This window comes from Bradyrhizobium sp. USDA 4451, assembly GCF_054822585.1.
On record NZ_JBTRCH010000001.1, the window covers coordinates 966930 to 1023612 of the forward strand.

General features: G+C 65.2%; 53 protein-coding genes, 1 tRNA gene, 1 pseudogene and 1 riboswitch (2 of these 56 only partly in view). Of the genes and pseudogenes, 25 read left to right on the forward strand and 30 right to left on the reverse strand.

Annotated features, from left to right (window positions below; genetic code table 11):
- Nucleotides 1-953, reverse strand: partial view of an ABC transporter substrate-binding protein gene (locus ACVMB0_RS04435; RefSeq protein WP_456751988.1) — the 5' portion only. The gene continues 274 nt to the left of window position 1, outside the view; 953 of the gene's 1227 nt are visible here — the first part of the coding sequence; the start codon lies at nucleotides 951-953; the stop codon falls past the left edge of the window.
- Nucleotides 954-1372: 419 nt separating this feature from the next.
- Here ACVMB0_RS04435 and ACVMB0_RS04440 point away from each other — a divergent pair, with 419 nt between their 5' ends.
- Complete coding sequence (locus ACVMB0_RS04440) at nucleotides 1373-2998, forward strand: calcium-binding protein (protein WP_461345431.1); 1626 nt, start codon at nucleotides 1373-1375, stop codon at nucleotides 2996-2998.
- A gap of 24 nt (nucleotides 2999-3022) precedes the next feature.
- Here ACVMB0_RS04440 and ACVMB0_RS04445 read toward each other — a convergent pair whose 3' ends face one another.
- Nucleotides 3023-3949 (reverse strand): methyltransferase domain-containing protein, encoded by a 927-nt coding sequence (locus ACVMB0_RS04445; protein ID WP_461345432.1) that lies wholly within the window; start codon nucleotides 3947-3949, stop codon nucleotides 3023-3025.
- A gap of 117 nt (nucleotides 3950-4066) precedes the next feature.
- Between ACVMB0_RS04445 and ACVMB0_RS04450 the strand changes: the two genes are divergently transcribed.
- The 5 genes from ACVMB0_RS04450 (at nucleotide 4067) to ACVMB0_RS04470 (ending at nucleotide 9486) form a co-directional block, all read left to right on the forward strand.
- The gene (locus ACVMB0_RS04450; RefSeq protein WP_461349590.1) at nucleotides 4067-5125 is read left to right on the forward strand and encodes a ligase-associated DNA damage response exonuclease; all 1059 of its coding nucleotides are present in this window, start codon (nucleotides 4067-4069) and stop codon (nucleotides 5123-5125) included.
- The gene (locus ACVMB0_RS04455) at nucleotides 5122-6879 is read left to right on the forward strand and encodes a cisplatin damage response ATP-dependent DNA ligase (protein WP_461345433.1); all 1758 of its coding nucleotides are present in this window, start codon (nucleotides 5122-5124) and stop codon (nucleotides 6877-6879) included. Before ACVMB0_RS04450 ends, ACVMB0_RS04455 begins: the two co-directional genes overlap by 4 nt.
- A 97-nt stretch (nucleotides 6880-6976) precedes the next feature.
- Entirely contained in the window at nucleotides 6977-7285 is a 309-nt protein-coding gene (locus ACVMB0_RS04460; protein WP_456751984.1) for a DUF6460 domain-containing protein, read from the forward strand.
- A gap of 20 nt (nucleotides 7286-7305) precedes the next feature.
- A complete protein-coding gene (locus ACVMB0_RS04465; protein WP_461345434.1) occupies nucleotides 7306-8040 on the forward strand; it encodes an MBL fold metallo-hydrolase in 735 nt (244 codons plus the stop codon).
- 120 nt (nucleotides 8041-8160) lie between these two features.
- Nucleotides 8161-9486 carry an MATE family efflux transporter gene (locus ACVMB0_RS04470; RefSeq protein WP_461345435.1) on the forward strand — a complete coding sequence of 442 codons (1326 nt, stop codon included), beginning with the start codon at nucleotides 8161-8163 and terminating at the stop codon, nucleotides 9484-9486.
- A 130-nt stretch (nucleotides 9487-9616) separates the two neighbouring features.
- Here ACVMB0_RS04470 and ACVMB0_RS04475 read toward each other — a convergent pair whose 3' ends face one another.
- Both ACVMB0_RS04475 and ACVMB0_RS04480 read right to left on the reverse strand, forming a co-directional pair.
- Nucleotides 9617-10714, reverse strand: coding sequence for a quinone-dependent dihydroorotate dehydrogenase (locus ACVMB0_RS04475; protein WP_461345436.1), 1098 nt, complete (start codon nucleotides 10712-10714; stop codon nucleotides 9617-9619).
- The gene (locus tag ACVMB0_RS04480; protein ID WP_167386909.1) at nucleotides 10711-11055 is read right to left on the reverse strand and encodes a DUF952 domain-containing protein; all 345 of its coding nucleotides are present in this window, start codon (nucleotides 11053-11055) and stop codon (nucleotides 10711-10713) included. Before ACVMB0_RS04480 ends, ACVMB0_RS04475 begins: the two co-directional genes overlap by 4 nt.
- A 199-nt stretch (nucleotides 11056-11254) precedes the next feature.
- Here ACVMB0_RS04480 and ACVMB0_RS04485 point away from each other — a divergent pair.
- Nucleotides 11255-11909, forward strand: a pseudogene (locus ACVMB0_RS04485) (S24 family peptidase).
- A gap of 323 nt (nucleotides 11910-12232) precedes the next feature.
- Here ACVMB0_RS04485 and ACVMB0_RS04490 read toward each other — a convergent pair.
- From ACVMB0_RS04490 to ACVMB0_RS04520, 7 genes are all read right to left on the reverse strand, one after another.
- A complete protein-coding gene (locus ACVMB0_RS04490; protein ID WP_461345437.1) occupies nucleotides 12233-13315 on the reverse strand; it encodes an IS4 family transposase in 1083 nt (360 codons plus the stop codon).
- Between the two features lie 118 nt (nucleotides 13316-13433).
- The gene (locus ACVMB0_RS04495) at nucleotides 13434-14219 is read right to left on the reverse strand and encodes a class II aldolase/adducin family protein (RefSeq protein WP_461345438.1); all 786 of its coding nucleotides are present in this window, start codon (nucleotides 14217-14219) and stop codon (nucleotides 13434-13436) included.
- 296 nt (nucleotides 14220-14515) lie between these two features.
- Nucleotides 14516-16156 (reverse strand): lysine--tRNA ligase, encoded by a 1641-nt coding sequence (locus tag ACVMB0_RS04500; RefSeq protein WP_461345439.1) that lies wholly within the window; start codon nucleotides 16154-16156, stop codon nucleotides 14516-14518.
- 160 nt (nucleotides 16157-16316) lie between these two features.
- A complete protein-coding gene (locus ACVMB0_RS04505; protein WP_456756398.1) occupies nucleotides 16317-17249 on the reverse strand; it encodes a transporter substrate-binding domain-containing protein in 933 nt (310 codons plus the stop codon).
- A gap of 178 nt (nucleotides 17250-17427) precedes the next feature.
- A complete protein-coding gene (locus ACVMB0_RS04510) occupies nucleotides 17428-18018 on the reverse strand; it encodes an SCO family protein (RefSeq protein WP_461345440.1) in 591 nt (196 codons plus the stop codon).
- Nucleotides 18019-18036: 18 nt separating this feature from the next.
- Nucleotides 18037-18171 (reverse strand): hypothetical protein, encoded by a 135-nt coding sequence (locus ACVMB0_RS04515; protein ID WP_263009965.1) that lies wholly within the window; start codon nucleotides 18169-18171, stop codon nucleotides 18037-18039.
- Nucleotides 18172-18341: 170 nt separating this feature from the next.
- On the reverse strand, nucleotides 18342-18806 hold the full coding sequence (locus ACVMB0_RS04520) for a hypothetical protein (RefSeq protein ID WP_456751973.1): 465 nt from the start codon (nucleotides 18804-18806) through the stop codon (nucleotides 18342-18344).
- A 278-nt stretch (nucleotides 18807-19084) separates the two neighbouring features.
- Here ACVMB0_RS04520 and ACVMB0_RS04525 point away from each other — a divergent pair, with 278 nt between their 5' ends.
- Nucleotides 19085-20743, forward strand: a complete 1659-nt coding sequence (locus ACVMB0_RS04525; RefSeq protein WP_461345441.1) for an FAD-binding dehydrogenase — start codon at nucleotides 19085-19087, stop codon at nucleotides 20741-20743.
- 75 nt (nucleotides 20744-20818) lie between these two features.
- On the opposite strand, the gene ACVMB0_RS04530 is transcribed toward ACVMB0_RS04525, so the two are convergent.
- Both ACVMB0_RS04530 and ACVMB0_RS04535 read right to left on the reverse strand, forming a co-directional pair.
- On the reverse strand, nucleotides 20819-21178 hold the full coding sequence (locus ACVMB0_RS04530; protein ID WP_456751971.1) for a hypothetical protein: 360 nt from the start codon (nucleotides 21176-21178) through the stop codon (nucleotides 20819-20821).
- Between the two features lie 247 nt (nucleotides 21179-21425).
- Nucleotides 21426-21773, reverse strand: coding sequence for a winged helix-turn-helix transcriptional regulator (locus ACVMB0_RS04535; protein ID WP_456751970.1), 348 nt, complete (start codon nucleotides 21771-21773; stop codon nucleotides 21426-21428).
- Nucleotides 21774-21878: 105 nt separating this feature from the next.
- On the opposite strand from ACVMB0_RS04535, the gene ACVMB0_RS04540 reads away from it, so the two are divergent.
- Both ACVMB0_RS04540 and ACVMB0_RS04545 read left to right on the forward strand, forming a co-directional pair.
- Complete coding sequence (locus ACVMB0_RS04540; RefSeq protein WP_461345442.1) at nucleotides 21879-23327, forward strand: CDGSH iron-sulfur domain-containing protein; 1449 nt, start codon at nucleotides 21879-21881, stop codon at nucleotides 23325-23327.
- A 306-nt stretch (nucleotides 23328-23633) separates the two neighbouring features.
- Entirely contained in the window at nucleotides 23634-23984 is a 351-nt protein-coding gene (locus ACVMB0_RS04545) for a RidA family protein (RefSeq protein ID WP_375786669.1), read from the forward strand.
- Nucleotides 23985-24043: 59 nt separating this feature from the next.
- Here ACVMB0_RS04545 and ACVMB0_RS04550 read toward each other — a convergent pair whose 3' ends face one another.
- Nucleotides 24044-25108 (reverse strand): aromatic ring-hydroxylating dioxygenase subunit alpha, encoded by a 1065-nt coding sequence (locus ACVMB0_RS04550; protein ID WP_461345443.1) that lies wholly within the window; start codon nucleotides 25106-25108, stop codon nucleotides 24044-24046.
- A gap of 68 nt (nucleotides 25109-25176) precedes the next feature.
- On the opposite strand from ACVMB0_RS04550, the gene ACVMB0_RS04555 reads away from it, so the two are divergent.
- The 9 genes from ACVMB0_RS04555 (at nucleotide 25177) to ACVMB0_RS04595 (ending at nucleotide 34523) form a co-directional block, all read left to right on the forward strand.
- Complete coding sequence (locus tag ACVMB0_RS04555) at nucleotides 25177-26124, forward strand: LysR family transcriptional regulator (protein ID WP_461345444.1); 948 nt, start codon at nucleotides 25177-25179, stop codon at nucleotides 26122-26124.
- A 108-nt stretch (nucleotides 26125-26232) separates the two neighbouring features.
- Entirely contained in the window at nucleotides 26233-26595 is a 363-nt protein-coding gene (locus ACVMB0_RS04560; RefSeq protein ID WP_456751966.1) for a nuclear transport factor 2 family protein, read from the forward strand.
- 264 nt (nucleotides 26596-26859) lie between these two features.
- The gene (locus ACVMB0_RS04565; RefSeq protein ID WP_461345445.1) at nucleotides 26860-27657 is read left to right on the forward strand and encodes a helix-turn-helix transcriptional regulator; all 798 of its coding nucleotides are present in this window, start codon (nucleotides 26860-26862) and stop codon (nucleotides 27655-27657) included.
- Nucleotides 27658-27762: 105 nt separating this feature from the next.
- Complete coding sequence (locus ACVMB0_RS04570; RefSeq protein ID WP_461345446.1) at nucleotides 27763-28932, forward strand: cytochrome P450; 1170 nt, start codon at nucleotides 27763-27765, stop codon at nucleotides 28930-28932.
- A 247-nt stretch (nucleotides 28933-29179) separates the two neighbouring features.
- Nucleotides 29180-29572: a DUF5132 domain-containing protein gene (locus ACVMB0_RS04575; protein ID WP_461345447.1), complete on the forward strand. Its 393-nt coding sequence runs from the start codon at nucleotides 29180-29182 to the stop codon at nucleotides 29570-29572.
- 148 nt (nucleotides 29573-29720) lie between these two features.
- Nucleotides 29721-30278, forward strand: coding sequence for an HMA2 domain-containing protein (locus ACVMB0_RS04580; protein ID WP_461345448.1), 558 nt, complete (start codon nucleotides 29721-29723; stop codon nucleotides 30276-30278).
- A gap of 28 nt (nucleotides 30279-30306) precedes the next feature.
- Nucleotides 30307-32424, forward strand: coding sequence for a heavy metal translocating P-type ATPase (locus ACVMB0_RS04585; RefSeq protein ID WP_461345449.1), 2118 nt, complete (start codon nucleotides 30307-30309; stop codon nucleotides 32422-32424).
- Nucleotides 32421-33260, forward strand: coding sequence for an EcsC family protein (locus ACVMB0_RS04590; RefSeq protein WP_456751960.1), 840 nt, complete (start codon nucleotides 32421-32423; stop codon nucleotides 33258-33260). Before ACVMB0_RS04585 ends, ACVMB0_RS04590 begins: the two co-directional genes overlap by 4 nt.
- Before the next feature lie 30 nt (nucleotides 33261-33290).
- Complete coding sequence (locus tag ACVMB0_RS04595) at nucleotides 33291-34523, forward strand: DUF445 domain-containing protein (RefSeq protein ID WP_456751959.1); 1233 nt, start codon at nucleotides 33291-33293, stop codon at nucleotides 34521-34523.
- 15 nt (nucleotides 34524-34538) lie between these two features.
- Here ACVMB0_RS04595 and ACVMB0_RS04600 read toward each other — a convergent pair whose 3' ends face one another.
- The 4 genes from ACVMB0_RS04600 to ACVMB0_RS04615 form a co-directional block, all read right to left on the reverse strand.
- Nucleotides 34539-34733, reverse strand: a complete 195-nt coding sequence (locus tag ACVMB0_RS04600) for a hypothetical protein (RefSeq protein WP_456751958.1) — start codon at nucleotides 34731-34733, stop codon at nucleotides 34539-34541.
- A gap of 5 nt (nucleotides 34734-34738) precedes the next feature.
- Complete coding sequence (locus ACVMB0_RS04605; RefSeq protein WP_456751957.1) at nucleotides 34739-35842, reverse strand: hypothetical protein; 1104 nt, start codon at nucleotides 35840-35842, stop codon at nucleotides 34739-34741.
- 127 nt (nucleotides 35843-35969) lie between these two features.
- Complete coding sequence (locus ACVMB0_RS04610; RefSeq protein WP_456751956.1) at nucleotides 35970-36899, reverse strand: dihydrodipicolinate synthase family protein; 930 nt, start codon at nucleotides 36897-36899, stop codon at nucleotides 35970-35972.
- Between the two features lie 36 nt (nucleotides 36900-36935).
- Nucleotides 36936-38102 (reverse strand): NADH:flavin oxidoreductase/NADH oxidase, encoded by a 1167-nt coding sequence (locus ACVMB0_RS04615; RefSeq protein ID WP_461345450.1) that lies wholly within the window; start codon nucleotides 38100-38102, stop codon nucleotides 36936-36938.
- Between the two features lie 264 nt (nucleotides 38103-38366).
- Here ACVMB0_RS04615 and ACVMB0_RS04620 point away from each other — a divergent pair, with 264 nt between their 5' ends.
- Nucleotides 38367-39386: an LLM class flavin-dependent oxidoreductase gene (locus ACVMB0_RS04620; protein ID WP_461345451.1), complete on the forward strand. Its 1020-nt coding sequence runs from the start codon at nucleotides 38367-38369 to the stop codon at nucleotides 39384-39386.
- Nucleotides 39387-39582: 196 nt separating this feature from the next.
- Here ACVMB0_RS04620 and ACVMB0_RS04625 read toward each other — a convergent pair whose 3' ends face one another.
- The 4 genes from ACVMB0_RS04625 to ACVMB0_RS04640 all read right to left on the reverse strand — a co-directional run bounded on the left by ACVMB0_RS04625 (nucleotide 39583) and on the right by ACVMB0_RS04640 (nucleotide 41910).
- Nucleotides 39583-39762, reverse strand: a complete 180-nt coding sequence (locus ACVMB0_RS04625) for a hypothetical protein (RefSeq protein WP_461345452.1) — start codon at nucleotides 39760-39762, stop codon at nucleotides 39583-39585.
- 43 nt (nucleotides 39763-39805) lie between these two features.
- Nucleotides 39806-40069 (reverse strand): DUF3551 domain-containing protein, encoded by a 264-nt coding sequence (locus ACVMB0_RS04630; protein ID WP_456751952.1) that lies wholly within the window; start codon nucleotides 40067-40069, stop codon nucleotides 39806-39808.
- Between the two features lie 59 nt (nucleotides 40070-40128).
- Nucleotides 40129-40202, reverse strand: a tRNA-Gly gene (locus ACVMB0_RS04635).
- A 160-nt stretch (nucleotides 40203-40362) separates the two neighbouring features.
- Nucleotides 40363-41910, reverse strand: coding sequence for a glycosyltransferase family protein (locus tag ACVMB0_RS04640; RefSeq protein WP_461345453.1), 1548 nt, complete (start codon nucleotides 41908-41910; stop codon nucleotides 40363-40365).
- 171 nt (nucleotides 41911-42081) lie between these two features.
- On the opposite strand from ACVMB0_RS04640, the gene ACVMB0_RS04645 reads away from it, so the two are divergent.
- From ACVMB0_RS04645 to ACVMB0_RS04660, 4 genes are read left to right on the forward strand one after another with little or no spacing between them, the layout of a single operon-like run.
- On the forward strand, nucleotides 42082-42660 hold the full coding sequence (locus tag ACVMB0_RS04645; protein WP_461345454.1) for a methylated-DNA--[protein]-cysteine S-methyltransferase: 579 nt from the start codon (nucleotides 42082-42084) through the stop codon (nucleotides 42658-42660).
- A gap of 10 nt (nucleotides 42661-42670) precedes the next feature.
- The gene (locus tag ACVMB0_RS04650) at nucleotides 42671-43510 is read left to right on the forward strand and encodes a helix-turn-helix domain-containing protein (RefSeq protein ID WP_461345455.1); all 840 of its coding nucleotides are present in this window, start codon (nucleotides 42671-42673) and stop codon (nucleotides 43508-43510) included.
- A 56-nt stretch (nucleotides 43511-43566) separates the two neighbouring features.
- Nucleotides 43567-43926, forward strand: a complete 360-nt coding sequence (locus tag ACVMB0_RS04655) for a VOC family protein (protein WP_461345456.1) — start codon at nucleotides 43567-43569, stop codon at nucleotides 43924-43926.
- Between the two features lie 27 nt (nucleotides 43927-43953).
- Entirely contained in the window at nucleotides 43954-44370 is a 417-nt protein-coding gene (locus ACVMB0_RS04660) for an SRPBCC family protein (protein ID WP_461349591.1), read from the forward strand.
- A gap of 174 nt (nucleotides 44371-44544) precedes the next feature.
- Here ACVMB0_RS04660 and ACVMB0_RS04665 read toward each other — a convergent pair whose 3' ends face one another.
- The 3 genes from ACVMB0_RS04665 to ACVMB0_RS04675 form a co-directional block, all read right to left on the reverse strand.
- A complete protein-coding gene (locus tag ACVMB0_RS04665; protein WP_461345457.1) occupies nucleotides 44545-45987 on the reverse strand; it encodes an MATE family efflux transporter in 1443 nt (480 codons plus the stop codon).
- A gap of 241 nt (nucleotides 45988-46228) precedes the next feature.
- Nucleotides 46229-47284: a hypothetical protein gene (locus ACVMB0_RS04670; protein ID WP_461345458.1), complete on the reverse strand. Its 1056-nt coding sequence runs from the start codon at nucleotides 47282-47284 to the stop codon at nucleotides 46229-46231.
- Nucleotides 47285-47510: 226 nt separating this feature from the next.
- Entirely contained in the window at nucleotides 47511-48617 is a 1107-nt protein-coding gene (locus tag ACVMB0_RS04675; RefSeq protein ID WP_456797128.1) for a 2'-deoxycytidine 5'-triphosphate deaminase, read from the reverse strand.
- A gap of 121 nt (nucleotides 48618-48738) precedes the next feature.
- Nucleotides 48739-48818: riboswitch (SAM riboswitch) on the forward strand.
- A 75-nt stretch (nucleotides 48819-48893) separates the two neighbouring features.
- Here ACVMB0_RS04675 and ACVMB0_RS04680 point away from each other — a divergent pair.
- A complete protein-coding gene (locus ACVMB0_RS04680; protein WP_461345459.1) occupies nucleotides 48894-50087 on the forward strand; it encodes an O-succinylhomoserine sulfhydrylase in 1194 nt (397 codons plus the stop codon).
- 192 nt (nucleotides 50088-50279) lie between these two features.
- On the opposite strand, the gene ACVMB0_RS04685 is transcribed toward ACVMB0_RS04680, so the two are convergent.
- The 5 genes from ACVMB0_RS04685 to ACVMB0_RS04705 form a co-directional block, all read right to left on the reverse strand.
- Nucleotides 50280-51053: an SDR family NAD(P)-dependent oxidoreductase gene (locus ACVMB0_RS04685; protein WP_461345460.1), complete on the reverse strand. Its 774-nt coding sequence runs from the start codon at nucleotides 51051-51053 to the stop codon at nucleotides 50280-50282.
- Between the two features lie 135 nt (nucleotides 51054-51188).
- Nucleotides 51189-52334 carry a pimeloyl-CoA dehydrogenase small subunit gene (gene pimD, locus ACVMB0_RS04690; protein ID WP_456751940.1) on the reverse strand — a complete coding sequence of 382 codons (1146 nt, stop codon included), beginning with the start codon at nucleotides 52332-52334 and terminating at the stop codon, nucleotides 51189-51191.
- A gap of 167 nt (nucleotides 52335-52501) precedes the next feature.
- A complete protein-coding gene (gene pimC / locus ACVMB0_RS04695) occupies nucleotides 52502-53692 on the reverse strand; it encodes a pimeloyl-CoA dehydrogenase large subunit (RefSeq protein WP_461345461.1) in 1191 nt (396 codons plus the stop codon).
- Between the two features lie 9 nt (nucleotides 53693-53701).
- Complete coding sequence (pimA, locus tag ACVMB0_RS04700) at nucleotides 53702-55372, reverse strand: dicarboxylate--CoA ligase PimA (protein WP_461345462.1); 1671 nt, start codon at nucleotides 55370-55372, stop codon at nucleotides 53702-53704.
- 148 nt (nucleotides 55373-55520) lie between these two features.
- Nucleotides 55521-56683 carry the 3' portion of a 3-hydroxyacyl-CoA dehydrogenase NAD-binding domain-containing protein gene (locus tag ACVMB0_RS04705; protein ID WP_456751938.1) on the reverse strand. The gene runs 934 nt beyond the window's last position, so only the last 1163 of its 2097 coding nucleotides appear in the window; its start codon lies off the right edge, out of view; its stop codon occupies nucleotides 55521-55523.

Consider the following 56683-nt stretch of genomic DNA (forward strand, 5'->3'; position numbering starts at 1 on the left):
TACTTCTTGCGCAGCTCCTCGAACGCGACCACGTCCGGGTCCTTCTCGTAGCGCGGCACGCCGACTTCCTTGTTGTAGCGGATCGCGACGATGTCCTTGGCGTTCTCGAGCCCCGCAGCGCTCAGGATCGAACGGCCGGTCGAGCCCGCCGACAACAGCTGCAGCGGCTTCCAGCCGAGCTCCGCCACCTTGCGGATCGACTGCGACGTCGCCTTGCCGGTCGTGATGTTGTAGAACACGTCGGCGCCCGACTTCGAGAGATTGATGAGCTGGGAATCGACCGTCGGATCGGTGAGATCGTAGGTCTGCTCCATGATCACCTGTGCCTTGCCGCCGGCATCGGCCAGCACCTTCTTGAACGGCCCCAGGAAGTCGCGGCCGAAATCATCGTTCTGGTAGAGGATGCCGATCCTGGCGTCCGGCTTCACGCTGACGACGTGCTTGGCGAGGATGCGCGCTTCAGTCGGATAGAGCGGCAGCCCCGCCATGGTCCATTTGAAGTTCTTCGGATCGTTCCATTTCGAGGCGCCGGTGTTCAGCAGCAGTTGCGGCACGCCCTTCGAGTTGAGGTACTTGTGGACGGCGGTCTGCGGCGCGGTGCCGAGCGAGCCGTAGAGCGCCAGCACCTCCTCCTGCTCGACCAGCCGACGCGTCGCCTCGACGCATTTCGGCGCGCTGTAGGCGTCGTCCATGGTGAGGAATTTCACCTTGCGGCCGTTGATGCCGCCCTTGTCGTTCAGCATCTGAAAATAAGCTTCGCCGACGCGGCCGAGCACGCCATAAAGCGAGCCCGGGCCGGAATGCGGCACGGTCTGGCCGAGCTTGATCTCGGTGTCGCTCGCGCCGGGATCATACTTCTTGTCGGCGGCCCGGACGAACGGCGCCGGCAGCACGGACGCTGCGATGACAGACAATGCGGTGGCGCCGAATTCGCGCCGCGTATGCTTTTTCATTGTTTCTCTCCCTGAGGCGAAAAGCTCTCGCATTCCGCTTTGCGCCGGGCAAGCGCGAAGTCACCGCCGTGTGGCGCAATGCCGCGTCACGGCAAATGCGTAGCGTGTAGACTCAAGTTGGAGGGCGAACACAGTTCTCTTGCCTTCTCCCGTTGCGGACAGGGTGGCTCGCATCGAAAGATGCGAACCGGACCAGGGGTCACTGCCCGCAGGACAAACTCCTCATCCGCTTCTCCGGTGTGAGAGGTGTGTGATGTCCCTCGAAGGACAACCCAAGCTGAAATCGCCTACTTGTCCGTCGCGCTCGACACGCGATAGGATACTACGAGAGGTTGAGAGACTGCGGCCCGTCATTTGCCGCGGGACGGCAACGATCCTTCTGTATGACGAGAGCTTCGCTACCACATTGATTTTACTGATTGGCGACACTGGCAACGATACGATCGCAAGCAGAGACGAGGCTGCAACTTCAATATTTTGTAACGCAGTCATATTGGCATTCATGCCGAAGCTCGGAGCGAACAATGGCAACCATCCAGGGCACCAGCGGAAACGACACCCTCCTCGGCACCAGCGCACAGGATACGATCAATGGGCTCGATGGCAACGACTTCATCGACGGCGGCGGGGGTTCGGACTTTATCAACACTGGAGCAGGCAACGACACCGTCGCGTTCAACTTTGGCTATGGATCGAATTTTGTCGCGGGTGTTTCCGGCACCGATGAGATGCTCTTCTATGTCGCGCTCGCGGATGTCGCGTTCATCCAGGAGGAGTTCATCAATTATGGCATGGGCGACTTCGACTACTTCCGCGACACATATCTCGTCGACGGCACCCATGTGGGTGAAAGCTACAGGGCCGGCGGCCCGTTCCTTTCATTGTTCGCGGCGTCGGGCACCAGCGTCCATCAATTCGTCGCCAACGGAGGGACGTCCGCATCGGTTTCCGGCACAGCATCGAATGACATCATACCAGGCAATTCCGCGTCGCAGGTCATGGACGGCGGAGCCGGCGACGACATCATCTACGGCAATGGCGGAGCAGACACGCTGAACGGCGGCGACGGCAACGATTATCTGTCCGCCGGTCTCGACGATGGCAGCAACGATACGTTCGACGGCGGCACCGGCATCAACACCATCAGCTATTCAGGCGTCGGCGGCGGGGTCACCCTCGACCTCGGCGCGCATTACGCCATTGGGCCGCAGGTTGGCCACGATGGCGTCTACAACATCCAGGTCGCGATCGGCAGCCTGGGGAACGATACTCTGATCGGCGAGGCCGGCCCGAACACGCTCTACGGCTACTGGGGCAACGACTATCTCTACGGGCTTGGCGGCAACGACGCGATGTTCGGTGGCTACGGCAACGACATCCTGATCGGCGCTGATGGAAACGATGCTTTGCACGGCGACGCCGGGTCGAACTATCTGTTTGGCGGAACAGGCGACGACACGCTGGATGGCGCGGGCGGACTGGCCTCTTCCGACATCAACGTCATGTACGGTGAAGCCGGCGCCGACGTGCTCTACGGCGGAGCCGGAACGAACTATTTCTACGGCGGCACCGGCGTCGACACGATGTACGGCGGCTCCGGTCTCAATATATTTATCTCGTCGAGTGAGGCCGACGGCAACGTCATCTACGGCGGCTCGGGCCAGAACTACGTCTACGGCTCCGACGGCGGCGACACAGTCACGGGCGGCAGCGCCGTCGATGTCTTCCTGATGGGCTCCGGCGCCGACATCATCAGCGGTGGGGGCGGAGTCGACTACGCCTGGGGCGGCGGTGGTTCGGATGTCTTCACCATCAACGACACCAATTCCGAAGTGATGGTGATCCAGGACTTCAACACTGGCGGTGTCAACGACCTGATCAATTTCGCCGGCACATCGCTGCATTCATTCGCGGACGTTCAGGCCGCCGAAACCTACGTCGCCGGGATCAACACGACCATCATCACAGACTCGGCAGGAAGCGCCGTCTGGCTGATTGGCATCGCACCGGGACAGCTGGACGCGAGCATGTTCCAGTTCACATAGGCCCTCCCACAGAGGGTGAAAGCATCACGGCTTGACGGCGACGGCGACGAGGCCTGGTGCCGGGATGTTGTCCTCGTTGCGCGCCGAGAGATCGTCGAGCAGGGCCAGCGTCAGCCCGGCGGCCGCAACGATCGCGCGTACATAGGCCGCGCTGTGCGCGTAGCGCAGCCCTTGGCCTAAGATGACGCCCTCGCCGTCATGGGTTTCCGTGGTGAAGGCGAGCACGCCGCCTGGCACCAGTACGCGCGCGGCCTCCGCAAGCACAGGCGCAAGATCGGCGACGTAGACCATCGCATCCGCGGCGAGGACCAATTCGGCGCTGGCGTCGGGTTTGGTCGAGATGCCCTGCAGCATGTCGTCGACCTCGAGCTCGGCATAGAGGCCGGTGGCGCGTGCCTTGTCGATCATACGCGGCGACAGGTCGATGCCGATGAAGCGGTCGACATGTCGCGCGAACGCACCTGCCGCCAGTCCGGTGCCGCAACCGAGATCGATCGCGCGCTTGAAGAAGGCCGGCTTCTTGGCGCCCGCGCGCACCGACAGCACCGCCTTGAACAGCAGCGCCGGGCCGCGATAGCCGAGATCGCCGACCAGCGCGGCCTCGAAGCGCGGCGCATATTGATCGAACAGCGTCTGCACATAGCCCGGCGGCATCGCGCTGACCGCCTCGACGCCGAGCTGCATCAGATGCAGGCCGGAGCCATGACGGTCTTCGGGATCGGCGTCGCGTGCGGAACGGAAGGCTGCGATCGCGGCCTCGCGCTGGCCGAGCTCGAGGCGGATCTTGGCGAGCGTGTACCAGGCGGACGGGAATTTCGGCACCAGCTCGATCGCCTGCTCGAGCAGCTCGGCGGCCGCCGGCAGATCGCCCTTCAATTGCAGGTCGCGCGCAAACTCGTAGCGGCGGTCGGCAACGAGGTCGCCGGAGGATAGAAACAGGCGGGGAGCCATTCGCTCTAAGGAACCATCTTCTTTTACGAAAGCACGGACTTTTCCCGGAGATGGATGCACCGGTCAAGCCCGCGCATGACGATTAGATATCGCGGAATCAATGCCTATATGTCCGGCATGCGCCCGCAAGACATCCTGATGCCCGTCCCGGCCGGGCTTTGCTGCAAGCCCGGCGGCTTCCACATCGATCCTGTCAGGCCGGTCGAGCGGGCCCTGATCACGCATGGCCATTCCGACCATGCGCGCCCCGGCCACGGCGCCGTGCTCGCGACCCAGGAAACCCTCGACATGATGCGGCTGCGCTACGGCGAGAATTTCGCCGGCTCAGTGCAGGAGGTCGCCTATGGCGAAGAGATCAGGCTCGGCGACGTCAGGGTGTCGTTTCATCCCGCCGGGCACGTCCTCGGCTCGGCCCAGATCTCAGTCACCTGCAAGGATACCCGGATCGTTGCCTCCGGCGACTACAAGGACGCGCGCGACCCGACCTGCGCGCCGTTCGAGCTGGTGCCGTGCGACGTCTTCATCACGGAGGCGACGTTTGGATTGCCGGTGTTCCGCCATGGCGATGCCGCCGGCGAAGTGAACAAGCTGCTGGCGTCCGCAAAACTGTTTCCGGAGCGCGCGCATCTGGTCGGCGCCTATTCGCTCGGCAAGGCGCAGCGCGTGATCGCGCTGCTGCGCGAGGCCGGCTACGACGCTCCGATCTATCTGCATGGCGCGATGGAGAAGATCACCTATTACTATCAGGGGCGCGGCATTCCACTCGGCGAGCTCCGGCCGGTGCGCGGCATGAAGAAGGCCGATCTCGCCGGCACCATCACGCTGGCGCCGCCGAGCGCGACATCGGATGTCTGGACGCGGCGCTTTCCCGATCCGGTCACCGCCTTCGCCTCAGGCTGGATGCGCGTGCGCGCCCGCGCCCGACAGGGCGGAATCGAGCTGCCGCTGGTGATCTCGGATCATGCCGATTGGGATGGCCTGACGGCGACGATCGCCGCGACCGGCGCCCGCGAGATCTGGGTCACCCACGGCCAGGAAGACGCGCTCGTGCATTGGTGCAAGAGCAAGGGCCTTGCCGCGCAGCCGCTCGATCTGGTCGGCTATGGCGACGAGGACGAGGGCGAGGCGGCAGCAATCACCGGCGAGGTTCAGTCCGACGGCGAGGCGAACACATGAACCGCTTTGCCGAGCTGCTCGACCGCCTCGCCTACGAGCCGGGCCGCAACAACAAGATCAAGCTGCTGGTCGGCTATTTCCGCGCAACCGAGGACCCCGACCGCGGCTACGCGCTGGCGGCCCTGACCGGCGCGCTGTCGTTCAAGCACGCCAAGCCGGGCCTGATCCGCGATCTGATCACCGAGCGCGCCGACCCGGTGCTGTTCGGCTATTCCTATGACTATGTCGGCGATCTCTCCGAGACCGTCGCGCTGATGTGGCCGAAGGCTGGAGCAAGTTACGCCGAGCCTTTCCTGGGCCACCCCTCTCCCCAGCCCTCCCCCGCAAGGGGGGAGGGCTGGGGAGAGGGGTACCGCGGGCGAGATGGCAGTGAGACTCCTCGCACGCACAACAATCCGCCTCCGCCGACACTGACCGAGGTCGTCACCACGCTGCGCACGCTCGGCAAGGCGGAGCTGCCGGCGCAGCTGGCGCGCTGGCTGGATGAGCTCGACGAGACCGGACGCTGGGCACTGCTGAAGCTCGTCACCGGCGCGATGCGGATCGGGATCTCGGCGCGGCTGGCGAAGACCGCGGCGGCCGCACTCGGCGACAAGGACCCGCACGAGATCGAGCTGATGTGGCCGGGCCTGTCGCCGCCCTACCTCGACCTGTTCGCCTGGCTCGAAGGCCGCGGCGACAAGCCGGTTAACAGCGACCCGACCCCGTTCCGACCGGTGATGCTGGCGCATGCGATCGAGGACAGTGATTTCGCCAATCTCGACCCCGCCGAGTTCAGCGCGGAGTGGAAGTGGGACGGCATCCGTGTGCAGGCTGTCGCCGGCCGCGATGCGCGCGGCCACATCCAGGCGCGGCTCTATTCGCGCACCGGCGAGGATATCACCGGCAGCTTCCCCGACCTGGTGCCGTCGCTGCATCTGCCCGGCGCGATCGACGGCGAATTGCTGGTGCTGCGCGACGGTCGCGTGCAGACCTTCAACGTCTTGCAGCAGCGATTGAATCGCAAGGTAGTCTCGCCGAAGCTGATCAAAGAATTCCCGATCCATTTGCGCGCCTACGATTTGCTCGGCGACGGCGAAAACGATCTGCGCGAGCTGCCGTTCACCGAACGCCGCGCGCATCTCGAAGCCTTCGTCGCCAAGCTCGGCGATCCGCGCATAGATCTGTCGCCGACCGTCACGTTCGCGAGCTGGGAAGAGCTGGCCGCGGCGCGTGCCGATCCGAAGAGTGCGGGCGCCGGCAACGACGCCGACGCGGTCGAGGGCGTGATGCTGAAGCGGCGCGATGCGCCCTATCTGCCCGGACGGCCGAAGGGCCCGTGGTGGAAGTGGAAGCGCGATCCGCACATCATCGACGCGGTGCTGATGTATGCCCAGCGCGGCCATGGCAAACGTTCATCCTACTATTCCGACTACACGTTCGGAGTCTGGACCCGCGGTGAGGCCGGCGACGAGCTGGTGCCGGTCGGCAAGGCCTATTTCGGCTTCACCGACGAGGAGCTGTTGCAGATCGATCGCTTCGTCCGTCGCAACACCACCGAGAAGTTCGGTCCGGTGCGACATGTCGTGCACGAGCCGGATCAGGGGCTGGTGCTGGAGGTCGCCTTCGAGGGCCTGCAGCGCTCGCTGCGGCACAAATCCGGCGTCGCGATGCGTTTTCCCCGCATCAGCCGGCTGCGCTGGGACAAGCCCCCGCGCGACGCCGACCGACTGGAGACACTTGAACGGATGTTAATCTCCATGACAGGAAGTTAAACCCGCAAGCCGGATGGCAGCCATTGATCGCGCCCCGCGGGTTTCCCATGTGCACCGCCGTGACCTATAATGCGGGCGCTTCCGCCAGGAGAGAGCGATGCCAGACAACATCAGGGACTTGCCGGCCGGCGGCCAGAGCGACGGCCTGTACCGCTTTCTCGGCGGCTCGCCGCTGTCGGTGGCATTCCGGCTGATCCTGCTCTCGATCCTGGTCGGCGTCGTGCTCGCCGCGATCGGGCTCGACCCCTGGAACATCCTCTACAGCATCCGCAGGCTGTTCCAGAGCCTCTGGGATCTCGGCTTCGACGCGATCAACTGGGCCTGGCGCTACTTCCTGCTCGGCGCCGTGATCGTGATCCCGATCTGGCTGCTGTCGCGGCTGTTCGGCGCGCCGCGCGGCCGCTGATAAGCGAGGGTTCGCAGCCGATGCAATTGCGATTTGTCGGCTGCGGCGATGCGTTCGGCTCCGGCGGCCGCTTCAACACCTGCTTCCATGTCAGCGGCGAGCGCGCCAATTTCCTGATCGATTGCGGCGCCTCGTCGCTTCCCGCGCTGAAGCGGCTCGAGATCGACCGCGACGCCATCGACCTGATCCTGATCACGCATTTCCACGGCGATCATTTTGCCGGCCTGCCGTTCTTCCTGCTCGACGCGCAGTTCTCCCGCCGCACGAGGCCGCTGGTGATCGCAGGTCCCGAAGGCATCGAAACCAAGCTACCCCAGGTGATGGAGGTGATGTTCGAGCATTCCTCCAGGACCAGACAGCGCTTCGATCTGTCGGTCGTCACGCTCGCGCCGCAGGAGCCGCGCAGCTTCGGCGAGACGACCGTGACGCCGTTTCCCGTGCTGCACGGCGAATCCGGTGGGCCATTCCTGGCCTATCGCATCGAAGCGGAAGGCCGCGTGATCAGTTACAGCGCCGATACCGAATGGACCGACACGCTGATCCCGGCGGCGCAAAACGCCGACCTCTTCATCGCTGAAGCCTATACCCACGACAAGATGGTCAAGAACCATCTCAGCCTGACAACGCTGGAAGCGCATCTGCCGGCCATCAACGCGAAACGCGTGGTGCTGACCCATATGAGTGACGACATGCTCGGCCGCATCGACGGCCTGCCCTACACAGCGGCGAGCGACGGCATGGTCGTGATATTCTGACCGCGCAATTGCAGGATAGGCCGCCCAGCCCCTTCGCCACCGCATTGCTCTGAGAACATTTCCAGCATGGCCGCGCGGCGGATGACGCGATAGAAGCGTACATTCATCACACTTGTAGCCATGCACGCCCCGGTTCACCAAGAGATCACGACCCGCCAGGTGTTTGCCATCGCCGGTCCCGCGATGGTCGCGAACCTGACCACGCCGCTGATCGGCATCGTCTCGACCACCGCGATCGGTCGCCTCGACGACGCCGCGCTGCTCGGCGGCGTGGCAATGGCCTCGGTGATCTTCGATTGCCTGTTCTGGCTGTTCGCCTTCCTGCGCATGAGCACGCTGGCCTTCACCGCACAGGCGCAAGGCGCCGGCGAGCCGCAGGAATATGCCGCGATCCTGGTCCGCGGGTTCATCGTCGCCGGGCTGATCGGCGCGGCGCTGATCGCGCTGCAGGTTCCGCTGGCCGCAATCATCTTCCAGCTGATGGGCGGCAGCGAGGGCGTCACCCGCGCGTCGAAATCCTATTTCATGATCCGGATCTGGTCGGCGCCGCTGGCGCTGGCCAATTACGTCATCCTGGGCTGGCTGGTCGGCCAAGCCCGCGCCAATCTGGCGCTGGCGCCGCAGATCGTGATCAACCTCATCAACATGATCGCTACCGTGCTGTTGGTGCAAACCTATGGCGCCGGCATTGCCGGCGCCGCGATCGCAGCCGTGCTCGCCGAGACGACCGGTTTCGTTGTCGGCATCGTCGTGGCGTGGCGGATCTCGCAAGGCGGCTTCGCGGTTCCCGCGGCCATGCTGTTCGATCGCGCCAAGCTGATGCGGATGCTGGCCGTCAATCGCGACATCATGGTCCGCACCGCGGCGCTGATCGTCGTGTTCCTGTTCTTCACTGCCAAGGGCGCGCGCGAGGGCGACGTCACGCTGGCGGCGAACTCGGTGCTGAACAATTTCCTGCTGGTGAGTGCCTTCTTCCTCGACGGCCTCGCCAATGCCGCGCAGCAGCTGTGCGGCCGCGCCTTCGGCGCCCGCGACGGACGAGGCTTCGCCGATTCGACCCGGCTGGTGCTGCTGTGGGGCATCGGCTTTGCGCTGGCTGTCTCGGTGCTGTTCGCGCTGTTCGGGCCGGCGCTGATCAATTTGATGACGACCAGCGACGACGTGCGCAGCTCAGCGCGCGACTTCCTGCCGTTCGTGATCCTGGCGCCCTTGCCCGGCGTGTTCGCCTTCGGCTTCGACGGCATCTATGTCGGCGCGACCTGGGCCCGCGAGATGCGCAATCTGATGCTGGCCTCGCTCGCGATCTTCCTCGCCACCTGGTGGATGCTTAGCAGCTACGGCAACACCGGGCTGTGGATCGCGCTGCTCGGCTTCTACGTCGCCCGCGGCGGCCTGCAAGGCCTGCGCTATCCGGCGATGCTGCGGAAGTCGTTCAAGATCGTGTAGCTCTGTAGCCCGGATGCAGCGAAGCGAAATCCGGGGTCTGTGTCCGCGGTGAGGCTATCCCGGATTGCGCGGAGCCTGTCATCGGACGCGCGTTCGCGCGACCCGTTGGCTCCATCCGGGCTACGGGCAACTACCTCACCGGCCAATCTTCGGCCGTGATCGTCGCCGCATCGGCACCGACGATTTCCGACAGAGAGTCACGCCCGGTCCGCAGCAAGGTCGAGGACAGATCGCGCTTGATGTCGTCGACCAGGCCGATGCCCTTGTAGACCAGCGAAGAATACAGCTGGATCAGGCTGGCGCCGGCGCGAATTTTCGTCAGCGCCGCGCCGCCAGAATCGATGCCGCCGACGCCGACAAGCGGAAACGCGCCTTCGACGCGGACATAAGTCTCGGCCACCATCCGCGTCGACAGCCGGAACAGCGGACGGCCGGACAGGCCGCCCTGCTCCTTGGCGCGGTTCTCCTCGCGCAAGGTCGAGGGACGCGCCAGCGTGGTGTTGGCGACGATCATGCCGTCGACCCGCCGCGAGCGCGCGATGTGCACGACATCGTCGAGCTCGGCGAGGCTCAGGTCCGGCGCGATCTTCAGCAGCACCGGCGAATCGCCGGCGTTCTTGCGCACGCGCTCGCGGGTGTCGATCACCCGCGCCAGCAGATCGTCGAGCGCCGCCGATTGCTGCAGATTGCGCAGGCCCGGCGTGTTGGGCGAGGAGACGTTGACGGTGAAATAGCTCGCGACCGGGGCAAAGGTCTCGATCAGCTGCACATAGTCCGCGACGCGGTCCGTCGAATCCTTGTTGGCCCCGACATTGACCCCGACGATCCCTGCTGCGCCACCGCGCGCGGCGAGCCGGCGCAGCACGGCGTCCGCACCGTCATTATTGAAGCCCATGCGGTTGATGACTGCCTCGTCGCGCTCGAGGCGGAACAGCCGCGGCCGCGGATTGCCGGCTTGCGGCTTCGGCGTCACCGAGCCGATCTCGACAAAGCCGAAGCCGAGCCGCAGCAGCGCGTCGGGCACTTCCGCGCTCTTGTCGAAGCCCGCCGCCATGCCGATCGGATTCGGAAAATTCAGCCCGAAGGCACGCACCGCGAGCTTGGGATCATCCGCCCGCTGCCGGAACGGCGGCAACAGCTTCAGGCCCTGGATCGCCATGCGATGGGCATCTTCGGCATCGAACAGGCGCAGCAGCGGCAGCGAGAAGGCATCAAAGGCACGGATCACGGCTTGAGCTCCGGAACGTCGTGGCCGCCGTCGGAGCGCGCGCGCAGGTCGAGGATTTCGGTGACCGCGCCGAGATCGAGTTCGCCGTAGAGATGCGGGAACAATTCGTCATTGCGCGACCGCTCCCAGCGGAGGGCGTCGCCGAGCGCATCGGCATCGACCGCGACCAGGAACAGGCCGGTTTGCCCGTGATAGTGCTTGCGTGCGGTTTCGGCCACCTGGGCGGCGGTCGAAAAATGGATGAAGCCGTCGCGTTTGTCGTCCGCACTGCCCCGGTACACGCCCTGCCGCTCGGCCTCGCGCCAAGCCGAAGCGGGGGTGATTTTGTAGATCATAGGCACGGCCCGGCCTTCCCTTTTGTCCTTGAGTCTTTTGGGGGTTTATCCGGATTTGCGGGGAAAGGCCCCAATCGCCATCTGGCGAGCGAGGGACCGTATCGGCGGTGGCCGCGCAACTCAAGCGGTGTCGGGACACATCCGCCGGCAGATTTGCGAAAATCGAAGTTTCAGGCAATAATTCCTACCTTCCGGGATGTTCTCGATGGCCAAACAGTCCAAAGCCGCCCGACCGCTGACCCACGCTCAGGTCTGGGCCGCGCTCGACCGGCTTGCCGAGCGTGCCGGCCTGTCACCATCCGGCCTCGCCAAGCAGTCCGGCCTCGATCCCACCACCTTCAACAAGTCGAAGCGCGTCACCGGTGACGGGCGCGAGCGCTGGCCGTCGACCGAATCGCTCTCCAAGGCGCTGGCCGCGAGCAATGCCAGCATGGAGACCTTCGTGCAGCTGCTCGGCGATGGCGCGCGCGGCGGCCAGTCGGTGCCGCTGATCGGCTTCGCGCAGGCCGGCGCCGGGCGGCTATTTCGACGACAGCGGGTTTCCGGCCGGCAAGGGCTGGGATGAAGTGGCGCTGCCGGGGACCTCAGACGAGCACGCTTATGCGCTGGAGATCGAGGGCGACTCGATGAAGCCGGCCTATCGCGAAGGCGACATCATCGTGGTGTCGCCCGCGACCGCGATCCGCCGCGGCGACCGCGTCGTGGTGCGCACCACCGGCGGCGAGGTGATGGTGAAGGAATTGAAGCGCCGCACCGGCAAGGTGCTGGAGCTCGCCTCGCTCAATCCGGAGCATTCCGACCGCATGCTCGATACTGAGGAGGTCGCCTGGATCGCGCGCGTGGTGTGGGCGAGCCAATAGCGGGCATCGCAAGCGGCCACACCAACGGTGTCGTCCCGGCGAAGACCGGGACCCATCACCACCGATGATAATTGCTGCACCAAGCTGGGGCCACAGCGCGCTTCAACAACATGCCCTGTGGTAATGGGTCCCGGCTTTCGCCCATGTGCGTTAAGGTAGTGGATACATGGTTTGATAGCGGCGCTTTTTCCTCGGGGGCTCGCGGAGGTGTCGGCGAAGAGTGGAGAGAGATCGGCGAAGGCGAGCCATTGTCGGCTGCGGAATGATCGCCTGCAGGAGTGAGGCGACGAGTTGGCGGAGCAAGCGCCACGCGCCGGGGCGGGTCAGGCGGCGTCCGCCAAGCGGGGAGAGTCCTCGAGTTCGTCGACAAGCGGCTCGAGCAAGAGAATAACCAGCAGATGAGCGAGGATGTGAGGTCGGGCCGTTCGTTCGTCAGTTCCCGGCGGCCCCTTCAGGCCGATCAGGCTCTTCAGTCGCTTGAAGCCCAGTTCGATCCGCCAGCGCAGGCGATAGAGGGCGAGAACATCATCCGCGGTGAAGTCATCCGGAGCAAGTGAGGTGACCAGGATGACCCAATCGGCGGCCTCAAGCGTTTGCTTGGAGAGCTGATGGCCTCCCTTCTGTGCGGTCCGGTGCGCCTTGCGTCGTGCCTCGGCAGCAGCCTGTTGCGGCTTCTTGATGGCGACCAGACGCACGGCGAGCGGCGCGCCGTGCTTGGGTTTGATCCAAATCGGACAATCGATGAGGCCTCGTTCCGCCGCCTTGCGCAGCTCAGCCATGAGGTCCAGCGCACAGCCTTTGCAATCGAGCCAGCGCGCGCTCTTCCAACCAGCCCGAATGACGAAGTCTGCGCCGGCCTCGATCAGCCGTGCCATGCGTTCCGGCTGCAAATAGGCCCGATCGGCAAGACGGATTTCGCCCGCAACCACCGGGATCCGGTCGAGCGTCTCGCCTTCTTGCTGATCGGTCAGTTCGAAGTGGCCAAATCGTTCCTGCGGAAGATCGAACGCGCTGTGAATGCGCCACACCTCGTTCTTCTTCCTGGCATCCAGCGCTTTCTTCGGCACCGTGGTAGCATCGATGATCCGGATCAAGCGACCTCGGCTTGCCTTCGGGGCAGCGGCAGCAAGCGCCTGACCCACCAGCAGCGCCAGCCAATCTCCGCACTGACGCAAACGATACAGCAACGCCACGCAGGAAATGTCGACAAGGCCGACCGATGTCGCCCATGCCGCCGTCGAGCGAAGTCCCCGCTCACTCAAACAATAAGCCAGGATCAGCCGCAGCAAATCCACCGCACTCCTAATCTCGCGCGGACGCACGAAAGCCTTCGTCTCACGTGCCGTGCGATTGAGTGCTTCTGCCCCACCGAGCCGGGTCACGACGCCCGCCCAGTCGCCATTCACCAGCGATTCGTGTGTCATTCCATGCTGGAATCACAAACGATTCCGCCACACAAGCCTATTTTAACGCCGATGGGCTTTCGCCGGGACGACGGCGGAGATTGCGGATGCGCTGCGTAGTCTACGTCGCGTAGTCCGGCTCCTTGCGGTCCAGCATCCGCTTCAGCGCATCGAAATGCCGCTGCGCCGGGCTCGGGCCGTTGTAGAGATGGTCGTCGCGGAAATCGCGCTTGGTCTTCTCCACCACATGCGGCGGCAATTGCTTGAGCGGCTGCTGGGTCCACATCGCGTAGATTTGCACCTGCGCGGCGCGCTCGATGTAATAGAGCCGGTCATAGGCGTCGGCGACGGTCTCGCCGACGGTCGAGATGCCGTGATTGGCCATGAACAAAATGGTCTTGTTGCCGATCACCTTGGCGAGCCGTGCGCCTTCCTCGGGGTCGAGCGCAGGTCCGGTGTAGAGATCGTCATAGGCGATCGCCTCCGACAGCCCGACCTCGGTCTGGCCGATCTCCTTGATCCGCGGATCCTCGAGCCGGGTCAGCGCGCTGGCATACGGCATATGGGTGTGGAACACCGCCTTGGCCTGCGGCAGCGCCTTGTGGATCGGCGCATGGATACAGAAGCATGAGCGCTCGACCTCACCCTCGCCGCGCTTCACCTCGGCATCGTCGATGCCGACCTCCATGAACGACGACGCGGTGACCTCCGACCAGTGCATGCCGAACGGAATCTGGTAGTAGCGGTCGGTGCGGCCGGGAACCACGAAGGTGAGATGGTTGAAGATGCCTTCGGAAAAGCCGTGGATGTAGGCGAGCCGATGCGCCGCCGCGAGATCGACCCGCGCCTGCCATTCCTCGGCGCCCGAACTGTCCTGCAGCGATGTCGGTGAAACCCTGAACTGCATGCGCATGCTCCCATCTGTGCCGCCCCCTTGGCGGAGGCCGTGCTGATTTTATGGGGCCGACTGTAGCGCAATCCGGCAACAGCCTCGGCTGAAATTGCGGCAGGACTGCCATCTGGTTTTGCGGCGCTACGCCGCAGTGTGCGCTCGTAGCCCGGATGGAGCCAACGGGTCGCGCGAACGCGCGCCCGATGACAGGCTCCGCGCAATCCGGGGCACCGAGGCCGCTGATGATGATCCCCCGGATTTCGCTTCGCTTCATCCGGGCTACACATCCTTCAAATTGCGACCACCGCAAATTACGACGACCGTGCCAATGCGCCGTCGATCATGTTGACCGCGTTCTGCACGCCGTAGACCGCGACGAAGGAACCGAAGCGCGGGCCCTTCTCCTGGCCGAGCAGCACCTGGTAGAGCATGTTGAACCAATCGAGCGAGACGCCGGGGCGGCCGTCCTTGCCCTTCTTGACCAAGTCGAGGAACGGCTCGCGGCGGCCGATCTCGTAGACCACGTTCTGGATGTCTTCCGCGGTCGCCTCAGCCGGCATGTTGGCGAGCGCATCGCGCAGGTCCTGCAGCGCGGCGCGTTCGCCATCGGTCGGCTCGCGGAACTGCTTGGTCGGCGCCACGAAGTCGCGATAGTAGTTGATGGCGTAGCCGACCATCGCATCGAGCTTCGGATGGGTCTGCGGCGTCACACCCGGACGATAGCGGCCGATGAAGCCCCACAGCGTCTCGGCATTCTCCGCATTCGACGACGACACCAGCGTCAGCAAGAGCTGAAAGGTGACGGGCATGTCGGCCTGCGGCGGCTTGCCGGAATGGATGTGCCAGACCGGATTTTGCAGCTGCTGCCGCGCCTCCTGGCGCGTGAAGCCGTCGAGGAACTGCTGGTAGTCGTCGACATTGCGCGGGATGACGTCGAAATAGAGTCGCTTCGCCGCCTTGGGCTCGCGATACATGAACAGCGACAGCGATTCCGGCGAGGCGTAGCGCAGCCATTCGTCGATGGTCAGGCCGTTGCCCTTCGACTTCGAGATCTTCTGGCCCTTCTCGTCGAGGAACAGTTCGTAGTTGAAGCCTTCCGGCGGCGTGCCGCCGAGCGCGGAGCAGATCTTGCCCGACAGCTTCACCGAATCGATCAGGTCCTTGCCGGCCATTTCATAGTCGACACCGAGCGCATACCAGCGCATCGCCCAGTCCGGCTTCCATTGCAGCTTGCAGCGGCCGCCGGTGACGGGAACGGTGACGCTCTCCTTGGTCTCGGGATCTTCGTAGGAGATCGTGCCGGCCTTGGCGTCATGCGCGGTCACCGGCACGTAGAGCACGAGGCCGGTGCGCGGACAGATCGGCAGGAACGGCGAGTAGCTCGCGGCGCGCTCCTCGCGCAGCGACGGCAGCATGATCGCCATCACCTTCTCGATCCGCTCCAGCATGCGCAGCAGCGCGGCGTCGAACCGGCCGGAGGTGTAATACTCGGTCGAACTCGCGAATTCGTAGTCGAAGCCGAACTGGTCGAGGAAGGCGCGCAGCCGCGCATTGTTGTGCTGGCCGAAGCTCGGATGGGTGCCGAACGGATCGGGCACCTTGGTCAAGGGCTTGCCGAGATGCTGCTCGAGCAACTCCCTGTTCGGCACATTGTCCGGCACCTTGCGCAGGCCGTCCATATCGTCGGAGAAGGCCAGCAGGCGGGTCTTGATCTTATCTTCGGTGAGCACGCGGAAGGCGTGGCGCACCATCGTGGTGCGCGCGACCTCGCCGAAGGTGCCGATATGCGGCAGGCCCGAGGGGCCGTAGCCGGTCTCGAACAGCACCTCGTCCTTGGGATTTTTCTTCAGCCGCGCCACAATCGCTTTCGCCTGCTCGAACGGCCAGGCGTTGGATTGTTCGGCGAGCGCCCGCAGGTCGCTCGGGCTGGCAGAAGGATCGATCACGGACATTCCTCAGGCTTTCTCCAAAAAGGCCGCGAAAACTAACGCTTTCGCGGCAAAATGCAAAACGACGGGAAGCTTGTCGTCATTCCGGGATGGTGCGTCAGCACCAGACCCGGAATCTCGAGATCCCGGGTTCGATGCTACGCATCGCCCCGGAATGACGGAGCTAAAACGGGCTGATCGAGAAATAGCGCAGCCACAGATCGGTGAAGCGGCCTTTTTCCCAGATCCGGAACAGCGCCCAGTTCAGCGACTGCCGCAGCAGGTCGTTGCCCTTGCGCACGGCGATGCCGACGCCCTCGCCGAAATAGCGGCTTTCGACAAAGGGACCGCCGGAGAACGCGCAGCATTCGGCGGAATCGGTGCCGTTGATCCAGAACGCCAACGAGATCGCATCGCCGAAGATGAAGTCGACCTCGCCGCGGCGCAGTGCCGCACGCAGCGCGTCGTTATCCGGATAGGAATGGATCTCGGCGTCGGTGAACATCGCCTTGAGATAGGCCTCGTGCGAGGTGCCGGCGATCACGCCGACCTTCTTGCCCTCGAGATATTCGGGACGGATTTCCGGCATCACGTTGTCGCGGCGCGACACGAAGCGGGCTGGCGCGCGATAATAGGGATCGGTGAAATCGACCTTGGTGCGCAGCTGCGGCGTCACCGCCATCGAGGCGATGATGGCGTCGCCCCGGTTGGTGGCGAGCGCATCGATCAGGGTCTCGAAGCGGCGCATCTGGATGGTGCAGGTGACCTTGATCTCGTCGCACAGCGCACGCGCCAGGTCGACGTTGAAGCCGGCCGGATTGCCATCAGGGCCAGTGAAGTTGAACGGCGGATAATCGGTCTCGGTCAGGAAGCGGATCACGGTGAGGCGCGACAGGTCGGGCCGGTCGGGCCTGCGCCGCGGATCCCAGAAGCCGGGCACCGCCTGGGGCGCGGCCTCGGTGGCTTTGGGTGGCTGGGTTGGCGGCGACGGAGCCGCTGCTGCCGGCGGCGGCGCGGGTGCCGGCTGTGCAGGGGCCGCCTTGGCGGCCGGAGCCGGCGCGCTCTTCGCCGCCGGGGCCTGTGCCGGAGGCGTCTGCCCGGCCGCGGGCCCCCCCATGGCCAGCACGGCGGCGGCCAGCAATCCCGCGGCCAGGCGAGACTGGCGCGAGCGGACGGCACATGGCTGGGCAGACAGATTGGGCATAACCGGCAATATCAGGAAATTGAACGGCTTATAGACCATCCGGCGCGTGAAGCGAGCGCCGAATGGGTTAATTCTGAACCGGAAAAAGCGATCAGAGATACCGTTTGAGATCAGCCGCCGCCTCTTCCGGCGTCCGTTTCAGATTGAACGGCGCGACGAAATGGCCGTCGCGGTCCATCAGATAGATCAGCGCGGTGTGGTCCATCGTGTAGTCGCCATCCTTGAGCGGCACCTTCTTGGCGTAGACACGGTAGCTCGACAGCACCTTGGCGATCGCTGCCGGGTCGCCGGTCAGGCCCTTGAGGTGTGGATCGAAGCTCGACAGGTAATCCTTCATCGCCGAGGCGGTGTCGCGCTCCGGGTCGACCGAGACGAAATAAGCATTCACGCGGTCGGCATCCTTGCCCATCGCCTTCAGGACCTCGGAAATCTCGAACAGCGAGGTCGGACAGATGTCCGGGCAATGGGTGAAGCCGAAGAAGATCAGCGTCGGCTTGCCCTGGAGGTTCTTGTCGGTGACGGTTTGCCCGGCCTGGTCGGTGAGCTGGAACGGGCCGCCGATCGCGGCCGGCGCGGCGACGGTGCGTAGGCCGCCGACCGCCCACAGCATAAGGAACAGGCCGACCGCCAGACTGCCGGCGAAGGCAGCAAAGATCACCAATGGGCGCGTGGTCCGGGGCATGATGCGAGAGCGTCCTTGTCAGAAGCAGGCGGCGATGCCGGCCGTGATCATTTCGAAAAACACCGCGGTCCCGTAGTGGAACCAGAGCGCGGCGGCGGCAAGCAAGGCCAATCCGCCGATGCCGGCAGCGCCCCACAGGATAGCAGACGCCACCCGGCCCTGCGGAGCCGCAACGAGCTCGGATCGGGTGGAGATCGGCTGAACCATGCGGTTGAGATAAGCCGGGTTCCGGCAGGCAGCAAGCGCAATGGCGGTCGCAGGCCGTCAAATGAGTGCGAGGCGATTTCCGGCGCTTATCCCGTCATGCCGGGGTCGGCTACGCCTCAATGCTCGCCCTTGGCCGAGGCCTGGGCGTTGAGGTAGCACGGCTTGTACAGCGCCTGCAGTTGCTTGCCTTGCAGGAAGATCATGCGCCGGGTCAGACCGCCGCGACCCGTGATCCATTTTCGCACCGCCGGCGGATACATCAGGTACAGCATATGGGTCGCTTCGGGATTGGGCACCGGACGGCCGTCATCACCGTAATCCCAGGCGGCATGGAAGCCGAGGCTGGCATGCGAGGTCACGCAAATCCGGTCGTGCGGAACCTTGCCGAGCACGATGGTGCAGGCCGAGGCGCACAGCCCGTCGATGATCACGGTCTCACCCGAGGTGCGCAGGTCCTGATATTTGTCGACATAGACGCCGATCTTGCCGCCGCGATCGTCGGCGATCCTGACCACTGCGTGAGACGCCCCCATTCCCGCCAGCAGGAGAACCGCAGCGAGCAACCCCGTCAGCAACTTCATTTTGGCCAGCCCCAGTCGAAACCGAATCTGTTTGGTCTGTGATGCACGACAATCGTGAGCGTGTTGCGGCGACGGATTTTTGTCCAGACGAGCGAAGCCGGTCAAAACAAATTCAAATTGGGTGTTGCGCGCACGCTGCACTGGCGCGTGGAAAAGGTCCCAAACTGGAACAGCTTGCCGCAACCATTTGGTGCCTCGCCGCCACAGGCAAGGTCCATTTGGCGTTGACCGCGCACAACGACGTGGTCTTGATTCACGGTGGGACGGGGGAATCAAACATGGCTGACGATGCAGATGTGATCGTGGTCGGCGCCGGGCTTGCCGGTCTGGTCGCCGCAACCGAGATCGCCGATGCGGGCAAGCGCGTCATCGTGCTCGACCAGGAAGGGGAACAGAGCATCGGCGGCCAGGCGCTCTGGTCGTTTGGCGGATTGTTCCTGGTCGATTCGCCGGAACAGCGCCGGCTCGGCATCAAGGACTCTGCCGACCTCGCGTTGCAGGACTGGATGGGCACCGCCGGTTTCGATCGCGAGGAGGATCATTGGCCGCGCAAATGGGCCGAAGCCTATGTCGCGTTCGCGGCGGGCGAGAAGCGCGACTGGCTGCGCGCGATGGGCCATCGCATCTTCCCGGTGGTCGGCTGGGCCGAACGCGGCGGCTACGACGCGATGGGCCACGGCAATTCGGTGCCGCGCTTCCACGTCACCTGGGGCACCGGTCCCGGCATCGTCGAGCCGTTCGAGCGTCGCGCGCGCGGCGCTGCGAACAGCGGACGGATCATCTTCAAGTTCCGCCATCGCGTCGATGCGCTCAGCGTGACCAACGGCGCGGTCGACGGCGTCAGCGGCGCGGTCCTGGAACCGACGTCGGTCGAGCGCGGCAAGAGTTCGTCGCGCAACGTGGTCGGCGATTTCTCCCTGCGCGCGCAGGCGATCATCGTCGCCTCCGGCGGCATCGGCGGCAATCATGATCTGGTGCGGCAGAACTGGCCGACGCGGCTCGGCGCGCCGCCGAACTTCATGATCTCCGGCGTGCCCGAACATGTCGACGGCCGCATGATCGGGATCACCGAGCAAGCAGGTGCCCGGCTGATCAACCGCGATCGCATGTGGCACTATGTCGAGGGCATCCAGAACTGGAATCCGATCTGGCCGCGTCACGGCATCCGGATTCTGCCGGGGCCATCGTCGATGTGGTTCGACGCCACGGGCAAGCGATTGCCGGCGCCGCTGTTCCCGGGCTCCGACACGCTCGGGCAACTGCATTACATCATGGGCACCGGCTACGACTATTCGTGGTTCATCCTGACCCAGAGCATCATCAAGAAGGAATTCGCGCTGTCGGGCTCGGAGCAGAACCCCGACCTCACCGGAAAAAGCTGGCGCATGACGATCAAGCGCGCCACCAACAAGGGCGCGCCGGCGCCCGTGGAGGCCTTCAAGCAGCACGGCGCCGACTTCCTCGTGCGCGACAATCTCGCCGATCTCATCAGTGCCATGAACAAGCTCGCCGGCAATGATCTGTTGCAGCTCGACGCCATCAAGGCGCAGATCGAAGCGCGCGATCGCGAGATCATCAATCCCTACGTCAAGGATGCGCAGGTGATGAACCTGCACAATGCGCGGCGCTATATCGGCGACCGACTGATCCGGACCGCGAAGCCGCATCGCATCCTCGATCCCGAGCACGGCCCGCTGATTGCGGTGAAGCTCAACATCCTGACCCGTAAGACGCTCGGCGGCTTCGAGACCGACCTGGATTCACGCGTGTTCGGCAGGGATCACCAGATCATCCGCGGGCTCTACGCGGCCGGCGAAGCCGCCGGCTTCGGCGGCGGCGGCGTGCACGGCTATCGCTCTCTGGAGGGAACATTCCTCGGCGGCTGCCTGTTCTCGGGCCGCAATGCGGGGCGCGCGGCGGCGAGGGCGGTGGATTAAACCCGCCGGGTTTGAACCGGCGGGCTCTTGTCATTGAGTCGGAATTTCTTCGGCTAGCTTGGAGCTATCTTGCGCTCACGCCAGCTTGGTGAAGAGCGTGAGAATGCCGTTGCTGAGATTGACCGCGACAACCTGTGCCGAGCTCAGTCCCTTCGCCTTCAGCGCGGAAGTCGCCTCCGTGGACGCGTCGATCGAACCCCGCAGGCTCTTCAGATCCTCTTCGCTTGCCTTTGCGATGACGGCCTCGACCCGTGACCGGACTTCGGGCTTCAGTTCCTTCACGTCCACGACCTGTATGGTCTTGATCGTGGCGGGCTGCTCAGACTGGGCCTGCGACGGCGTGTTCGGTTGCGTTCCCTGCACTTGCGCCCAGGCAGGCGCCCCAAGCGAGAGCGCGGCAACAATGATGGATGCCGTAGAGATACGGATGCGCATGAGCATTCCTTGTGTTGATTACCCCCAACATCCCGCGACAACGAGCTTTCCTCGCTGATGGTTCCGGCCGGAATCCACTCTCCAGGCGGTTCCGTGCGAGGCACATGGAACCGCCGCAGGGGCACCGTCAAATATCGCAAAACAACCCCATGCAAAGGAGCCGGCGGCGGTCGCGCTCGACCAAGAGACTTGACACGTCGGGCAACGCAGGGGCACACTTCCAATATTCCGAAATTACGCCCTCGCCCTACTCCGCCTCCACGTTGAGGAAGCGGACACCGAACGTGTCAGCATTCGCCTGCCCCCAATCGTAGAGGGCCTGCAGCATCGGCTTCAGCATCTCGCCGCGTTTGGTCAGGCAATAGCGCGAGGCGCCGCCGCCGCGCTCCTGCTTGACGAAGCCTGAATTGCAGAGATCGCGCAGCCGCTCGGTCAACACCTTGTCGCTGAGCTGCGGGATGTCGTGGCGCAGTTCGCCATAGCGCATCGGGCGGACCTTCAGCCGGCTCAGGATCACGGTCTTCCATTTGCCGCTGAGCTGATCGATCGAGAACTCGACCGGGCAACCATATTTGCGCTTGGTCTTGCGGATCATCGCAACTCCCCTGCGGCACTTTCCATCTGGTTCGTTGAGCGCCGCCATCGATCCATCTAAGCACGCTTCGCGCGGGTTGGGCGAGTTCAGGGATCATTGCAAGGCATGACAGACGACAGTTCCGTCCAAGGGTCGAGCGACAGACAACCTCCACGCAAGCGCATCGCCGTCAGGCGCAACGGGCCGTATGAACCCGAGCCCGGCATTGCGATCGTCGATCATCTCGGCGTGCCGGTCGCGACCGAGGAGCCGGTGCGGCTCTGCCGCTGCGGACAATCGCAGACCAAACCGTTCTGCGACGACAGCCACGTTGCGCGCGGCTTCACCGACGGCAAGGATCCGCGGCGCGTGCCCGACAAGCTCGATGTCTATGCGGGGCAGCAGGCCCATGTGTTCGACAACCGCGGCACCTGCGCACATTCCGGCTTCTGCACCGACCGGCTCAACGCCGTGTTTCGCCTCGGCGAGGAGCCGTTCGTCGCGCCGAGCGGCGCGCGCCTCGACGACCTCATCAATGCGGTGCGCCGATGCCCGTCGGGCGCGCTCGGCATCGGCATGGGCCCGCAGTGTGATGCCAATTGGTCCGACGTCAGCCGGCCGCCACAGATCGAAATATCGAAGGACGGGCCCTATCGCATCACCGGCCATGTCGAGCTGGTCGATGAGGACGGCACGCCGATCGCACCGAACGCGGGCGCGTCGCGGGAACATGTCAGCCTGTGCCGCTGCGGCTCGTCGCGGAACAAGCCGTTCTGCAGCGGCATGCACTGGAACGTCGCATTTCATGACCCCGTGCTCGATCCGATGCGCGAGCCGACACTGTTCGAATGGGCCGGCGGCTATCCGGCGCTGCTCGACATGACGCGCATCTTCTACAGCCGCTATGTGCCGGAGGATCCGCTGCTCAGCCCGCTGTTCGCCGAGATGTCGCCGGACCATCCCGAACGGGTCGCGGCCTGGCTCAGCGAGGTGTTCGGCGGCCCGAAATTCTACACCGAACGCTATGGCGGTTATCGGCGGATGGTGTCGCAGCACATCGGCAAGCGGATCAGGCCCGAGCAGCGCGCGCTGTGGGCCACCTACATGGTGCAGAGCGCCGACGATGCCGGGCTGCCGTCCGATCCGGAATTCCGCGCCGCCTTCGTCGCCTATATCGAATGGGGCTCGCGGATTGCGGTGGAGAATTCCGGCCCCGGCGCAACACCGCCGCCGAACATGCCGGTGCCGCGCTGGTGGTGGGTCTGCAACGCAACGCCGGCCGCGCGGCCGTCGGCAGCCGCGAGCGACGTGCCCGTCGCGAATGACCGCGGCGTCGCGCTGCCCGGTCCCGGCGAGACCGTGCAGTTCGAACAGCACATCCGGCCGCTGTTCCGGCCGATGGATCGCAACGCGATGCTGTTCGCGTTCGATCTCTGGAAGGAGGCGGACGTTGCCAGGCACGGCCGGCAGATTCTAGCGCGCCTCGAGGCCGGGACCATGCCGTGCGACGGCGCCTGGCCGGCCGAGCGGGTGGCACTGTTCGCACGCTGGGCAGGTGCTGGATCGAATCCTTGAAAATTGTGATTGCGCCGAGGCAGTCTCTGCTGTCGTCCCTGCCTAGTGCGCAATTGCGCACGGGAGCAGGAACCCAACTACCGCTCCAAATCGTTGAGTGCGCTGGGGCCGCAATGTGCTTCACGGCTGATTTCCGTGGTTATGAGTCCCGGATCGCGCTTCGCTTGTCCGGGACGACACTGTGTTCGTGGTCGCCGCGATTTCGGTGCAATTTAAGCCATTTCCATCAGCCGCGTTGCAAAATGCGCAGTGGCGCGGACCGGTCTGGCACGTTAGACAGTGCCCGCCATTCAAGTGGAGACCCAAATGAGCATTCAGCGTTTCGAAACCGGCCCGCGCATGAGCCAGGCCGTCGTGCACGGCAACACCGTCTATCTCGCCGGCGTCGTCGCCGGCAAGGCGGCGGGCGGCAGCGTCACCGACCAGACCAAGGATATCCTGTCGATCATCGACGGCCACCTCGCCAAGGCCGGCACCGACAAGTCGAAGCTGCTCAGCGCGACGATCTACATCACCGACATGAAGACATTCCCGGAGATGAACGCGGTGTGGGACTCGTGGGTCTCCCAGGGCAATACCCCGGCCCGCGCCACCGTCGAGGCCAAACTCGCGGCGCCGCAATACAATGTCGAGATCATGGTCGTCGCGGCGAAGTAAACGCGGCAATTGACGATCAAGAACGGCGCGGCAGCCACGGGCAGCCGCGCCGTTCGTGCTTATGCGGCGCGCGCCGCGCCTTTCTCCGCATCGAGCCGGCGGGCGAACAGCCAGCGGAAATAAGTCAGCGGCGCGTCGGCGCCGATCGCGAGCAGCTGATAATCCGGATCGGCGTCGAGCACCTTCTGCTGCGCCTCGATGAAATCCTTGTCCTCGTTGAAGGCCTCCTCGAGCGAATGCCGCAGCGACAGCGAAATGTTCGGATTGTCGGTATCGAAATCGTGCAGGTAATTCCAGAAGAAGTGCGTCGACGAGCGCGTTTCCGGCGTCATGAACTGCGCGTTGCGATATGACCGCGTGCCCGGAACCTGAACGCCCTTCTCGACGCCCTGCCCGGCCGGCGCAAAGGTGGTGTCGAGCGTGAAGATGCCCGGCACGATCATGCGGCCGATATTGCGGCGGTCGACCTTGTCGTCGCGGTTCGAGATCACCTTCTTGTGGTAGGGCGGCGCATCGGCGCCCATGTGCCAGCGCTCGACGCGGAAGCCGTCGTCGAGCTTCTCGATCGCGACCGGCTTGGTCTTGTAGGCGTATTCCTCGGAGCCGCCGAGCGTGTTGGTGTGGACGAAGGCGAGATGCGCGAAGTCGCTGAGGTTATCGACGATCAACAGCCAATTGGCCTTATAGTGCATGTAGCCCGGCAGGCCGCGCCATTTGGGATCTTGCAGCGGCGGATAGTCGAGGATCAGTTTCGGGTCGGCCTTTTCGGGATCGCCGGTCCAGATGAAGATCATGTTGTAGCGCTCGACCACCGGATAGCTGCGCACGCCGAGCTTGGCCGGAATCGCGTCCTGCCCGGGGATCTGGATGCATTTGCCGTCGGCCGCGAACTTCATGCCGTGATACATGCAGCGGATATCGTCGCCCTCGATGCGTCCCATCGAGAGCGGTGCAGCGCGATGGCAGCAACGGTCGTCGAGCGCAACGACCTTTCCGCTGGCGCCGCGGTAGATCACGATCGGCCGCTCCAGGATGGTGCGCGCCAGCTTCTTGCCGTCGATCAATTCGTGGTTCAGCGCCGCCACGTACCAGGCGTTGCGCAGGAAAATTCCGTCGTCAGCCATATCACCCTCCCGATGCACGATTGCTTGCGGTCAGGTTTAGGTGATCCCGGCGATCGGGATAATCCGATTTGGCTGGACACACTGTACCGCTGGATGGACAATCGGCCATGGAGTGGCGCGACTGGGAGCTGTTTTGCGAAGTTGTCGAGCATGGCGGCTTCACCGCGGCTGCGCGCGTGCTCGGACACCCCAAATCGAGCCTCAGTGCTGCGGTGCAGCGTCTGGAAGCCAATCTCGGGCTGCGGCTGATCGAGCGGACCACCCGGCACCTGCGGCTGACCGATTCCGGCGCGACCATCTATCGCAAGGTTCGCCCGCTGTTCGCCGCGCTGCACGACACCCACAGCGAGGCGCTGGCGATGTCCGGCGCGGTGGCGGGCACGCTGCGCATCAAGGCGCCGTACGAATTCGGCGCGCATCATGCAGGGCCCGTCGCCTGCGCGGTGATGGGCCGCTATCCCGAGCTTTCGATCCGGATCGATGTCGAGCACGACATCGTCAACCCGATCGCCGAGAACTACGACATCGTGTTCGCGATGCTGGAGGCGCCGCTGCCGTCGGCCGGCATCGTGATCCGCCGCGTCTTCACCCTCGAACGCGGCCTGTTCGCGGCGCCGGCGCTGCTGGAGACATTCGGTGAGCCGCGCACGCTGGATGAACTGAGAGAGCTGCCGCTGCTGACCGGCCCCGGCGATCCGCCATGGGCGATCACCGGGCCCGGCGGCGCGGTCGAGCATCTCGCGGTCGATCGCGCGCGGCTGACCAGCTCGAATGCGCATGTCCGGCTGCAGGCGGCGCTCGCCGGCCACGGCGTGCTGCGGGTCACAGCGAGCTACACCCGTGCCGCGGTCGCCGCCGGCGAATTGCGGCGGGTCTTGCCGGACCATGCCTGCGAGCCGCTCAACGTGCACGCGCTGTTGCCGGCGCGGCAATTCGTCCCGGCCAAGGTACGCTGCTTCCTCGATGCGATGGAGGCACACGCCCGGGGTGATCCCGAGGCCTACATCAAGCCGTGACCATCGCGCCATAACGCGCGCGATGACCTCCGAGGTAATCGATCGGTGCAGGCGAACCTTCGATAGTCCGGACAGCCGCACAGTCCGGCCTATCAGAAGGAGAGCACCATGACCGACCACGCCACCATTGCCCGCCGCTATATCGAGCTCTGGAACGAGCGCACGCCGAGCCGGCGCCGCGAGATGCTGAGCGAGAACTGGACCGCCGACGCGCGCTATGTCGATCCGCTGATGAGCGGCGACGGCCATGAGGGCGTCGACGCGCTGATCGCGGGCGTGCAGCAGAAGTTTCCGGACTTCTCCTTCAAGCTGATCGGCGAGCCGAACGGCTTCGGCGACCATGTCCGCTTCTCCTGGGGGCTTGGGCCCGAGGGCGTCGACAGCCCGATCAAGGGCACCGATTTCGCCATGCTGAAGGACGGCCGGATCAGGAGCATCACCGGCTTCCTCGACCAGGTGCCGGGCGCCTGAGGCGCTTTCCCCACGGCCGTCATTCCCCGGTGCGCAATTGCGCACCTGGGGGCGACGCGCAGCGTCGAGCCCGGAATCCATTCCACCGCAGCGCTTGCGGCCCGATGGATTCCGGGCTCTCGCTGCGCGAGCCCTCAGGTGCGCAATTGCCCACCGGGGAATGACGAGGGATAGAGCTGCTCTTGCCCCAATAGCGGGGACCGGCCCCCCGCTTCCACCCCCGTGGCGTCGCTGCTAGTCTTCCCGAAACACAGGGAGGACACCATGAAGGCCGATTTCGCCTTCAAGACTTCTGTCGTCGGCGACATCACGCCGGCACTGCTGGCGATCGGCCGCGACAGCTTTGCGCAAGCGCTGATCGGCACGCTGCGCCGCGTTGCCGGTGTTGGTCACTGCATGGTGTTCTCGTTCACCGGGCCGCGGTCGGCCGCGTGCCTGCTCGATGTCGGCAACATCCCGACCGGGCGCGATCTCGGGATCGCCTATTCCGAACATTTCCATCAGGCCGACCCGAACCGGGATGCGGTGTTCGAAGGGCAGGCGCAGGCCGCCCCGATCCTGCTGCCGACTTTCGCCCGCCGCATGTACAGCGACGGCTATCGCAAGATCTTCTTCGACGATTCCGACATCGTCGACAAATTCGCCGCCGCGATCTGGACCGGCGATACCTGCTTCTACGTCAATTTCTACCAGATCACCGAGCAGGGCCGCTTCAGCCGCGAGCAGATCGCGCGCCTCGCCGCGGTCGCGCCGGCGCTGACCGCAGCCGTGGCCCGGCACTTCCAGGCCGAGCCGACTGCGGACGTTGATCCGATCGCGCGGCTGAAGACCCTGTTTGCGAGTGCCGAGCCGCTCGCGAGACTGACCGGGCGCGAGAAGGAGGTCTGCCTGCGCATCCTCACCGGCCTCAGCTCGGAAGCGATCGCAGCCGAGCTCGGCATCGGGCTGCACTCCGCCCTCACCTACCGCAAGCGCGCCTATGACAAGCTCGGCATCTCCTCGCAGAACGAGCTGTTCGCGATCGCGCTGCGGCTGATGGCGTCGGGACGCCAGCTGAACTGAGGGCGCTTTAAGGGCGGCCTCACTGTCCCCAACGGTAGGGACAGACCGGCGACAGCTGTGCGGCTATGCTTGGTCCGAAACCCGAGGCCAACCCGAGACCGCGCCGTGAGCACCGCTCCCCATTTCGACATCGACGTCACAGCGTTCTGGCAGGATCCCTATCCGGCACTGGCGCGCATGCGCAAGGAGGCCCCGATCGCCTTCGTGCCGCAGCTCGGCAGCACGCTGCTGTGCAACCGCGACGACATTTTCGTGTCGGAGAAGCAGATCGACGTGTTCTCGTCGCACCAGCCCGAAGGGCTGATGAACAAATTGATGGGCCACAACATGATGCGCAAGGACGGCGATGCGCACATGATCGAGCGCAAAGCAATCTTTCCGACGATCTCGCCGAAGACCGTGCGATCGCACTGGACCGCGCAGTTCGCCGGACATGCGAAGCGCATCCTCGACGAACTCGAGCCTGACGGCGTGGTCGACTTCGTGCAGGCCTTCGCGCTGCCGTTCTCGGCCGAATGCCTGAAATCGATTACCGGCCTCACCAACATGCGCTTCCAGGACATGAACGCCTGGTCGCAAGGCATGATCGACGGGGTGGCCAATTATGGCGGCGATCCCGCGATCGAGGCGCGCTGCCACGCGGCGACCGCGGGCATCGACGCCGCGATCGACGACATGGTTCCGATGCTGCGCAAGACGCCCGACCTCAGCCTGCTCGGCGTGCTGTTGCAGACCGAGATGCCGATGGAGAGCGTGCGCGCCAATATCAAGCTCGCGATCTCGGGCGGCCAGAACGAGCCGCGCGACGCGATCGCCGGCACAGTGTGGGCGCTGTTGACCCATCCGGACCAACTGGCGCTGGCGATGGGCGGCGCGATCCCGTGGCTGCAGGTGTTCGAGGAATATGCCCGCTGGATCTCGCCGATCGGCATGTCGCCGCGGCGGATCGCCAAGCCCTGGACGATCCGGGACGTCGCCTTCGAGACCGATGAACGCGTGTTCCTGATGTTCGGCTCGGCGAACCGCGACGAGAAGCATTTCGACCGGCCCGACGCCTTTGACGTGCGCCGCGACGCCAGCAAGAGCATCGCGTTCGGCGCCGGTCCGCATTTCTGTGCCGGCGCCTGGGCCTCGCGCGCCATGGTGGCCGACGTCGCACTGCCCGCGATCTTCGAAAGGCTCAGGAATCTGCGCCTGATCGCGGACAAGCCGCCGCGGATCGGCGGCTGGGCCTTCCGCGGCCTGCTGGATTTGCCGGTGACGTGGGACCGCTAGGACATAGCGCTGCTGGCATCCGCCTGGCTTGCGCCGGATCCATGTAAAAGCAGCAAGACAGATACACTCGGACATCAATCCGCAGCCGCGACCGACGCTGCGCCGATCCGCAAATTCGTCCCTGCTGCGCTGCGACACCATGCCGCCAGAATCGGTCGGACGGCTGTAATGAAAGTGTCACGAATCCATTTCAATCCGCCGTTATTGATGAAACTGCAGTCAGTTGAGCGGTCACAAGGGATTTCCGATGAACCCGAATACCAATGGTAGCAGTCACGATACCGCCTTCCACCATGACGCCCCCGAGCAGGATACCGAGGAAAGCGGCGGCATCAACAAGACGGTCGCGGTTGTCGCGGTGGTGGCTGTGGGTGCAGCCGTGTTCGAAGCTGCCCTGCTGCCTGGACTTGCACTCGGCGTTGCCGCGGTCGCGGCGCCGAAATATCTGCCGAAACTGGCCGGCGCACTCAATCCGCTGTTCAAATCCACCGTTCGCGGCACCTACAAGTTCGCGCAGAAATCGCGCGAAATGTTCGCCGAAGCCCATGAGCAGGTGAACGACATCGTCGCGGAAGTGAAGGCCGAAGGCCAGGCGCAGGAAAAGGCGGCGGCAGAGGGCCGGACGCACTCCGCGGCCTGAGCCGGACGCCCAACGCTCAGGATACGACGAGACGACATGCACCGGTGACCGTCGTTGCGATGGAGAGACCGGCGCCACAGGCAATCGTGTTCGACGGCGGCATCGTTCACGTCCCGCGCCGGCGCTCGAATGCTGTTAGAGGACGACGATGACCAAGATGAAGCTGCAGATTGCGCATCAGGTTCCCGGCCGGATCCGCATGAAGGTGCCGTCGGCCAAGGAAAACCCCGAGCTTCTTGAGCAGATCAAGCAGACCTTCAGCGTCATTCCCGGCATCGAGGAGGTCATCGTCAACCCGGCGACCGGAAGCATCGTGCTGCACTACGACACCGAGCGGCACGACGAATTTCACGGCCGGCTCGAGCACCATACCGGTGGCCATTACAAGCCGCCGACCAACGAGATCGACGCGCTCGCCAACAAGATCGAGCAGGAAGCCGAGTACCTCGCCGAGCATTCGCATACGGCCAGGGTGATCGTCGATTTCTTCAAGGACTTCGACAACGGGATCAAGGTCGCCACCGGAAACGTCGTCGACCTGAAGATCCTGCTTGCCACCGGCATTGCCGGCTTCACCATCTTCGAAGTCGGCGCCAGCGCCGCGACGCCGGTTTGGGTCACGCTGGCGATCTTTGCACTCAACCACATGATTCAGGCCAACATGGGCGCCGCGGAAGAGGCGGAGTCGGCAGGCGCGAAGGCCTGACGCGCGCGAGGGGCGAGAGCGCAAATTCATGGACTTCCGTTTCTGCCACTCGATGCCAGGCCGCATTCGTCTGAGCATTCCGGCGCTCGGACAAAATCGCAAGCTGGGTGAAAGCTGCCTTGGCTGGCTGCGGGCGCAGGACGGAATCAGGACCGCACGGATCAACTACGACTGCGCGAGCCTCGTGCTGGAATACGATCCGGCGCACGAGCAAAGGCTGCTCGCGCTGCTGAACGGCTTCAAGAGCATGAGCCTCGCCGACGTCAAGGCGCTCTGTGCAAGCGCCACGCCCGAGGTGGCTTCGCCGCGCGCCAGCGTCCCGGAGGTCTCCAAGCGCTCGCCGCTGGCGCTGCCGACGCTGTCGCTGTTCATGGCCTTCAGCGCCAATCCGGTGATCGCGGCGGTCAACATGCCGCTGATGCTCTGGAATGCGATCCCGATCGCCAGGCGCGCCTGGAAGGTCTGGGCGAACGAGAGCCGGCTGAACATCGATGTGCTCGATACGCTCGCGATCAGCGCCTCCGTGATCCAGGGCAATCCCTTGGCCGGCTGCATCGTCACCTGGCTGATCAAGCTCGGCGACTGGATCCGCGACCTGACCGCCGCCGGCTCGCGGCGCGCGATCAACGAGCTGCTCGAATTCCAGTCGAAGACGGCCTGGCTGCTGCGCGACGGCGAGGTGGTATCGATCGCCGCCGCCGAGCTGAAGAACGGCGACATCGTCGTGGTGTATCCCGGCGAGATGATCCCGGTCGACGGCGAGATCATCGACGGCTCCGCCACCATCGACCAGAAGACGATCACCGGCGAGGGCCTGCCGGTGCATCGCGGCAAGGGCGAGGCCGCCTTCGCCGCGACCGTGATCCGCGAGGGCCAGATCACGTTGCGGGCGCTGCGCGTCGGAACCGCGACCACCGCCGGCCAGATCGTGCGGCTGATCGAATCCGCGCCGATCGGCGACACCCGCATGCAGAACCATGCCGAGCGCTTCGCCGACCGGCTGGTGACCCCGACCCTGGCGCTCGCCACCGGCACCGCCATGGTCTCGGGCGATTTCAATCGCTTCCTGTCGCTTGTGATCGTCGACTACGGCACCGGCATCCGGGTCGCCGCGCCGACGTCGGTGCTGTCCTCGATGACCTTGGCTGCCCGTACCGGCATGATCATCAAGAGCGGCGGCCATATGGAGAAGCTCGCCGGGATCGACACCATGGTGTTCGACAAGACCGGCACCCTGACCCACGGCACGCCCGCCGTGATCGACGTGATCTCCTATCAGAAGCAGATCACGCCGAACCATTTGCTCGGGCTCGCCGCAGCCGCCGAAACCAAGCTGCAACATCCGGTCGCCGAAGCGCTGCGCACCCGCGCCCGGCAGCTCGCGGTGAACATTCCGCCCTGCAACGAAACCACCTACCGCCTCGGCCTCGGCGTCGAGGGCCAGGTCAACGGCTACTACGTCCATGTCGGCAACCAGCGCTTCATGCGCCAGAGCGAGATCGCGGTCGATGCCTCGGTCCTCGATCGCGCGGCGCTCGACGAGCGCGGCTATTCGAGCCTGTACATCGCCGTCGACGGCAAGCTCGCCGGCCTCGTGCCGTATTCCGACGAGATCCGCGAGGAGAGCCGTTCGGTGATCCAGCGGCTGCATGCGCTGGGCGTCAAGAACAGCATCATGCTGACCGGCGACAACGCGGTCGTGGCGCGCGCCGTCTGCGAGAATCTCGGGCTGACCGAGCACTTCGCGGACATGCTGCCGGCCGACAAGGCCGGCGTGATCCAGGAGTTGCAGCGCCAGGGGCGACGAGTCGCCATGGTCGGCGACGGCATCAACGATTCCCCGGCACTCAGCTTCGCCGATGTCGGAATCGCCATGAAGCATGGCGCCGAAGTCACCCACGAATCCGCAGACGTCATCCTGATGGAGGATTCGCTCTGGAAGCTGGTCAAGGCGGTCGAGATCTCGCAAGGCGCGGTCAGCCTGATCAAGCAGAACTATGCCATCGTCGCCGCGCTCAACACGCTGGCGCTCGGCCTTGCCTTGCCCGGCGGCCTGATCACCCCGGAGGTGACCGCCCTGATCAGCAACGGCTCGGCGATCCTGGCGAGCGTCAACGGCATCCGGCCAATCCTCAGGTATCAATGAGCCAGGATGTCGCCCCGCTCCTTGTGCTTCCTCCCGGCGATCACGCCGCACTGCAAGCCGCGGTCAAGACACTGGAAAGCCCCAACCTCGCAGCACGGATCGCCGACTATGCCGGCGTCCCCGTCAATCGCGTCCTGAACCTGCTGCCGAAAGCCGCCAACCGCCAGCTCAGCGGGCTGGTGCGCACGGCGGTCATGAAGGGACTAGAAGTCGCCGTCGACACGCTCGACGAGAAGCCGCCGCCCGCACCCGCGGTGACCTTCTCGTCGTTTCTCGCCGGCGTGACCGGAGGCGTCAGCGGCCTGTTCGGCTTTGGCGCGCTCGCGGTCGAACTGCCCCTGACGACGACCCTGATGCTGCGCGCGATCGCCGAGATCGCGCGGCACCAGGGCGAGGATCTCTCCAACATCGAGGCACGGCTCGCCTGTCTCGAAGTGTTCGCCTACGGCACCAAGCGCACCGACGAGACTGTCGACATCGGCTATTACGCCGCCCGCGCGCTGATCAGCAAGTACACCAGCGACGCCGCCGCCTATATCCTGGAGCGCGGCGCGGTGGATGCCTCCGCCCCGGTGATCTCCAACCTGGTCAGCGAACTGGTGTCCCGGTTCGGGCTGGTGGTCTCGGACAAGGCCGCGGCCGGCGCGGTTCCGATCATCGGCGCGGCGTTCGGCGCGACCGTCAACGTCATCTTCATGGATCATTTCCAGAAGATCGCGAAGGGGCACTTCACCGTGCGCCGGCTGGAACGGATCCACGGCAGCACCGGCGTTCGGCAACATTACGCGGCGATCGCGGCCGGGCTCGCGCCGCGGCGCGGCATCGCCACCGCATGAGGCGTTTGGCAGCAATTGGATATCGGCGCCGTGCTTCCGCCTGAGGACACCAGGCTGCGCGACCTCCGTCGCATGCGCTCGCTCGCCACAGCGCTGCTCGTGCTCATGCTGCTGGTATTCCTGGCGACCTCGATGGCGCAGCCGCACTGGCCTTGGCTGGCCTATCCGCGCGCCTTCGCCGAGGCCGGCATGATCGGCGCCTGCGCCGACTGGTTCGCGGTCGTCGCGCTGTTTCGTCATCCGCTCGGCATTCCGATTCCGCACACCGCGATCGTCCCGCAGAGCAAGCAGCGCATCGCGGTCGCGCTCGGCCGCTTCATCGCCAACAATTTCCTGTCGCCGCGCGTGATCGGCGATCGCATCCGCGACGTCGATATCGCCGGCTGGACGGCGCAATGGATCGAGCGGCCGTCGCATGCCCGCAGCGCCGCACAGCGCACGGTCTCGGCGGTCCATCAGGCCTTGCAGGCGACGCCGAGCGCCGACATCAACGCCTTCCTGACCCGCCGGACGCGGCAGGGGATCGCGGCGGTTCCGGTGGCGCCGCTGGCTTCGCGCGTGCTGGCGCTGTTGTGGGCGCATGGCGATGCGCAGGCGCTGGTCGAGCGGCTGATCACGTCGGCCAGCGTGGCGCTCGCCAACAACAAGGAGACGATCCGCAAGAAGGTCTCGCAGCGCTCCTATCGCTTCGTGCCGAAATGGGTCGACGGCATCGTCGCCGACCGCGTCATCTCCGGCATCGGCCAGACGCTCGACGAGCTGCGCGAGCCGAACCATCCCTGGCGCATCGAGCTCAAGGCCGAGATCGAGCGCCTGATCGACCGGCTCGCCACCGATCCCGACTATCTCGCCAAGGGCGAGGAGCTGAAGCAGAACCTGCTCGATAACCCCGCCGTGATCCGGCAGATCGACGCGATGTGGCACGCCATCGAGGCGCGGCTGAATTCCGCAGCAGCCTCGGCTGCGATCGCGGACGCGATCGAAACCGCCCTGATGTCGGTTGCGGTGCGGATCCGCGACGATGCCGAGATGCGCGACCGCATCAACCGCTGGCTTCGCGTTGCCGCGCTGCGCGCGGTTGCGTCGCGGCGGCAGGAGATCGCGGCCTTCATCCGCAAGGTGGTCGAGAACTGGGATACCGAGACGCTGATCATGCGGATCGAGCTACAAGTCGGACGCGACCTGCAATTCATCCGGATCAACGGCACCGTCGTCGGCGGGCTCGTCGGTCTGGCGATCTTCTCTGTGTCACGCTGGCTGTAACGCGTTCGCTCACGGTCAGGGAAAACGAATGCGCAGCAGCGGCAATTGCTGGAGCCTGTCGAGCAGGCGTAGCATCTGGCTCGCGGCCATGCCAAGGCAGCCGAGAATGAAGCTACGCCGGGTCAAGCCTGGCTCGCGGTCCATCAATTCCAGCCGCTGGAGGCGCGGCTTGGGAGGGGTACGCGTGCACAAAGCGGGGAGCGTCGTCATCTGGATCAGCCGATCGGAATGCGGATTTCCGGCGCCGCGGTCATCTGCTCGATCGTGGTGTCGAACGACAGGCAGTCCGGATTCTCGCCCGGCATCCGGCGCAGCGTCTCGGCCAATTGCTCCTGCTCCAGCAGGAACGAGCGGCCGTCGCGCAGCCGGGCATAGGCGGCCCACGGCACGAATTTGGTGAACGGAAACGAGAATCCCTCGCGCGGCGACACGTCGATGTTGAGGCCGGAAACCAACAGCACATTCTTGGTCGCAAACGCCGGCTCGCGCAAAATGCTGCGGTAGGTGCGGTCGAACTCGGCCTGGGTGACGAAGCGCGCCGCATCCAGTGCGGGATGCGGCGACGTCACCAGCGCCGGCATCACTGGAGCGAGCGCCGCCTCGAGAATGTCATGGCCATCGGGACCTTCGGCCGGCGCGCGGCGGAAGTGAAACAGATCGGGCGACAGCGCCGTGCCGATCGGTGCCGGCGTCTCACCAAAGCTGGCCTCGCCAAGCCGCTGGCGGATCGCCGGGCTCGCGCGAAACACCTTCGAGGTGCTCAGCACGGTCAGCGGCTGAACCGGCATCTCGACCATCCGCTCGAGCGACAGGAAGAGGCCGTCGCTGCGGGCATCGTCGAGATATTGATTGTCGATCTGGAACACCGGCTCGCCATTGAGCCGGCTGCATTGCACCTGCCGGCAGGCATGCGCGTACTCATCCTCGTACCAGCGCAGCACGCTGCAGAGCTTGCCGCAGCAATCTCCGAACCTGCAATCTTCGGTGCGGTGGCGCTGATAGACGCCGAAGCGGCCATCATCGGGATCGTAGCCGACATGGCTGGCCTGGATCAGCACCAGATCCTCGCCGTGATGGGCATAAGGTCCGTGGCGGTTGATCGCAACCTTGCCGCCGACCCGCCCATGGTCGAACGGAAACGTCCCGAAATGCTGGGCCAGCAGCATCACCGGATAGCCCTGGCTCTCGTCGGAGCAAAACGCCCGGGACGGCAGCATGTGCTGCCGTTCGAAGCCGAGCGAACGGCAATAATTGTAGAGCCGCGGCACGAAATGCCCGTAGCGCATCGCAAAGCGGCCAACCCGGAAGGTTTCGATCATCCGCGTCCGCCTGACCGGTCCGACATATCCAGCGCGCACGGGGGAAACGCCCCGCTCGCGCTACCGGACCAGAACGCTAGATGCGGTTGTTGACGGTTATGTGAATGCGGACGGCAGTGGGGCCGGCTCAACGCCCCCAGCGCAGCACGACCGGATCGAGCGTGCGCGCGATCTCGATCAGGCCGGCGCGCGTCGCCGGATGCAGCGGCTGCAACGGGTGGCGCACCGCGTCCGACTTGATGACGCCGCCCTCGCGCATCAGCACCTTGCAGGCTTGCAGCCCGCATTGCCGGTTCTCGTAATTGATCAGCGGCAGCCAGCGCGCATAGGCCTGCACGGCCTCGTCGCGGCGGCCGGCGAGGAACGGATCCATGATCTGGCGGATGCCGTCGGGATAGCCGCCGCCGGTCATCGCGCCGGTGGCACCGGCGTCGAGATCGGCCATCAGCGTGATCGCCTCCTCGCCGTCCCACGGCCCCTCGATCACGTTGCCGCCCTTCTCGATCAGACCGCGCAGCTTGTTGGCGGCCATCGGCACCTCGATCTTGAAATACCTGACATTGGCGAGCTCCTTTGCCATCCGCGCCAGGAAATCGATCGACAGCGGCGTGCCGGCGACCGGCGCGTCCTGGATCATGATCGGGATGCCGATCGCATCGGAGACCACGCGATAGAATTCGTAGATCGCCGGCTCGCCAACCCGGAAGGTCGCACCGTGATAGGGCGGCATGATCATCACCATCGCAGCACCGGCGGCCTCCGCCTCGCGGCTGCGCTCAGAGCACACCGCCGAGGAGAAATGCGTCGTGGTGACGATGACGGGAATGCGGCCGGCGACATGCTCGAGCACCGCATGCATCACGGACTCGCGCTCGGCATCCGTCAGCACGAACTGCTCGGAGAAGTTGGCGAGGATGCAGATGCCGTGCGAGCCGGCATCGATCATGAAATCGATGCAGCGGCGCTGTCCGTCGAGATCGAGGTTGCCGCTGGCGTCGAAGATGGTCGGCGCGACCGGGAAGACGCCGCGATAGGGACGTTTTGCGATTGTTGTCATGTGACGACCTCCCAGGTTTCTTGTCAGCTGTTCTGATTAAACGCTACGGAACGGCAGCGGCGGGCCTTCGAGCCTGCGCAGGCCCGGCTCGCGCCGCTCCAGCCACCAACCATACTGCTTCGGCCAGGATGCGAACACCTCGCCGCTTCCGCCGCCGAGCGCAAGCTCGGCGTGCAGCGGCCAGTTCGGATCGAACAGCGCCTCGCGGCCGATCGCGACCAGATCGGCCTGGCCGCCCGCCAGAACATCCTCGGCCTGCTGCGGATGCAGGATCAGGCCGACCGCGATGGTGGCGATCTCGGCGGCGCGGCGGATCTCGTCCGCATAAGGCACCTGAAACCCGTAACCGCGCGGAATCCGCGCCGCGGTCGCCGAGCCGAGCAGGCCGCCCGACGAGCAATCGATCAGATCGGCGCCGCGCGCCTTGGCCGCCTTGGCGAACGCGATCTGGTCCTCGAGCGTCAGGCCGCCATCGACACCGTCGACCGAGGAGATCCGTACCGACAGCGGCCGCTCCGCGGGCCATGCGGCGCGCACGGTCTCGATCACCTCGAGCGGATGGCGCATCCGCCCGGTGCGGTCGCCGCCATAGGCGTCGTTCCTGTGGTTCGACAGTGGCGAGAGGAATTCGTGCAGCAGATAGCCGTGCGCACAATGCACCTCGACGAATTCGAAGCCCGCCTCCACCGCACGCAGCGTGGCGCGCCGCCATTGCTCGCGCAGTGCTGCGAGCTCCTCGACATCGAGCGCGTGCGGCATCAGCCAGCCCTCCTCCATCGGGATCGCGCTCGGCGCCACCGTCCGCCACGGCAGATCGCCGCGGGCGTGGTCGGCTTCGTCGAGTGCGGCATTGCCGTACCAGGGTCGCTGCATGCTGGCCTTGCGTCCGGCATGCGCGAGCTGGATCGCGGGCACCGCGCCGTTGTCCTTCAGAAAGGCCGCGATGCGCTCCAGCGGCGCGATCTGCTCGTCGTTCCAGATGCCGACATCGCCATGGGTGATGCGGCCCTCGGCGGCCACCGCCGCAGCCTCGACCATCACGATCCCGGCGCCGCCCTGGGCGAATTTGCCGAGATGAACAAGATGCCAATCATTGGTGAGGCCGTCGGTCGCCGAATACTGGCACATCGGCGAAATCAGGATGCGGTTTCGGGAGGTCACGCCGCGAAGCGTGATCGGCTGAAGCAGAAGCGGCTGCGGCATCGGGACCTGCGAGAACGTGATGGCGGGAGCAATGGTGGTGGAAAGCTAGGCGGCGCGCCGGAGGATCGCAAGTCACGCTGTGGCGCAGGCGGCAAGACCTGCACGCATCGCAGTTGCGCAGCAGCGCGAGACGCGCAACCCGCAATATCAGCCGCAGAAAATCGTCCCGGCTGGTAAACACTTTCCATCGTTCCGGAGATGATTCCTGTCTCCAGCGGGGCCGCCCCGGTCGCAATTCGCGCCTGATATCCCTACATTGCCGACATGAAGAAAATCGGATTCCTCTCGTTCGGGCACTGGACGCCCTCGCCGCAATCCCAGGCCCGCTCGGCCGCGGACGTGCTCCTGCAATCCATCGAGCTTGCGGTCGCCGCCGAAGAGCTCGGTGCGGACGGCGCGTATTTTCGCGTCCATCACTTCGCCCGCCAGCTGGCCTCGCCGTTCCCGCTGCTGGCGGCGGTCGGCGCCAAGACCAGCCGGATCGAGATCGGCACCGCCGTGATCGACATGCGCTACGAGAATCCGATGTACATGATCGAGGACGCCGGCGCGGCCGACCTGATCGCGCAGGGACGCCTGCAACTCGGCATCAGCCGCGGCTCGCCCGAGCAGGTGATCGATGGCTGGCGCTATTTCGGCTATCAGCCGGGCGAGGGCCAGACCGACGCCGACATGGGCCGCCGTCATGCCGAGATCTTCCTCGAGCTGCTGCGCGGCGAGGGCTTCGCGCAGCCGAATCCGCGGCCGATGTTCCCCAATCCGCCCGGCCTGCTGCGGCTCGAACCGCTCTCGGAAGGCCTGCGGGAACGCATCTGGTGGGGCGCCGGCTCGAACGCCACCGCGGTCTGGGCAGCGAAGCTCGGCATGAACCTGCAAAGCTCGACGCTGAAGAGCGACGAGACCGGAGAGCCTTTCCACATCCAGCAGGCCGCGCAGATCCGCGCCTACCGCGCCGCCTGGAAGGAGGCCGGTCACAGCCACGAGCCGCGGGTCTCGGTGAGCCGCAGCATCTTCGCGCTGGTCGACGATCGCGACCGTGCCTATTTCGGCAACGGCCAGGAGGAAGACCAGATCGGCTTCATCGACGAGCGCACGCGTGCGATCTTCGGCCGCAGCTATGCCGCCGAGCCGGACAGGCTGATCGAGCAGCTCAAGACCGACGAGGCGATCGCCGAGGCCGACACGCTGCTGCTGACCGTCCCCAATCAGCTCGGCGTCGCCTACAACGCGCATGTGATCGAGAGCATTTTGACTCACGTCGCGCCCGCGATGGGATGGCGCTGACCAGCACCGCGGCGGGCCGCCGGCCGTCCTGCGGTCCGGCGGAACTTCGTTCTCAAACGCGGAGAACTACGGAAACATAACCGCGCATTGTGAGAAGAACAGGTTGAGTACGGTTCGTTAGTTGCGCACGTTGCGTGAACAAACTGCCGTAATATCCCGGGACAATCCCGGGGCGCCTCTCCGGGGAGTGCTCGAGTCAGGAATCACGATCGCGATCACGGCGAGCGAGATCGTCGCGAAGCCGGTCGACGCGTTCATCAATTCGCTGGTTCAGTTCCTCGTCCTCTCTCGAAGAGCTGCTGCGGCGACGGGCGCGCACGAGACATAGGCATCCGATCAGAACCATCGCAACGAGCGCGTAGAACCACCATTCCATCGATCGATCTCAAATGGACGCCCGCGAAAACGAGCGGAAATCGTCATCGTTCACGCCTGTCACGGCGCGCCGATCTCGGCGCATAGGCTGGCGCGTAAAAGGGGTTGACCAGACAGGTCGCCGGAAGTCCCGCAGCGCCGGCCTGGCACTGATTCAGCGACGTGAAGTCGCAGTCCATTCGGTCGCCGAGCAACGCACCATAGACATGCATGCAGATCGGGTAGCGCGGATCATACATTTGTGCAGATGCTGGCTTTGTCATCCAAAGCGCGCCTAGCGCAAGCAGCAGCGCTCCGAGCAACTTCACGTCAAATCTCCTGCAAATGCCACGAAACAAGGCTGTCTCGCGAAATCTTGCCCAAGGGCTGGAGCGGGCGAAGGGAATCGAACCCTCGTATGCAGCTTGGGAAGCTGCCGTTCTACCATTGAACTACGCCCGCGAACTCAATTGCTTGAGGTCGACCCAATCGGGTGCGACCTGCCGGACCATAGCCCGGGCGGCGGCAGCGGATCAAGCGCATTGAGGCCGATCGCCGCACCAGCGCTTTGTTTGAGCATGATCTTTTCGGAAAACCGCGTTGCACTTTTCCGGATCATGCTTTAGTGCCCCATCCTCACGAGCGCGTCATTGATGACGAAGGGCGTGGCGGCCGTTGCATCGCAGGTCCCGCTGCGCGCGTAGATGCAGGCATCGGCGATGCCGACATGGGCACAGCTTTGCTGTGAGAAATCCGCGGGCAGATCGCCGGCCGCCTCGGGGCGTGCAAGGATGCGGTTGAAGGCTGGCTTGGTGGTCTGCAACAGCAGCGGCAGGACCAGCTCGGCAAGCGGATCGGTGGGCGCAAGCACATAGAGCGGCACCGGGCCGACCAAGCGCTCGCGGCCCGGCAACAGCTGGAAGCGGACGTTGTAGAGCGCGAGACCGCACATCTGGGGATCGTTGCGCAGTTCCGCCGCGAGCTGCGCGGCACCGACGCCACGCGTCCAGTACTCGCGCATCCCTTCGCTGGCACCGGCCAGTGCCACCGAGAGCAGCGCCCAGCCCCCCATCACGACCGGCAACGCAAAGCGGCGCCATTTGTCCTTCGTGCGCAGCCATTGCACCCAGTCGGCCGAGCCGAGCGCAGCGACGATGATGAACAACACCACCGAGAGGAAGACGAAGCGGTATTCCTTGTGCGCGATCAGGCTGTGGAAGGCGAGATTGGCGAGCGCGACAGCCAGCAGCAGCGGTGCATGCCGCCAGCCGCGCCAGATCGCAGCAAGCGGCAGCACGATCGTCGCGGACCACACGATCAGGAAATTGACGAGATAGGCCGCAGGCGGGGTGACGCCGAACTCGGTGGCGCGATCCTGCACGAGGTTTTCCCTGACATTGCCGATCAGCCAGGCGAACGGCACCGCGCCATGCGCAAGATCGATCGCGGCGGTGAGCACCAGCGCTGCGAGGCCTCCGACGACCAGCGGAACGAGGTTGCGCCAGCGCTTCCAGCAGGCGCCGAGCGCGAGCACTGCGATGGCCGGCGCATATTGGAAGCGGCAGACAAAGGCGAAAGCGAGCAAGGCACCGCCGATCGCAAGACGCCGCTGCGACGGATGATCGGTCACCAGCAGCGCCGCCGGCACGATCAGCGCCGTCGCCAACGGCTCGCCCAGCGTGTGCGGCGCGAGCAGGATCAACTCGAACCAGACCGCGGCGGCAAACGCCGCGACGATAGCATGGGTTCGCGAGACCCGCGCGCCGAAGAACCAGGCGCTGACCACGATCGATACCGATGCACATGCCGCGACCAGGCGCGGCACCAGGAAGGCACCCGCGCCGCCGGGCGCAATCGCCTCACCGAGCGCAACCGGTCCGGCCAGCAGTGTCGGCAGGAACCAGCCGCGAATGCCTTCGCGCCATTCCCAGGTCAGGATGCCGTCATGGCCGAGCATGCGCCACGCCGGCTCGAGATACTGGAAGATCTCGTCGGGATACATCACGTTGGGCCAGACCGCGGCCGCAAGGCGGATCACCAGCGCCAGCAACAGCAACCCGAATAGCGGGCGAAGGCGCCCACGCGCGCGCCGGGCCATGCCCGCGCTGCCGGGCGCGGCTTCGGCGCTCGTGCTCGTCATCGTTCCGCCGATCGTATCGAGGAGCAGCATGCTGCGTCCAGATAGCGGGCAAAGCCTTTAAGATGCGTGACCGGCAGATGCGTGACCGGACGTTGTCGAGGTCACACTGCGCCCGCCGCGACATGCTTAACTAAACGTGAAGATTCCAGATGCGCCGGACCGCGGCGATGCTATCATCTCGCCCTGGGGGTTGGTGGCGTCATGGCGGGGCGTGGGTACACCATTTTTGACACGGCAATCGGCCGATGCGGCATCGCATGGGGCGAAGCCGGCATCGCCGGCGTGCAGCTTCCCGAGCAGCGCGAGATCGAAACCCGCAGGCGGCTGTTCAAGCTTTATCCCGATGCACGCGAGATGCGGCCTCCCGAGGACGTCGAGATCGCAATCGAGGGCATCGCCGCGATCATGCGCAGCGGCGAAAGCGACCTCTCGGGCGTTGCGCTCGACATGGGCGGCATCCCGGCCTTCGATCAGCGCGTCTACCAGATTGTCCGCGGCATTCCCCGCGGCGAGACCCGGACCTATGACGAGGTGGCGAGCGCCTTGCGCGCCTCCGGCGCGGTCTATTCGGTGGCACAGGCGCTCGGCCGCAATCCGTTCATGATCATCGTGCCCTGCCATCGCGTGCTCGAGGCGCGCCACTATGCCGACCGCATCTCGCCGAACGGCGGCAGCGTCTCCAAGCGGCGCCTGCTGTCGATCGAGGGCGCTCAACTGACCGCCAGCAAGACCCTGTTTGACGTGCTGCTGCCGGTTGCGCGGCCCCGGCCGCAAGCCTAAATCCTGGGGAATGAACCGGTCCACGCTGTTGCAGCGCGAGCACATCACGGTGAACGAGTTTCGCTGCACGGCGGAGCCCGGCGACAAGCCGTTCGTCGAGCAGTTCGCCTGCCACTCCGTGTCCTATGTGCGCAGCGGCAGCTTCGGCTGCCATTGCCGCGGCCGCTTCCATGAACTGGTGGCAGGTTCCATCCTGGTCGGCCATCCCGGCGACGAATACATCTGCACCCACGATCATGTGGTCGGCGACGAGTGCCTGTCGTTTTTCCTCGATCCGGAGCTGGTCGAGACGATCGGCGACCACGCGGCGGTCTGGCAGGTCGGCGCGGTGCCGCCGCTGCCGGAATTGATGGTGATCGGCGAGCTCGCCCAGACGGCGGCAGCAGGCAACAGCGACGTCGGGCTCGACGAGGTCGGTCACCTCCTCGCCAGCCGACTGGTCGAGCTGGTGGCGGAGCGCAAGGCAAAGCCCCTCACCGCCGGCTTGCGCGATCGCCGCCGCGCGGTTGAAACCGCGCTGTGGATCGACGCCAATTCGCAGCATCAGATCGATCTCGACGCTGCCGCGGAGCAGGCGGGCCTCAGCACGTTCCACTTCCTGCGGCTGTTCTCCGCGGTGCTCGGCGTCACCCCGCATCAATATCTCGTGCGCTCGCGGCTGCGCCATGCGGCGCGGCGGCTGGCCGACGACGACTCTCCGATCACCGAGATCGCCTATGACGTCGGCTTCGGCGATCTCTCCAATTTCGTCCGCAGCTTCCGCCGCGCCGCGGGCGCCTCGCCGCTGAAGTTCCGCCAGGCCTCTCGCGGCGATCGCAAGATTCTCCAAGAACGGCTTGCGCTGCAATAGCTAGGTTGCTCCGGTCCGCGCGTCCCTCGACGCGCCCGATGACTGGAGACCTCATCATGTACGACCATATCGGATTGCGCGTCAGTGACCTCGACGCAAGCGTGCGCTTCTACACCGCGGCGCTGGCGCCGCTCGGCTTCGTGCTGTGCTCGCGCGACGACAGCGGTGCCGGTTTCGGCCCAAAGGGCGAGCCCGCGCTCTGGCTGCATCTGCACAAGGGCAAGGCCCAGGGCGGCGCCCACATCGCGTTCCGCGCCCCGAGTCACGACGCGATCAAGACATTCCATAGCGCAGGCCTGAAGGCCGGCGGCAAGGACAACGGCGCGGCGGGCCATCGCAAGGATTACACCCCGACCTACTACGCGGCGTTCCTGCTCGACCCCGACGGCAACAATGTCGAAGCGGTGTCGACCTGAGATCTGTTGATGAAAGCACCCTATCCGATGGCCTCAATTCACAAGGACATCCCGATCGACGCGCCAGCCGACCACGTCTGGGACGCGCTGCGCGATTTCGGCGCGCTGCATACGCGGCTGGTGCCGGGCTTCGTGATCGACACCCAGCTTGACGGCGACGTCCGCACCGTCACTTTCAGCAACGGCACCGTGGCACGCGAGACACTGGTCGATTGCGACGACAAGCGACAGCGGCTGGTCTATGCGATCAGCAGCGAACGGCTGACGCAGCACTCCGCCTCTGTGCAGGTGTTTGCCGATGGCGAATCGCGCTGCCGCGTGGTGTGGATCGCCGACGTGCTGCCGCACGAGGTCGCGCCCTACATGGACGCGCAGATGGACCTCGGCGCGGCGGCGATGCAGGCGGCGCAGGCGAAATCGGCGAAGGAAAGAACAGCGGCGTAAAGTATCTTCGACCGTCTCCCTGAGGAGGCCGCGAAGCGGCCGTCTCGAAGGGCGACAGCCCAGCGGTTTCCAGGATCGAACGCTGAAGCACCGGGGGCCGTCGATCCTTCGAGACGCGCGCAAGGGCGCGCTCCTCAGGATGACGGGGAAGGACCGGATGACGGGTCTGATCGCTCACGACAGCGCCGGCTGCACGGCTGCGACTTGTGCCGATTTGCCCCAGCGCGTCAGGATCACGCTGAGGCATGAGAGCACGCCGAGCACGCCCATCGAAGCAGCCGCGAGTGCGAAGAAGTTTTGCGCGCTCGCCTCATGGGTCGACAGCCACCAGCCGCCGGTACCGATGAAGATCAGGCGCGCGGTCTGCGCCAGCACCGGACCCAGCACCTTCGCCGCGCCTTGCGAGGAGAAATACATCGACATCGCAAGGCCGATGAAGGCGTACATCGGCGCGGCGGTCGAGAGATATTGATGGCTGGTCGCCCGCACATGCGGATCGTCGGTGAACAGATTGACCCAGAGGTCGGGGAAGACAGCGATGAAGCTGCCGACCGCACCGACCGAGAGAAACGACACCGTGCCCGCGGTCCAGGCGATGCGCCGGGCCCGTGCGACGCGCTCGGCGCCGACCGCCATGCCGATCATCGGCACCGAGGCGATGCCGACCGCGAACGCCACCGAGGTCAGCATGAATTCGAGCCGCGCGCCGATGCCGTAGCCGGCGAGCACCGCGGTGCCGAACTGCGCCAGCATGTGGGTGAAGATCGAGATCGTCAGGACCGATTGCAGCGGCGAGAAGCAGGAGACGGCGCCGACCCGGAGGATGTCGATGAACATCGCCCACTGCACGCGCAGCCCCCTGAACTTCGGCTTCACGCGGGCCCGGCCCGAAAACAGATACCAGCCCATCACGCTGATGCTGATCGAATAGGCGATCAGCGAACCCGCGGCGACGCCGCGCATGCCGAATTGCGGCACCGGGCCGAGGCCGAGCCCGAGCGTGCCGCCCAAAATGATCTGCCACACCGCCGAGGACAGGATCATGGTCGACGGCAGCTTCATGTTGCCGGTGCCGCGCAGGATGCCGGCCATCGTGTTCATCAGCCAGGGCAGGATCGCGCCGCCGAAGAAGATCTGCGAATAGGCGATCGCCTGCGCCAGCACATTGCCGCGGCCGCCGAGCAGTTCGAGCAGACGCGGGCCGAAGATCAGCATGCCGAGCATGAACGTCAGACCAAAAGTCAGCCCGATCATCAGCGCATGCATGGCCAGCGTCGAGGCGCGCTCGATCTCGCCGGCGCCGAGCGCGCGCGCAATCGCGGACGCGACGCCGCCGCCCATCGCGCCGCCCGACATCGTCATGGTCAGGATCACGCAGGGAAACAGCAGCGCCATCGCCGCCAGCGACTCGACGCCGAGCCGGCCGATATAGGAGGTCTCGGCAATGACAACGCAGGTGCCGGCCGAGAGCGCGATCACGTTCGGCCAGGCGAGCCACAACAGCGTGCGCAGGATCGGCCCGTCGAGCAGCGCATTCCGCGCCGGCTTGCTCACCGGCGGCGGCAGCGGCCGCTCTTGTTCGTCGACAGGTATTTCGGCGAGGCCGAGATCGGACATTTCCACTCCACGGCGCATGCCCCGCCAAAGTGTGGGCGGTTTGGCGAAGAGGTCATGCGCCTAAATTTATGATTCAGAGCGCGATCAGGCGCAAAACCGGTACCCACTTTTGCTGATCGCGCTCTGCGCAGTCTGGGAGCCGCGCCATGGTGTTTCCCTACCATGGCAGCAGCGGATTCCACGTGCGCGGGACGCAAGGGGGGCCTGCGCGATTGCAGGTGAACCCGGATGAACCTCTGATCTAGCCGATCGACCAGACGAACGGCGCGGCGGCGGTGCTGTTCGGCTTCAGATGCACCGGAATGTGCCGGCCGCAGCCGGCGGCAAGCCCCTCGAGCAGCCCGGTCAGCACGCCGGCGCAGGCCGGGTGATAGTCGGCCACATCGGCCATCAGCTTCCAGCCCTGCTGCCGGATCTCGAACTGGCCCTCGGACTCGCTGATCTCTGCGACATCATCCTGCGCCTCGAACAGCGTGCGCAGGAATGCGGCAAATTCCGTGGCGCGACCACGACTGCCACCGAGCGCCTGCGCGACTTCATCGAAATACTGCATGCCAATCAGTCTGCCGGTGAGATGCAGCAGATAGCTCGCATCCTCAGGCCCGAACACCTGCACGATCACAGGCGCGGCCGTCTTCACATATTCCATCGCGTAGTTACGATAGGCCTTCTCCAACCGCTGACGCGGCCAGCTGTCGACCGGCAGCGCCGGCGCGGTCTTCGCATCGAACAGCGGTGCCTCGAGATGGCGCGCGAACACCAGGCGCTGGTCGAGCTCGAGCGGGTGATCGTATTCGCAGTAATAGCCCTCGAGCCCGTCCTGGCCGTCGACGCTCTGCTTGGTGCAGACGAAGCCGAGCCTGAGATCGCCGAGCGCCACGCCATTGTTGGCGTGCCAGCCGCGCAGCATCGCGCGCGAGACTTCACCGGGCACGCCGCAGATCGCGGTGCCCTTCCAGATCCAGCGCGGCGGCGGATAACGGATCCAGGCCTTGCGGTCGGTCTCGTACATGTATTCGACATGCACGCCGCCGATCCAGTTGGAGAGATAGTGATACTGCGCGGCCGCGACCGCCGGCGGCAGGCCGTCGAGGCCGAGCTTCTTCAAGCCGGGCAGGAAGCGCTCCTGCTGCTGGCGGCGGAACACGCGGAACACGAACTCGGCGGCATCAGCGGTGCCGCGCCGCGTGACCACGGTGAGGATCAGCCCGGTGAAGAAGGCGTGATAGAGATCGGCGACGCTGCGCCACTTCCGCCATTGCGCTGCTTGCTGCGCTGAATCTGTTGCGGCGCTCATGTTCGCTCCCGGCTTGTTGTTTTCTCGAATGTGTCATCGCGGAAGCGACGGCGCAACCACACACGCGGTGTCATCGCCCGACTCGTTCGGGCGATCCAGTATCCCAGAGACGGTCATTGTCGATGGAGAAGCCGCGGCGTACTGGATTCCCCGCTTTCGCGGGGAATGACAGCGGAGAATGATGGCGCGACGGTCTTATTGGCTACGCGAACTCCGGCTCGCGGAATTAAACGCGAAAATGCTTGGAGAGCTTCAGGCCCTGCGCCTGATAGTTCGAGCCGATGCGCTGGCCGTAGAGCGCATCGGGACGCTCGAGCATCCGCTCATAGACCAGGCGGCCGACGATCTGGCCATGCTCGAGGATGAACGGCACCTCGCGCGAGCGCACTTCCAGCACGGCGCGCGCGCCCTTGCCGCCGGCGCCGGCATAGCCGAAGCCGGGATCGAAGAATCCGGCATAGTGGACGCGGAATTCGCCGACCAAAGGATCGAACGGCACCATCTCCGCAGCATAATCCGGCGGCACCTGCACGGCCTCTTTCGAGGCCAGGATGTAGAACTCACCGGGATCGAGGATCAGGCTGCCGTCGGGCCGCGCCTTGATCGGCTCCCAGAACTCGTCGACCGCGTAGCCGCCGCGGCGATCGACATCGACCACGCCGGTGTGACGCTTGGCGCGATAGCCGACGAAGCCGCCCGAGCTCTCGCCGGAGAGATCGACCGACAGCGCGACGCCATGGGTGAGATCGGCATTGTCGGCATCGACCAGCCGCTCACTGGCATGCAGCGCGTCCAGCTCGTCGGCGGTCAAGGTCGCCTCGCCGATCCGGAAGCGGACCTGGCTGAGCCGCGAGCCCTCGCGCAGCAGCACCGGAAACGTCTTCGGCGAGATCTCGGCATAGAGCGGGCCGTGATAGCCGGCGCCGATCATGTCGAAGCGGCGGGTGCCATCGGCGATCACGCGGGTGAAGACGTCGAGCCGTCCGGTCGAGCTCTTCGGGTTCGCCGCGGCGACGATCTCCGGCGGCAGCGCCAGGCTCTCCAGCAGCGGGACGATGTAGACGCAATTGGTCTCCAGCACCGCGCCGTCGGACAGATCGATCTCGTGCAGCTTGAGCTGGTCGATCCGCTCGGCGACGGTGGCATCGGGCCCCGGCAGGAAGCTGGCGCGGACCCGGTAGGCGATGTCGCCAAGGCGCAGATCGAGGCTCGCCGGCTGGATCTGGCTCTCGACGAAGTCGTAGGCGGGCAGAATGAGACCGGCCTCCGCCATCTCCGCGATCATGCGGTCGGGCAGGATTCCGTTGGATTCATCTTCCAGCGTGAACGACACGATACGGTCCCTCGAGATGGCCCAAAACCAACCTCTGGCGGCCATCAAGCCCTAAAATATGGGCTTTTACGGGTTATCCGATGACCGTCTTGACGGAAAGGGCGCGAGGGAATATCAGCTGCACTTATCCCGTGGTGATTTGAGCCGGCCGGCTTGCAGCCACGTTAAATAAGTCGCTAAACAGGCCGGGGACAGTGTGATCCCGGCTTGTGGAGGTTGCTCCAGGCCGGTTTTTTTGTGGCCATTTTCCAGAGGAATGGCCACTTCGGAGGTCACATGTCTGAATCGAAGGATACCGCCCGCTTTCGTCCCGAAACCCGCCTGGTCCATGGCGGCACGCTGCGCTCGCAATTCGGCGAGACGTCGGAAGGGCTGTTTCTCACCCAGGGCTACGTTTACGACACCGCCGAGCAATGCGAGGCGCGCTTCAAGGGCCAGGACCCCGGCTTCATCTATTCGCGCTATTCCAACCCGACCATTGCGATGTTCGAGCGCCGCATGATCGAGCTCGAGGGCGCGGAGGCCGCGCGCTCGACCGCGACCGGCATGGCCGCGGTGACCACCGCGATCCTCGCGCCGCTGAAGGCCGGCGATCACGTGGTGGCCTCGAAAGCCCTGTTCGGCTCCTGCCTCTATGTGGTGCAGGACCTGCTGCCGCGCTACGGCATCGAGACCACGCTGGTCGACGGCCTCGATCTCGACCAGTGGCAGCGCGCCTTGCGGCCGAACACCAAGACCTTCTTCCTGGAAAGCCCGACCAACCCGACGCTCGACGTGCTCGACATCGGCGCGATCGCCAAGATTGCCCACAGCGGCGGCGCCCGGCTGATCGTCGACAACGTGTTCGCGACGCCGATCTGGCAGAGCCCGCTGTCGCTCGGCGCCGATGTCGTGGTCTATTCCGCGACCAAGCATATCGACGGCCAGGGCCGCTGCCTCGGCGGCATCATCCTGTCGTCGGAAGCCTTCATCGCCGAGCACATCCATAATTTCATGCGCCAGACCGGCCCGTCGCTGTCGCCGTTCAACGCCTGGGTGCTGCTGAAAGGGCTGGAGACGCTCGGCGTCCGCGTCCGCGCGCAGACCGAAAACGCGGCCAAGATCGCCGAGGCGCTGGCGAAACATCCGAAGATCACGCGGCTGGTCTATCCCGGCCGCCCCGATCATCCGCAGGCCGAAACCGTGAAGAAGCAGATGGGCGCGGGCTCGACGCTGGTCGGCTTCGAGGTCAAGGACGGCAAGGCAGGCGCGTTCCGCTGCCTCAACGCGCTGAAGATCTCGCGCATCTCCAACAATCTCGGCGATGCCAAGAGCCTGGTCACGCATCCCGCCACCACGACGCATCAGCGCCTGGCGCCGGAGGCCCGCGCCGAGCTCGGCATCAGCGAAGGCTTTATCCGCTTCTCGGCCGGGCTCGAGCACCCCGACGATCTGATCGAGGATTTCGAGCGGGCGCTGGAGCAGGTATGAGGCGGGCTGAGCTCCCCCTCTCGCTTGCGCAGGAAGGCTATCGCACCCCTTGTCATCGCCCGGCTCCGACCGGGCGATCCAGTACGCCGCGGCCCTTCGGCTCAAGCACCGCGGTCTCTGGAATACTGGATCACCCGCATGCGCGGGTGATGACACTGAGCAAGCTGAGCGCCATCCCGAAGGGACAGCCGCTTACGTCGCCGCCGTCGTCACACCGCCGTCGACCACGATGGTCTGGCCGGTCATGAAGGTCGAGGCGTCGGAGGCGAGATAGGCCACGGCGCCGGCGATCTCGTCGGGCTCGCCGATGCGGCGGAGCGGCGTCGACGCGGTGCGGCGCTTCAGATTGTCCGGATCTTCCCACAGCGCGCGGGCGAAATCGGTTTTCACCAGGCCCGGCGCCACGCAATTGACGCGCACGCCCTTCGGGCCCCATTCGCCGGCGAGGCTGCGGCACAGCGCAAAATCGGCCGCCTTGGAGATGCCGTAGGCGCCGATCACGGTCGAGCCTCGAAGTCCGCCGATCGAGGAGATGATCACGACCGAGCCCTTGCCGCGTTCGGCCATCTGCGGGATCGCCAGCGCGGAGAGCCAGATGTTGCTCTTGACGTTGGAGCCCATGATCTTGTCGAAGGCCTCGTCCGTGATGTCGAGCAGCGGGCCGTAATACGGATTCACCGCGGCGTTGCAGACCAGGATGTCGATCTTGCCGTAATGCTTGATGGTGCCCGAGACCAGCGCCTCGACCTCATTGCGCCGCGCGATATTGCAGGGAATGACGAGCGCGTCGCCGCCGGCCTTCTTGATGCCGTCGGCGACGACTTCGCAGGCATCCGCCTTGCGCGAGGAGATCACGACCTTGGCGCCGAGTTTTGCCAGCAGCTCCGCCGAGGCGCGGCCGATGCCGCGGCTCGAGCCGGTGACGACCGCGACCTGGCCGGTGAGATCGAACGGGGTGTTTTTCATTGTTGCTGCCTCCCCGGCTCCGTCATTCCGGGGCTCGCGAAGCGAGAACCCGGAATCCATTGGGCCGCATCATTGGTGGTGAAATGGATTCCGGGTTCGCCGCTTTGCGGCGCCCCGGAATGACGTTCGCAAATCTCAAGCCAATAGCCCGCCGCCCTCGCTGACACGACGGAGGTGATAGTCGGTGTCGCCGAGCGTGTTCTCGATCATGGTCAGCCGCTTGAAGTAGTGGCCGATCTTGGCTTCCATGGTCATGCCGATGCCGCCGTGAAGCTGGATCGACTGCTGGCCAACGAACTTCAGCGACTTGCCGACCTGCACCTTGGCAGCCGCCACCGCGGACGAACGCTCCTTGGCATCGTCGAAGTCCGACGCCATGGTCGCGAACATCGACATGCTGCGGGCCTGCTCCAGCGCCACGAACATGTCGGCGGCGCGGTGCTGCAGGCTCTGGAACGAGCCGATCGCCACGCCGAACTGCTTGCGGGTCTTGATGTACTCGACGGTCTCCTTCAGCGACTCGTCCATCGCGCCGACGGCCTCTGCGCACAGCGCGGTGCGGGCTTCGTCCGCGACGCGCTCGATCAGCGGCAGGCCGTTCTCGGGATCGCCGATCGCAGCATCCGCACCGACCTCGACATTGGTGAAGGTGATGTCGGCCGCGTGCAGGCCGTCCTGGGTCGGATAGCCCTTTTTGGTGACGCCCTTGGCATCCGCCGGGACCAGGAACACGCCGATCCCGGTCTTGTCGCGCTGGCCGCCCTTGGTGCGCGCGGTCACGATCAAGGTGTCCGCGTTCTCGCCATTGAGCACGACGAACTTCTCGCCATCGATCACCCAACCATCGCCCTTCTTCTTGGCCGTGGTCACGACGTCGAACAGGTCGTAGCGCGAGTTCTTCTCGAGCTGGGCGAAGCCGAAGGTCTTGCTGCCGTCGATGATGCCGGGAATGTACTTGGCCTTCTGCTCGGCCGAGCCGCCATGGCGCAGGAAGCCGCCGGCGACCACGACGGTGGCGAGATAAGGCTCGACCACCAGCGCCTTGCCGAGCGCTTCCATCACGATCATGGTCTCGACCGCGCCGGCGCCGAAGCCGCCGTCGGTCTCGGCAAAGGGCAGACCGAGCAGGCCCTGCTCGGCGAGCTTGCCCCAGAGCGCTTTGCTCCAGCCGCCCTTCTCCTTCATGTACTTCTTGCGCGCATCGAAGTCGTAGGCATCGGTGAGAAGCCCGTCGATGCTTTCCTTGAGAAGCCGCTGCTCCTCGGACAGATCAAAATCCATGTTCGTTCCCTATCGTCAAAAGATGCTGATGCTCTTCCGCGGCGTCATTCCGGGATGGCCCGAAGGGCCAGACCCGGAATCCATTTGACCGCACATCTTGCGGGAAGATGGATTCCGGGCTCTTCGCTACGCGAAGCCCCGGAATGACGACAATGGTGAGAGCCCAACTACAGTCCCAGCACGGCCTTGCTGATGATGTTGCGCTGGATCTCGTTGGAGCCGCCGTAGATCGAAACCTTGCGGTTGTTGAAGTAGCTCGGCGCGATCTGCGCGGTCCAATCCATGCTCTCGTTCGAGCCGGCGTCGCCGTGCTCGTCATAGGGCGCGGCGAACGGACCGATGATCTCCATCAGAAGCTCGGTGGTGGTCTGCTGGATCTCCGAGCCCTTGATCTTGAGCACCGAGGACGCCGGGTTGGGCTTGCCCTTGCCGTGCTTGCCCTCGTCGGCGACGACGCGGAGCTGGGTCAGCTCGAGCGCCTTCAGTTCGATCTCGCAGGCCGTGAGCTTTTCGCGGAATGCCGGGTCCTCGATCACCGGACGGCCGCCGGACTCGACCTTGGAGGCCAGCGCGCGGATGCGGCGCAGCCGCTCCTTCGACACGCCGACCCGGGCGATGCCGGTGCGCTCATTACCGAGCAGGAATTTTGCGTAATCCCAGCCCTTGTTCTCTTCGCCGATCAGGTTCTCGTAGGGCACCTCGACGTCGTCGAAGAACACTTCGTTGACCTCGTGGCCGCCGTCGATGGTCTGGATCGGGCGCACGGTGACGCCCTTCGACTTCATGCTGAACACGATGAAGGAGATGCCCATCTGCTTCTTCGCGGCCGGATCGGTGCGGCAGAGGCAGAAGATCATGTCGGCGTGCTGGGCGAGCGTGGTCCAGGTCTTCTGGCCGTTGATGATCCACTTGTCGCCTTTGCGCTCGGCCTTGGTCTTCAGCGAGGCGAGGTCCGAGCCCGAACCCGGCTCCGAGAAGCCCTGGCACCACCAGTCGTCGACATTGGCGATGCGCGGCAGGTATTCCTTCTTCTGCTTCTCATTGCCGAAGGTATAGATGACGGGGCCGACCATGCTGATGCCGAAGGCGAGCGGCTGCGGCGCCGGATAGGACTGCAGCTCTTCGTTGAAGATGTAGTGCTGCACGGTGCTCCAGCCGGTGCCGCCATATTCCTTCGGCCAGTGGGTGACGCCCCAGCCCTTCTTGTTGAGGATGCGCCACCAGGTGACCATCTCGTCCTTCGACAGATGGCGGCCCTCCTGCAGCTTGCGCCGTGTCTCCGGCGGCACGTTGTTCTTGAAGAACTCCCGCACCTCCTCGCGAAACGCTATCTCTTCCTTGGTGAAAGCGAGATCCATCGGATCCTCCTATTGAACGACTGATTTGGCTTGAGCTGTCTTCGGCTGCTGCTGGCGCAATTCGTGGCGCGACAGCTTGCCGACCGGGGTGCGCGGCAGTTCGGCGACGAACTCGACCGCCGCCGGCAGTTCGTGCTTGCCGACCTTGCCGGCGAGGAACGCGCGCAGCTCGTCGACCGAGAACGGCTTCTCGCCGTCGCGCAGCTTGATGAAGGCCTTGGCCGCCTCGCCGCGGTAATCGTCGGGAATCCCGATCACGATCACCTCCTGCACGGCGGGATGGGTGTAGATCGCCTGTTCGATCATCTGCGGATAGACGTTGAAGCCGCCGGAGATGATCATGTCCTTCTTGCGGTCGACCAGATAGAAATAGCCATCGGTGTCCATGTAGCCGATGTCGCCGGTGAGGAATCGGTCGCCGACGAAGGCTTCCGCGGTCTCCGCCGGCCTGTTCCAGTAGCCCTTGGTGACGTTCGGGCCGCGGATGCGGATCTCGCCGACCTCGCCGACCGGCATCACCCTGGTGGAATCCTCCAGCGACACCACGTCCATCTCGATACCGGGCAGCATCAGCCCGATCGAGCCCGGCTTCTCCGGGCCCTCCTTGGGATGACCGGTGCCGGGCGAGCAGGTCTCGGTCATGCCCCAGCCGCTCTTCAGCTTCATGCCGACGCGGCGCTCGAAAACCTTTGCAACCTCGACCGGCAGCGGCGCGCCGCCGGAGCCGGCGACCACCAGCGAGGAGAGATCGCGCTTGTCGAGATCGGGCAGCGAGGCGATCGCGATCCACATCGTCGGCACGCCGGGAAACACCGTCGCGCGCTTGACCTCGATGTCTCGCATCACGGCCTCGACGTCGAAGCGCTGGTGCAGCGAGATCAGATGGCCGCGCCGGATCGCCGACAGCAGCACCACGGTCAGCGCATAGATATGAAACAGCGGCAGCACGCAGATCACGCGCTCGATCGCATTGCGCTCGAGCCGCGCGGGCTTGCCCCAGACGTCGTAGATCGAGACCGCCGCGGTGAGATTGCCGTGGCTGAGCATGGCCCCCTTGGGCAGGCCCGTGGTGCCGCCGGTATATTGCAGCAGCGCGACGTCCTCGACGTCGACCGCGGGCCATTGCGCCGGCTTAACAGCGCCATCGATGAACTGGCGATGCGTGATAACGGCGGGATTGTCGGGCAGCGCGGTTTGCGGCGTGCCGGCCTTGCCCCAATTGTCGTCCTCGCAGACGATCAGGCGGTCGAGCAGCCCCTTGGCGAGGAATTTCAGCGCGGTCGGCAGCAGCGCCGAGAGGTTGCTGGTGACCAGCACGCGCGCGCCGGAGTCCGAGAGCTTGTGCGACAGCGCGATCTCGCCGTCGAGCGGCGACAGATGCACGACGCGGGCGCCGGCCTTCAGCGCGCCGAAGAAATTGATCGGATGGTCCGGCGAGTTGCCGAGGAACAGCGCGACCGAGGTGCCCTTGCCGTAGCCGGCGCGCATGAAGGCAGCGGCCGCGGTCTCGACCAGGGCCTCGAGCTCGCTGTAGCTGATCTGCCGGTCGCGGAATTCGAGCACCGGGCGCGCGCTATATTCGGCAGCCGCGGTCGAGAGCAGGTCCGGCAGCGTGCCCCGCGTGATCTCGTCGCTCCACCGCACGCCGCTCGGATAATATTGTTCGCCGGGATAGGTCATGGATGCCTTCGCAGGGATTCTCTGAAGTCGTCATTCCGGGATGGCCAGGCCCGGAATCCATCAGGCCGCACGTGCCGGGGCACAATGGGTTCCGGGTTCATCGCTTACGCGATGCCCCGGAACGACACGTGGCTAGGCCTTCAGCCAATCACGCCGCCTTCGACGGCGCGGCGAGCGAGGCGAAGGTCTTGCCTTCGTCGGCGAGCTTCCTGAGCAGCGGCGCCGGCTCGAGCGAGGGATCGTTGGTCTCCTTGGCGTAGAAGGCCAGGCGATCGGCGATGTGCTTGAGGCCGACGGTGTCGGCCCAGAACATCGGGCCGCCGCGATAGATCGGCCAGCCGTAGCCATAGAGCCAGACCACGTCGATGTCGGACGGCCGCGCCGCGATGCCCTCGGCGAGAATCTTCGCACCCTCGTTGATCATCGGATACATCATGCGCTCGAGGATCTCGTCGTCGCTGACGACGCGCTTCTTGCGGCCGAGGCGCGCCAGCGTCTCGTCGATCAGCTTCTCGACCTCCGGATCGGGCAGCGCCGCGCGCGAGCCCGGCTCGTACTTGTAGTAGCCCTTGCCGGTCTTCTGGCCGAAGCGGCCAGCTTCGCACAGCGCGTCGGCGATCTCCGACTTGATGCCGCGGTCCTTGCGCGAGCGCCAGCCGATGTCGAGACCGGCGAGATCGCCCATCGCGAACGGGCCCATCGGCATGCCGAACTTGGTGACGACGGCATCGACCTGCTGCGGCAGCGCGCCTTCGAACAGCAGCTTCTCGGACTGCTTGCCGCGCTGTGCCAGCATGCGGTTGCCGACGAAGCCGTCGCAGACGCCGACCACGGCCGGCACCTTGGCGATCTTGCGGGCGATCGACACCGCGGTCACCAGCGCGTCGGGCGCGGTCTTGTCGGCGCGCACGATCTCGCACAGCTTCATGACGTTGGCCGGCGAGAAGAAGTGCATGCCGAGCACGTCCTGCGGACGCTTGGTCGATTTCGCGATCTCGTCGATGTTGAGATAGGAGGTGTTGGAGGCCAGCACGGCGCCGGGCTTGGCATACTGATCGAGCTTGCCGAACACCTCCTTCTTGACCGCCATGGTCTCGAACACCGCCTCGATCACGAGATCGGCGTCGCCGACGTTCTCGATGCCGACGACGCCGTTGATCAGCGCCATCCGCTTGGCGGGCGCGTCCGCCGGGATGCCGCCGCGCGCCGCGGTCGCCTCGTAGTTCTTCTGCATGATGCCCATGCCGCGCTTGAGCTGCTCCTCGCCGGTCTCGATCAGCGTGACCGGGATGCCGGCATTGGCGAACGACA

Bases quoted from the DNA above. Each gene is read 5' to 3' on its own strand.
- ACVMB0_RS04445 (WP_461345432.1), bottom strand. From the start codon at position 3,949: ATGGCTCCCCGCCTGTTTCTATCCTCCGGCGACCTCGTTGCCGACCGC.
- ACVMB0_RS04450 (WP_461349590.1), top strand. From the start codon at position 4,067: ATGCGCCCGCAAGACATCCTGATGCCCGTCCCGGCCGGGCTTTGCTGC.
- ACVMB0_RS04455 (WP_461345433.1), top strand. From the start codon at position 5,122: ATGAACCGCTTTGCCGAGCTGCTCGACCGCCTCGCCTACGAGCCGGGC.
- ACVMB0_RS04460 (WP_456751984.1), top strand. From the start codon at position 6,977: ATGCCAGACAACATCAGGGACTTGCCGGCCGGCGGCCAGAGCGACGGC.
- ACVMB0_RS04465 (WP_461345434.1), top strand. From the start codon at position 7,306: ATGCAATTGCGATTTGTCGGCTGCGGCGATGCGTTCGGCTCCGGCGGC.
- ACVMB0_RS04470 (WP_461345435.1), top strand. From the start codon at position 8,161: ATGCACGCCCCGGTTCACCAAGAGATCACGACCCGCCAGGTGTTTGCC.
- ACVMB0_RS04495 (WP_461345438.1), bottom strand. From the start codon at position 14,219: ATGCAGTTCAGGGTTTCACCGACATCGCTGCAGGACAGTTCGGGCGCC.
- ACVMB0_RS04500 (WP_461345439.1), bottom strand. From the start codon at position 16,156: ATGTCCGTGATCGATCCTTCTGCCAGCCCGAGCGACCTGCGGGCGCTC.
- ACVMB0_RS04505 (WP_456756398.1), bottom strand. From the start codon at position 17,249: ATGGGGGGGCCCGCGGCCGGGCAGACGCCTCCGGCACAGGCCCCGGCG.
- ACVMB0_RS04510 (WP_461345440.1), bottom strand. From the start codon at position 18,018: ATGCCCCGGACCACGCGCCCATTGGTGATCTTTGCTGCCTTCGCCGGC.
- ACVMB0_RS04520 (WP_456751973.1), bottom strand. From the start codon at position 18,806: ATGAAGTTGCTGACGGGGTTGCTCGCTGCGGTTCTCCTGCTGGCGGGA.
- ACVMB0_RS04525 (WP_461345441.1), top strand. From the start codon at position 19,085: ATGGCTGACGATGCAGATGTGATCGTGGTCGGCGCCGGGCTTGCCGGT.
- ACVMB0_RS04530 (WP_456751971.1), bottom strand. From the start codon at position 21,178: ATGCGCATCCGTATCTCTACGGCATCCATCATTGTTGCCGCGCTCTCG.
- ACVMB0_RS04535 (WP_456751970.1), bottom strand. From the start codon at position 21,773: ATGATCCGCAAGACCAAGCGCAAATATGGTTGCCCGGTCGAGTTCTCG.
- ACVMB0_RS04540 (WP_461345442.1), top strand. From the start codon at position 21,879: ATGACAGACGACAGTTCCGTCCAAGGGTCGAGCGACAGACAACCTCCA.
- ACVMB0_RS04545 (WP_375786669.1), top strand. From the start codon at position 23,634: ATGAGCATTCAGCGTTTCGAAACCGGCCCGCGCATGAGCCAGGCCGTC.
- ACVMB0_RS04550 (WP_461345443.1), bottom strand. From the start codon at position 25,108: ATGGCTGACGACGGAATTTTCCTGCGCAACGCCTGGTACGTGGCGGCG.
- ACVMB0_RS04560 (WP_456751966.1), top strand. From the start codon at position 26,233: ATGACCGACCACGCCACCATTGCCCGCCGCTATATCGAGCTCTGGAAC.
- ACVMB0_RS04565 (WP_461345445.1), top strand. From the start codon at position 26,860: ATGAAGGCCGATTTCGCCTTCAAGACTTCTGTCGTCGGCGACATCACG.
- ACVMB0_RS04575 (WP_461345447.1), top strand. From the start codon at position 29,180: ATGAACCCGAATACCAATGGTAGCAGTCACGATACCGCCTTCCACCAT.
- ACVMB0_RS04580 (WP_461345448.1), top strand. From the start codon at position 29,721: ATGACCAAGATGAAGCTGCAGATTGCGCATCAGGTTCCCGGCCGGATC.
- ACVMB0_RS04585 (WP_461345449.1), top strand. From the start codon at position 30,307: ATGGACTTCCGTTTCTGCCACTCGATGCCAGGCCGCATTCGTCTGAGC.
- ACVMB0_RS04590 (WP_456751960.1), top strand. From the start codon at position 32,421: ATGAGCCAGGATGTCGCCCCGCTCCTTGTGCTTCCTCCCGGCGATCAC.
- ACVMB0_RS04600 (WP_456751958.1), bottom strand. From the start codon at position 34,733: ATGACGACGCTCCCCGCTTTGTGCACGCGTACCCCTCCCAAGCCGCGC.
- ACVMB0_RS04605 (WP_456751957.1), bottom strand. From the start codon at position 35,842: ATGATCGAAACCTTCCGGGTTGGCCGCTTTGCGATGCGCTACGGGCAT.
- ACVMB0_RS04610 (WP_456751956.1), bottom strand. From the start codon at position 36,899: ATGACAACAATCGCAAAACGTCCCTATCGCGGCGTCTTCCCGGTCGCG.
- ACVMB0_RS04615 (WP_461345450.1), bottom strand. From the start codon at position 38,102: ATGCCGCAGCCGCTTCTGCTTCAGCCGATCACGCTTCGCGGCGTGACC.
- ACVMB0_RS04620 (WP_461345451.1), top strand. From the start codon at position 38,367: ATGAAGAAAATCGGATTCCTCTCGTTCGGGCACTGGACGCCCTCGCCG.
- ACVMB0_RS04625 (WP_461345452.1), bottom strand. From the start codon at position 39,762: ATGGAATGGTGGTTCTACGCGCTCGTTGCGATGGTTCTGATCGGATGC.
- ACVMB0_RS04640 (WP_461345453.1), bottom strand. From the start codon at position 41,910: ATGCTGCTCCTCGATACGATCGGCGGAACGATGACGAGCACGAGCGCC.
- ACVMB0_RS04645 (WP_461345454.1), top strand. From the start codon at position 42,082: ATGGCGGGGCGTGGGTACACCATTTTTGACACGGCAATCGGCCGATGC.
- ACVMB0_RS04650 (WP_461345455.1), top strand. From the start codon at position 42,671: ATGAACCGGTCCACGCTGTTGCAGCGCGAGCACATCACGGTGAACGAG.
- ACVMB0_RS04655 (WP_461345456.1), top strand. From the start codon at position 43,567: ATGTACGACCATATCGGATTGCGCGTCAGTGACCTCGACGCAAGCGTG.
- ACVMB0_RS04660 (WP_461349591.1), top strand. From the start codon at position 43,954: ATGGCCTCAATTCACAAGGACATCCCGATCGACGCGCCAGCCGACCAC.
- ACVMB0_RS04665 (WP_461345457.1), bottom strand. From the start codon at position 45,987: ATGTCCGATCTCGGCCTCGCCGAAATACCTGTCGACGAACAAGAGCGG.
- ACVMB0_RS04670 (WP_461345458.1), bottom strand. From the start codon at position 47,284: ATGAGCGCCGCAACAGATTCAGCGCAGCAAGCAGCGCAATGGCGGAAG.
- ACVMB0_RS04680 (WP_461345459.1), top strand. From the start codon at position 48,894: ATGTCTGAATCGAAGGATACCGCCCGCTTTCGTCCCGAAACCCGCCTG.
- ACVMB0_RS04685 (WP_461345460.1), bottom strand. From the start codon at position 51,053: ATGAAAAACACCCCGTTCGATCTCACCGGCCAGGTCGCGGTCGTCACC.
- pimD (WP_456751940.1), bottom strand. From the start codon at position 52,334: ATGGATTTTGATCTGTCCGAGGAGCAGCGGCTTCTCAAGGAAAGCATC.
- pimC (WP_461345461.1), bottom strand. From the start codon at position 53,692: ATGGATCTCGCTTTCACCAAGGAAGAGATAGCGTTTCGCGAGGAGGTG.
- pimA (WP_461345462.1), bottom strand. From the start codon at position 55,372: ATGACCTATCCCGGCGAACAATATTATCCGAGCGGCGTGCGGTGGAGC.